Below are 57,671 nucleotides of genomic sequence, written 5' to 3'. Positions count from 1 at the left end.
CCAGGACCGGGAACGTGTCGATCGTCGAAATCTCCGGTGTCGCAGGAGCATCGGACGCCCGGGCCTCCGCCTCGACGATCCGGGTGATCGTGTCGAGCACGCGGGTCCGCACGTCGGCGTCGTACGTGCGGATGTTGAGTTTCAGCTCGGCGCGGTCGGGAATCACGTTGGCTTTGGTGCCGGCCTGCAGTGCGCCCACGGTGACCACGACGGTCTCGGTGGCCGCGACGGTGCGCGAGACCACCGTCTGCAGACGCATCACCGTCGCGGCGGCCATGACCACCGGATCGACGGACTGCTCCGGCATCGACCCGTGCGATCCGGTGCCGTGCAGGACCACCTGCAGCGAGTCGGCGCCCGCGAACGCCGGGCCGGGGTGCGCGGCCAGCATTCCGGCCGGGAGCGGGGCAACATGTTGCCCCAGAACCACATCGGGTGTGCCGAACCGGTCGAACAGCCCGTCGTCGACCATCGCTTGCGATCCGGATCCGAGTTCCTCGGCCGGCTGGAACACCGCCAGCACGGTGCCCGACCACGAGGACTTGTCACTCGTCAGCTCCTGCAGGGCGCCCAGCAGACAGGTCACGTGCATGTCGTGACCGCACGCGTGTGCCACCGCAACGTCGTTGCCGTCCGGGTCGGTTCCGCGGGCGGTGCTGGCGTAGGGCAGTCCCGTCTTCTCTTCGACCGGGAGCGCATCCATGTCGGCGCGCAGGAGCACGGTGGGTCCGTCGCCGTTGCGGACGAGTCCCACCACACCGGTACCGCCGACGCCCGTCGTGGTGTCGATGCCCCACTCGACCAGCCTGTCGGCTATCCGCCGCGCGGTGCGCGTCTCGGCGAACGACAGTTCGGGGTGGCGATGCAGATCGCGGTAGAAGTCCGCGAGCCAGGACGGCGAAGTCGACGAGTCGCTGGGTGCCATGACGCAACCTCGGTCGGTCGGAGACGATTGCGGTCAGCCTACGGTCTCAGCGTACGGGCCGACGGTCACCGGCACCGCCGGATCAGCGGAGCGCGACGACCTCGTCACCGCGCTGTTCGAGCACGACGTCGCCGACGACGGCGGTCGCGACGGGACCGGTGACGTCGTCGCGGGTGAAGGGGATGCGCCGCTGCGGGGCGCCGTTCGTGGGGTCGAGGACCGCGATGCCGTCGGGCATCGGGACGAGCAGTGAACCCGCCATGATGGTGCCGGGGCCGAGTGCGCCGGCGGCCGCCGTCCAGCGCGGCGCCAACTCGCTGGTCGAGAGCGCGATCAACTCCGACCCGGTCCACCACGTGAACACCCCGCCGTTGCGGGCGGCGGTGGCGTCGGCGGTCACCGGCCCGGTGACCGGATGCGACGCGACCTCGGTGCCGGTGCCGTCGTAGACCGCGATCCGCTGGCCGCCGGCCGGACCGGCGGGCAGGTACACGGCGGTGCGGTCGCCCGACGCCGCGATGAGTCGGGCACCGGACCCGCGGGCGCCCACGACACTCGACCCGAATTCCTTGGGTTCCTGGTTGTCCTTGGGCGCCGCGTCGAGCACGGTGAGGCGAGGTCCGGGATCGTCGGGGCAGCTCAGCAGCACCGACACCCGGGTGCCGCCGGCCGCGGCCGAGTCGAGGTCGCATCCGGGACGGGGCTGCTTGCCCGCGTTGACGGGGGCGTCGACGCGCCCGAACTCGAGCGTGCGCACGAGGTCCGAACGCCACAACTCCATCCGGGTCGCGCCGCGGGAGACGACGTACGTGCCGTCGGAGGAGAGCGTGACCTCGTCGTCGGCGTCGCTGGAGCGCTGGGCCTTGCGTGCCCCGGACGCGCCGTCGAGTTGCGTGACCTGGCTGCACCCGCGCTGGTCGCGGTAGGCGGCGACCGCGGTGCCCCACGCGCCGATGGTGCCGCACAGCGGCATGTTCCGCTGATAGCGCCAGAGTTCGGCGCCGGTCGTGCGGTCTCGGCCGGTGACGGTACCGCCCTCGGCGGTGACGACGGCGCCGCCGGCGACCACGGGCGCCGACGTCGCGGCACTGGAGGCGCGCCAGATCTGGGACAGCGAGTCCGGCGGCGCCGCGGCCGGGGCGGCCTCGGCGGCCGGGACGTCCGCGGTGATCGAGGTGGTTCCCCGGGCGTCGCTCCGGAACCAGACGACGGCCACGGCCACCGCGACGACGATCGCGATGGCCGCGGCGACCGCGACGTCCAGGCGGGTACGACGCTCGGGTGCCAGCACGAGTGGCAGATTACCCGGACCGGTGCGGGCCTACTCGGCCGCCGCGGCCACGCTCACCGGCGCGGATTCGGGCTGACCGGACGCTGCGGCGCCCGAACGGCGACGCCGGCGGCGGCGGCGCGGTGCGGTCGACGACTCGTCGGTGGCCGGTCCGGCCGTGGGTGCGCTGTCGGCGGCGGCCTGCTGCCCGGTGCCGGTCGCGGCGCCCTCGGCGGCCGCTCCGGTCTTGCCGCCCCGCGTGCGGCGGCGGACCCGGTCACGCTTGGGAGCGGACTTCTCGTCGTTCTTCGCGGGGGCCGCGCCGTCCTCGGCGGGACGCTCGGCGCGCGGCTTGCGGATCGTACCCTTGGCGTCGGCCGGGATCCCCAGGTCCTCGTACAGGTGCGGCGAGCTCGAGTAGGTCTCGACCGGATCCGGCACGCCCAGCGCGAGGGCCTTGTCGATCAGCTGCCAGCGCGGAACGTCGTCCCAGTCGACCAGGGTGATCGCGGTGCCGGTGCGGCCCGCACGGCCGGTGCGGCCGATGCGGTGCACGTAGGTCTTCTCGTCCTCGGGGCACTGGTAGTTGATGACGTGGGTGACGTCGTCGATGTCGATGCCGCGGGCCGCGACGTCGGTGGCCACCAGCACGTCCACCTTGCCGCTGCGGAAGCCGGCGAGCGCCTTCTCGCGGGCGATCTGGCCGAGGTCGCCGTGCACGGCACCGACCTTGAAGCCGCGCTCGTTGAGGTCGTCGGCGACCTTCTGCGCGGTGCGCTTGGTGCGGGTGAAGATCATCGTGGCGCCGCGGCCCTCGGCCTGCAGCACGCGGGCGACCATCTCGGCCTTGTCGAGCGCGTGCGCACGGTAGATGTGCTGGGTGGTCCGCTCGTGGACGGCGGACGAATCCGGCTCCTCGGCGCGGATGTGCGTCGGCTGCGTCAGGAAGGTGCGCGCCAGCGTGATGATGGGGCCCGGCATGGTGGCCGAGAACAGCATCGTCTGGCGACGGTCGGGAACCATGCCGAGAATGCGCTCGATGTCGGGCAGGAACCCGAGGTCGAGCATCTCGTCGGCCTCGTCGAGGACGAGGACGCCGACCTTGCCGAGGATCAGGTGACCCTGGTTGGCGAGGTCGAGCAGACGGCCCGGGGTGCCGACGACGACGTCGACGCCCTTGCGGAGCACGTCGATCTGCTGCTCGTACGGGCGACCGCCGTAGATCGAGAGCACCTGCAGCGGCTTCTTCCCGGCCTTCAGGTACTTGGCGGCGTTCTCCAGGTCCTGGGTCACCTGGATGCACAGCTCACGCGTGGGGACGATGACGAGGGCGCGGGGAGTGCCGTCGAGCGGAGTGGTGCCGGAGTCTGCGGTGGAGACCCGGTGCAGGAGCGGAATGCCGAAGCCGAACGTCTTGCCCATGCCGGTGCGGGCCTGACCGATGAGGTCGTCGCCGGCGAGCGCCAGCGGGAGCGTCAGCTCCTGGATGGCGAAGGTGCGTTCGATGCCGATCTCACCGAGGGCCCGGACGATCTCGTCGCGGACGCCCAGCTCGGCGAACGTGGGCGGGGTGTGGGTGGTGTCCAGCTGGGCCGAGAGCGTCGTCTCGGTCGCGGCGTGGTTGCTGTCTTCGTGGTCGATCGTGATCTTGCTCAGGGAACTGGCCTTCCTCGTATCGGCACGCACGCACGAGGTAAGGGGCCCGGCCGGGACTCGGCCGATGTCGATGCCCTCTTGCGTCGGGACCACCGGGCCGTCGTGTCGGGCCATTGCATCAGCGCGGAGACCGTGTCGGTCTCGGCGAGCATCGGTGGGCGCCGTCGATCAGGTGCGCGCACATCATCTTGGGGAGATTCGCGTCCGGTTCGCGTTCGAATGGCTCGAATCGTGTTCGAATTCCGGTTCGGGGCATCCGTTCCGCAATCACGAACCGTGTATGCAACTACGGTCTCCCGACGCAATTGTAGCGGGCGTAACGATCGAACAGCGCGGGGGAATGGCAAATATCACCGTCGTGTCGCGTCCGGCGAGGTGGGCGGGGCCGGGCACGGATTAGGCTGTGCCCCCATGGGAGCCGATTCGCCAACGTCGTCCGTGCCGACCATCGCCGCCGATCACCCGGGGGTGGCAGAGCTGTTCGCGGTGCTCGCGTACGGCGAGATCTCGGCGTTCTACCGGCTGGCCGAGGACGCACGGATGGCCCCCACGCTGCAGGGACGGGTCGCGTTCGCCAGTATGGCGGCCGCTGAGATGGCGCACTTCGAGATGCTGCAGAACGCGCTCACCGAGCGGGGCCTCGAGGTCTACTCGGCCATGGAGCCGTTCGTGCGCGCGCTCGACGCCTACCACGCGTCCACCGACCCCTCGACGTGGCTGGAATCGCTGGTCAAGGCGTACGTGGGAGACGGTATCGCCGCGGATTTCTACCGCGAGATCGCGCACTCGCTCGACCCGGCGGTCGGCGGCACCGTCCGCGAGGTCCTCGCCGAGGTCGGGCACTCGGAGTTCGTCGTCCACGAGGTCCGCGCGGTGGTGAGCGCCAGCAAGACCGAGAAGGACCGGCTGATGCTGTGGGGCCGACGGTTGCTCGGCGAGGCCATCACCCAGGCGCAGTTCGTGCTGGCGCAGCGGGAGGTCCTCACGGACCTGGTCATGACTGCGACCGGCAGTCTCAACGGGGTCGCGGCGCTGTTCGACAACATGCAGGCCAAGCACGCCGAGCGGATGGCGGTGCTGGGCCTGGTGTGACACGGGCCGGCGGGCTGTTCGCTCTCAGCACAGCGTGCGAGCGGGCTGACCCGCACGCTGCTGCACTAATCTGGCCGAGACAGCTGAAAGCGCTCGGAGAGTTCGGAGGTTGACCGTGGAGGTCAAGATCGGTGTAACTGACAGCCCGCGTGAGCTCGTCGTCAACAGCCCGCAGTCGGCCGACGAGGTGGAGGCGCTGGTGACGGACGCGCTCAGCGGACAGGCGAACGGCGTTCTCGCCCTCGTCGACGAGAAGGAGCGCAAGTTCCTGATCCAGGCGAGCCGGATCACGTACGTGGAACTCGGGCCGTCGGACAGCCGCAAGGTCGGGTTCGCGCCCACGAGCTAGAACCGAGAGCAACGACGAGGGGCGTGCAGTCCCGGGTTTTCCCGGACTGCACGCCCCTGTTCTCGTTTCGGCGCCTACTTCGTCTCGGCGTGCAACGGCACGTGGGACAGGCCGCCCCAGGCCAGCGCGACCGTCGTGTCGACGGCCTCTTCCTTGGGGATGGGGCGGGCGGCCTCGAGCCAGTACCGGGCGGTGAACTGGCTGGTGCCCACCAGGCCCACGGCGAGGATGCGCGCGCGGTACGGGTCGAGGCCCGAGTCGTGCGCGACCAGGTCGAACACCGCGTCCACACACGCCTCGGTGGCCTGCTCGACGCGGCGCTGCACCTGCGGTTCACCCATCAGGTCGGACTCGAAGACCAGCCGGAACCCCTGGGTGTCGGTGTCGACGAAGTCGAAGAACGCCTGCACCGCGGCGCGGACCCGCTGCCGGTTGTCGGTGGTCGAGCGCAGCGCCTGCCGGACACCCGAGATCAGGGTGTCGACGTAGCTCTGCAGGACCGCCACGTACAGCTCGAGCTTGCCGGGGAAGTGCTGGTAGAGCACCGGCTTGCTGACGCCGGCACACTCCGCGATCTCGTCCATCCCGGCGGCGTGGTAACCGCGGCTGACGAAGACCTCGCTGGCTGCCGCGAGCAGCTGGAGGCGCCGCGCGTCGCGGGGCAACCGGGTGCTGCGGCGGGCGCCCTGACCGTTCGAGGTCGTGGCGGCGCGATCGGATTGTGTCCGATCCGCGAGTTCGGTCATGTCGCTCCCAATCTGCACAAAGACCCCGCTTCGTTCAGTGTCCGACATCTCACGAACGCCTCGGGGCAAGATAAATCATCTGCACGATACCCGGGCGGTTCTCGAGGGGATCCGCCGAACTGCAGTTCCCTGCGCCGACAGTGGATGCGCCTCCCTCGCGAGTATTCCAGCTTCGCGCCGCGAGCACCCGGCTGCGAGACGGCCACCTGCCGAATCGGGCGCGCCGGGTGAACCGGGACGAGGACTGTGAGATTCTGGCGGGGTGACTGACCGAGGAGGACCGCGCCTGGGGGGCACAGTTCCCGAGACGTCCGGCGACCCCGCACGGGGCGACGCCGGACCCGGTGGGGTCGATTCGGGCAGGGTGCCCGATCCGCACGAGCCGCTGCGGGCGCTGTGGGATCCCACGCGCCGGAACATCGGCCGCCCGCGGGTGCCGCGCCCCGAGCGTGACGTGCGCAAGCAGAGCCGTCTGGGACGGTTCGTCTCGATGTACGGCTGGCGGGCCTACGCCATCCCGGTGCTGCTGATCGTGACGGTGTTCGTGATCGTGGACGCGGTGCGCGGCGGCGGGGACACCGCCTCCGACGGCCCGCGCGATCCCGGGTTCGGCGAGTTGAGCCACTCGGACGGCACCGACATCGTCGGCGTGCCGCCCGTCGCGGACGGCAACTACGCCGAGACCATCCCGGCCGGTGCGCTGCCGGACGGGGGCCCCTTCACCGAGAAGGGTGCCGGGACGTGGCACGTCGTGGCGGGCTCGACCGGGCAGGTCGGCCAGGGCACGGAGCGGGTGTTCACCTACACCGTCGAGGTGGAGGACGGCGTGGAGACCGCGGGCTTCGGCGGCGACGAGTCGTTCGGCCGGATGGTCGACCAGACGCTCGCCAACCCCAAGGGCTGGACGAAGGACCCGCGGTTCGCGTTCCGCCGGATCGGCCCCGGCGATTCCGCCCGGCCCGACTTCCGCATCTCGCTCACGTCACAGATGACCATCCGCGACGCGTGCGGCTACGACATCCAGCTCGAGGTCTCCTGCTACAACCCCGGCATCGACCGGGTGGTGCTGAACGAGCCTCGATGGGTTCGGGGCGCCATCGCGTACCAGGGCGACATCGGCTCGTACCGCCAGTACCAGATCAACCACGAGGTGGGCCACGCGATCGGCTACCAGGCCCACCAGCCGTGCGAGACCGACGGCGGGCTCGCGCCGGTGATGATGCAGCAGACCTTCGGTACCGCGAACAACGACATCGCCAAGCTCGACCCCGAGGGTGTCGTGCCGATGGACGGCAAGGTCTGTCGCTTCAATCCGTGGCCCTACCCGCGCGGCTGAACGGGGGACGACGGTGACCGCCACGAACGTCGTGCACATCGGTGACGTCGCCTGCTCGGGCTTCCTGTTCGACATGGACGGTGTCGTCACCGACACCGCGCGTGTCCACGAGCGCGCCTGGACCCGCCTGTTCGACGGCTTCCTCGCCGAACGCGGCCGGGGCGAGGCACCGTTCACGTCCGACGACTACCTGCGCTACGTGGACGGCCGCCCGCGAGTCGACGGGGTGCGGTCGTTCCTGGCGTCGCGGTCCATCGAGATTCCGCACGGACAGCCTGCGGATCCGCCGACCGCGCACACGGTGTGCGGGCTCGCGGCCCGCAAGGATGCGATGTTCCTCCACGAACTCGACGAGCACGGCGTGGACGTGTTCCCCGGCACGGTCGCACTGATCCGCGCGCTGCGCACCGCGCAGGTCGCGGTCGCGCTGGTGACCGCGAGCCGCAACGCCGTCCGGGTCCTCGACGCCGCCGGCCTCACCGACCTGTTCGACGCCCGGGTCGACGGCATCGACGTCGACCGGTTGGCGCTCGCCGGCAAGCCGGAGCCGGACACCTATCTGGAGGCGGCGCGGCGGGTCGGGTTCCCGGCGTCCGCGTGCGTCGTGCTCGAGGACGCGCTCGCCGGTGTCGAGGCCGGCCGCCGCGGCGCGTTCGGTGTGGTCGTCGGCGTGGACCGCGCCCACCACGGTGCGGCGCTGCGGGACGCGGGTGCGGACGTCGTCGTGACCGACCTGAGCGACCTCGAGGTGCGATTCGGGACCGCCTAGGCTGGACGCGAGCAGGGGTCCGTCGATGTAGGAGCGTGTGGTGCCCGCGAAGAGTCCGCTTCCGCCGCTGGTAAAGCCGGCGGCCGAACTGAGCCGCGACGAGGTGGCGCGCTACAGCCGCCACCTGATCATCCCGGACGTCGGGACGACCGGACAGAAGCGGTTGAAGAACGCCCGCGTACTGGTGATCGGGGCGGGCGGGCTGGGTTCGCCGACGCTGATGTACCTCGCCGCCGCGGGTGTCGGCACGCTCGGCATCGTCGACTTCGACGTGGTCGACGAGTCGAACCTGCAGCGTCAGGTGATCCACGGCACCGCCGACGTCGGACGGTCGAAGGCGCAGAGCGCGCGCGAGACGATCCGCGAGATCAACCCGCACGTCGAGGTGCGGTTGCACGAGTTCCGGCTCGATGCGTCCAACGCGGTCGCGTTGTTCGAGCAGTACGACCTGATCCTCGACGGCGCCGACAATTTCGCGACGCGCTACCTGGTGAACGACGCCGCGGTGCTGGCGCGGCGCCCGTACGTGTGGGGATCGATCTACCGCTTCCAGGGGCAGGTGTCGGTGTTCTGGGACGCCGCGCCCGGCGATCGCTCGATCACGCTGCGCGACCTGTACCCCGAGGCCCCGCCGCCGGGAACGGTGCCGTCGTGCGCGGAGGGCGGCGTGCTGGGTGTGCTGTGCGCGTCGGTCGGGTCGATCATGGCGACCGAGGCGGTCAAGCTGCTCACCGGTATCGGCGAGACCCTGCTGGGCCGGCTGATGATCTACGACGCGCTCGCGATGAGCTACCGCACGGTGCGGCTCAGCCGGGACCCCGACCGGGTGCCCGTCACCGAGCTGGTCGACTACGACGCGTTCTGTGGCGTCGAGCCCACCACCGAGGTCGGCGCCGACGAGGCGATCACGCCCACCGAGCTGCGGGCGCTGCTCGACACCGGCGCCGACATCGCGATCGTCGACGTCCGCGAACCGGTGGAGTGGGACATCGTGCACCTGCCCGGCGCGACCCTGATCCCCAAGGACCGGATCCTGTCGGGGGAGGCGCTCGCGGAGCTGCCGCAGGACAAGCGCATCGTGCTGCACTGCAAGACCGGCGTGCGGTCGGCGGAGGCGCTCGCGGCCGTGCGGCGGGCCGGTTTCGCCGACGCGGTACACCTGCAGGGCGGCGTCATCGCGTGGGCGCACCAGATCGATCCGTCGCTGCCGGTGTACTGAGCGCGCGCCCCGGCGTGGTTCAGCCTTCCCCGGACCTTTTCCGCGTGGCCTTCGGGGTGCCTCACCGAAACGAGCGGTCTGCGGCGGTAGCCTGACGGCCGTGAGCTCTGCACAACCGCCCCAGCACGTCTGTTCGACGTTCGGTCTCCGTGAGGTCGAACCCCTTGCGCTGGGGGCGGACTGGGACGGCGGGTGGCGCCTCGGCGACGTCGTGCTGTCGCCGGTCGCCGATCACGCCCGCGCGGCGTGGTCCGCGAAGGTGCGCGAGACGCTGGCGGTGGACGCGGTGCGGCTGGCCCGTCCGGTCCGCGCCACGGACGGCCGGTACGTCGTCTCGGGGTGGCGGGCGGACACCTTCCTCGAGGGTAGTCCCGAACCGCGCCACGACGAGGTGGTGTCGCTGTCGCTGCGCCTGCACGCCGCCACCGCGCAGCTCGAACGACCCCGCTTCCTGGCGCAGCCGCCGGTCGCGCCGTGGGCCGACGTGGACGTGTTCGTCGCCGCCGACCGGGCCGCGTGGGAGACCGTCCCGCTGCGCTCCGCCCGCGCCGCCGGCGCGCTCGAGGACCTGTCCGAGGACGGCGCCCGCAGCGTCGAACTGATCGGTCAGCTCGCGTCGCTGCGCAAGCCCGTGCGCTCACCCGACCAGCTCGTGCACGGGGACCTCTTCGGCACGGTCCTGTTCTCCGGCAGCACCGCGCCCGGCGTCACCGACATCACCCCGTACTGGCGGCCGGCGGCATGGGCGGCCGGAGTGGTCGTCGTCGACGCGCTGTCGTGGGGCGGCGCCGACGAGGGCCTGCTCGGCCGGTGGGAGGATCTCCCGGAGTGGCCGCAGATGTTGTTGCGCGCCTTGCTGTTCCGTCTCGCGGTGCACACGCTGCATCCGCGGTCGACCCCGGAGGCGCTGCCCGGCTTGGAGCGGACCGCCGAGCTGGTGCGACTGATCCTCTAGCCGACCGCGGGATCGGCCTCCGCGTACCCGGCCAGCAGTTCGTCGAAGAAGCAGCGGGCGGTGGCGAGCGCGCGGTCGCTGTCGCCGGCGACGATGGCGGCCACGAGATCGGCGTGCTCGTCGTGGAAGCCGGCGCCCGTCGCGGACGCGTGCCCGAAGACGGTGGCCTCGATCGCCGGCAGCAGGGAGTCGTAGAACTCCAGGTAGACCTGGTTGTGGCTGGCCGCGACGATGCCGCGGTGCAGCGCGATGTCGGCCGCGATCGCGGTGCGCAGATCGGCCTGCCGCCACGCGCGCTCGCGGGCCGCCAGCAGGTCCTGCAGCTCCCGGATGTCGTCGGCGGTCCGCCGCTGCGCGGCCAGCCCCGCGGCGGTGACGTCGAGCGACTGTCGTAGCTCGAGAACGTCGCGCTCGTGCGCGCCGGCGAAGTACTTGCCGAGCGCGCCGGTCACCTCGGAATCGGCGAGGACGTACGTGCCCGAACCCTGGCGGCGTTCGATCAGTCCGGAGTGGACCAGGGCCTGCACGGCCTCGCGGACCGTGTTACGACCGGTGCCGGTGAGCTCGCACAACTCCGGTTCGGTGGGGATCCGGGAGCCGACCGGCCAGCGACCGGACCGGATCTCGTCCCGGAGTCGCTCGGTGACCTGCGCGATCAGGGTGCTGCGGCGTACGGGTTGCACGGTGCTCCTGCAGGTAGACGAACGGGGGCGCACGCAAGTGCGTTGCGTGCTGTCATCCGGTCATCCTATGATTTCTCGGGTCGAGTGCAAGCACCGTTCCCCACGCACTTCCGACGGCCATCCCGCACGAGCGTTTCGAGATCGAGGCAGTACATGACCGTGACCGCATCCACGCCGACTGCAGCCGCAGGACCCACGCCCCTGTTGAAGGGACGGCTGCTGGTGTTCGCGGCCATCGCGATGTCGGCGTTGACGCTGCGGCTGGCGGTCACGTCGTTCACCCCGCTCGCCCAGCAGATCGGCGACGACCTGCACTTCTCGTCCACCGTCGTCGGTGTGTTCGGGATGGTCCCGACGGCGATGTTCGCGGTGTTCGGTCTGCTCACCCCGGCCATCGCGCGGCGCCTCGGACTCGAGTGGACCGCGCTGCTGGGGATGCTCATGGCCGGAATCGGCATGCTCACCCGCGCGATGGTGTCGGACACGTGGTCGCTGCTGGCGCTGTCGGCGCTCGCACTCGGCGGCATGGGCATCGGCAACGTCGTGATTCCGCCACTGGTCAAGCGCTACTTCGGGGACCGGCTCGCGCTCATGAGCTCGATCTACATCACCGGCGTGCAGATCGGCACCATCGTGCCGGCGACGGTCGCGGTGCCGCTGGCCGACGCGTTCGACTGGCGGGTCTCCATCGGGGTCTGGTCGCTGCTCGGGTTCGCGGCGGCGGCGCCGTGGCTGATGGTGCTCGCGCGCGGGCGCAGCACCGACGGCGCGGCAGTCGAGGCCGCGCTGCCGGCGGAGTCGCACGCACCCGGACGTCCGTGGCGGTCGCCCGTCGGCTGGGGGATGGCCGGGATGTTCGGCATGACCTCGCTCATCACGTACTCGATGTTCACGTGGATCCCGAAGATCCTCACCGAGGCCGGGGCGAGCGAGTCGTTCGGCGGCAGCATGGTCGCGGTGTTCTCGTTCATGGGACTGATCGCCGCGTTCGCCGCGCCGAGCGTGTGCGCCCGGATGCGCAATCCGTTCCCCATCGTCGTCGGCTGCGCGATCTGCTACGTGGTGGGCTTCACGGGTCTGTTCCTGGCGCCCATGTCGCTGCCGGTGTTGTGGGTGATCGTGATCGGCCTGGGCCCGAGCACGTTCCCGATGTCGCTGACCCTCATCAACCTGCGCACCCGCACGCACGCCGGCTCGGCCGCGCTGTCCGGGTTCACCCAGGGCATCGGCTACACCGTCGCGTGCGTCGGCCCGCTGCTGTTCGGTGTGCTGCACGAGTCCACGGGCGGCTGGGGCGCCCCGTTCGCGCTGCTGGGTGTCGCGGTCGTCGTGGTGCTGATCTCCGCGTGGGCGGCGTGCAAGCCGCGCATGCTCGAGGACAGCTGGGGCGCGTCCGCGTCCTGACCTGCGGGTCCACGACCTCACCGCGCGGGTCCGGAGACCGTGAGCGAGTGTTGACGGACGGGTCATCGGAGGCAGCACCGAGGCAACATCGGCCTCCTACCTTGGGGTTTCCCCTACAGGTAGGAGGCCCTGGTGACCACACTCTCCGATCGGTCCACGCAAGCGCCCGCGCACGCACCGGTGGTGCGGGGACACCACATCGAGCGCTGGGACGCCGAGGACGTCGCCGCCTGGGAGGCCGGCGGTAAGGCGATCGCCCGGCGCAATCTCGCCTGGTCGGTGCTGGCCGAGCACGTGGGCTTCTCGATCTGGTCGATCTGGTCGGTGATGGTGCTGTTCATGCCCACGGACGTGTTCGGCATCGACGCGGCCGGCAAGTTCTTCCTGGTTGCGGTCCCCACGCTCGTCGGATCGGTGCTGCGCATTCCGTACACCGTGGCGACGGCTCGCTTCGGCGGCCGCAACTGGACGATCTTCAGCGCGCTGGTGCTGCTGGTCCCGACACTGCTGACGCTGTGGTTCGTCATGCACCCGGGCACGTCGTACACGACGTTCCTGCTCGTGGCCGCGACGGCCGGCGTGGGCGGCGGCAACTTCGCGTCGTCGATGGCCAACATCAACGCGTTCTATCCGCAGCGACTCAAGGGATGGGCGCTGGGGCTCAACGCCGGCGGCGGCAACATCGGCGTGCCGGTGATCCAGTTGGTGGGCCTGCTCGTGATCGCCACGGTGGGCAACACCGCTCCGTACCTGGTGTGCGCCGTCTACCTCGTGCTCATCGCGGTCGCGGCCGTGGGTGCGGCACTGTTCATGGACAACCTCGGGAACCAGAAGGCCGACCTGCGTTCGATGATCGAGGCGCTCCGGGTCCGCGACTCGTGGATCGTCAGTTTCCTCTACATCGGGACGTTCGGGTCGTTCATCGGGTTCAGCTTCGCGTTCGGTCAGGTGCTGCAGATCAACTTCCTGGCGGGCGGCGACACCGCCGCGCAGGCCGCGCTGCACGCCGCGCAGATCGCGTTCCTGGGACCGCTGCTCGGCTCGATCGCCCGGCCGCTCGGCGGCAGGCTCGCCGACCGCATCGGGGGCGGGCGCATCACGCTGTGGACCTTCGCGGCCATGGTGGCGGCCGCCGCGATTCTCGTGGCCGCCGGCACTGTGGACGACACCACCCCGGGCGCGGCCACCGGCGCCACCATGACCGCACTGGTGATCGGTTTCGTGGCGCTGTTCGTGCTCTCGGGTCTCGGCAACGGGTCGGTGTACAAGATGATCCCGTCGATCTTCGAGACCCGCTCGCGCGCCCTGCACGGACTCGACGCGGACGCCCGCGCGGCCTGGTCCCGCAACATGTCCGGCGCGCTCATCGGGTTCGCGGGCGCGATCGGCGGTCTCGGCGGTGTGGGCATCAACCTCGTGCTGCGGGCGTCGTACAGCAGTCCGGCCAAGTCGGCCACCATGGCGTTCTGGGTGTTCCTCGGGTTCTACGTGGTGTGCGCCGCCGTCACCTGGCTGGTGTTCGTCCGCCGGGCGGACGGCGCCGGGGTGGACCGCGGCGCCGCACAGGCGACGGCGGTGCCCTCGTGACCACGGCGGCGCGCACCGAGACCCACTGCCCGTACTGCGGACTGCAGTGCGCGATGAGCCTCACCCCGAGCGGCGCCGCGGGAGCGCGCGGCCCCCTGAGCGTCACCGGCCGGCAGTTCCCGACCAACCGCGGCGGGCTGTGCCAGAAGGGGTGGACCAGCACCGAACTGCTGCGGCACCCGGACCGGCTCACCACGCCGCTCGTCCGAGTCCGCGGTCGCCTGCAACCGACGACGTGGGCGGACGCGTTGGACCGAGTTGCGGACGGATTCCGGGCCGTGCAGGACCGGGGCGGGAAGGACGCGGTCGCCGTCTTCGGCGGCGGTGGGCTCACCAACGAAAAGGCCTACCAGCTCGGCAAGTTCGCGCGGGTGGCGCTGGGCACGTCGAACATCGACTACAACGGCCGGTTCTGTATGTCGTCGGCCGCGGCCGCGGGCATCCGCGCGTTCGGCCTCGACCGCGGCCTGCCGTTCCCGGTGGCGGATCTGACGGGGGCCGAGGCGGTCCTGCTGGTCGGCGGCAACGTCGCCGAGACGATGCCGCCGCTGCTGGGGCACCTGGGTGCCGCGGTGGACGCGGGCGGCCTGATCGTCGTCGACCCGCGGCGTACCGCGACGGCGGAGCGGGCCCTCGCCGGTGGCGGACTGCACCTGCAGCTCGCCCCCGGCACGGATCTGCCGCTCGCGCTGGGCATGTTGCACCTGGCGGTCACCGAGGGGCACCTCGATCGGGACTACATCGAGACGCGGACCACCGGATTCGACGACGCCTGGCTCGCCGCGGCGCAGTGGTGGCCCGAACGCACCGAACGCGTCACCGGGGTGCCGGTGGCGGCGCAGCGGCGGGCCGTGGAGATCCTGTCCCGGTCCCGACGCTCGGACACCGGTGCGTACGTGCTCACCGCGCGCGGCACCGAGCAGCACGCGACCGGCACCGACACCGTCTCGTCCTGGATCGGGCTGGCGCTGGCGCTGGGCCTACCCGGACGTCGGGGCAGCGGTTACGGCGCCGTCACCGGACAGGGCAACGGGCAGGGCGGGCGCGAGCACGGGCAGAAGGCCGATCAGCTGCCCGGCTACCGCAAGATCACCGATCCGGCTGCGCGCGAACACGTTGCGCGGGTGTGGGGGATCGACGCCGCCGAACTGCCGGGCCCCGGCCGCAGCGCGTACGAACTGCTCGACGCGCTCGGCCGCCCCGACGGGCCGCGGGCGTTGCTGGTGCACGGCGCCAATCTGGCGGTGTCGGCGCCGCGCGCCGGCCACGTCGTGGACCGGTTGCGCGCGCTGGAGTTGTTGGTGGTGTGCGACTTCCTGCTCTCGGAGACCGCCGCGATGGCCGACGTGGTGCTGCCGGTGCTGCAGTGGGCCGAGGAGGAAGGCACCATGACGAGCCTCGAGGGACGCGTCCTGCGGCGGCGCCGGGCGGTGGAACCGCCGGCCGGTGCGCGCAGCGAACTCGAGGTATGGCGTGAGTTGGCGATCCGCCTCGGCCGGCCCGCCGACTGGTTCCCGGCAGACCCGCGGATCGTGTTCGACGAACTGCGCCGCGCGTCCGCCGGCGGCGCCGCCGACTACGCGGGCGTCACGTACGACCGCCTCGACGCAGGGCAGGCGCTGCACTGGCCGGTCCCGGACGTCACGCACCCGGGGACACCGCGCCTGTTCCTGCAGCGATTCGCGACCGACGACGGCCGCGCGCGATTCAGCGCCGTCGAGCACCGCGGCCCCGCGGAGGTGACCGACGCGGAGTTCCCGCTCGTCGCGACGACGGGACGCGTACTGGCGCACTACCAGTCGGGCGCCCAGACCCGCCGGGTCGCGGAACTGGCGTCGGCTGCCGGCCCGATGTTCGTCCAGGTGCATCCGGACACCGCGGCGCGGGCGGGGGTGCGCGACGGTGACGACGCGGTGGTGGTCGGGCGGCGCGGCCGGGTCGCGGCCGCGGTGCGATGCGACGAGTCGATGCGGCTCGACACGGTGTTCCTGCCGTTCCACTTCGCCGGGGACGCCCGCGCGAACCTGCTCACCAATCCCGCACTCGATCCGACGAGCCGGATGCCGGAATTCAAGGTGTGCGCGGTCCGGGTGGAGGCGGCCGGGGAGGTGAACCCGTGACGCGGCGCGTGGTGATCGTCGGCAACGGCATGGCCGGCGCCCGGCTGGCGGAGGAGTTGCGGCGGCGCGAACGCGATCCGCTGCGGCTCGAGATCGTGGTCCTCGGGGCGGAGCCGCGGGCGGCGTACAACCGGATCCTGTTGTCGAACGTGCTGGCGGGCGGCCTCACCGTTCGCGACACCCGGCTGCGCCCCGACGACTGGTGGGTCCGCAACCACATCGATGTCCGTGTCGGCGTGCGGGTGACGGCGATCGACACCGACGCCCGGACGGTCCGCGGTGACGACGGCACCGAGGTGTCCTACGACGAGGTGGTGCTGGCGACCGGCAGCACCGCGTTCGTGCCGCCCGTCGACGGCATGCGGGCCGACGACGGGCGCGTGGTCGCGTTCCGCACCGCCGCGGACTGCGACCGGATCGCCGCCGCGGCCGAACCGGGTTGCCGGGCAGTGGTACTCGGCGGGGGCCTGCTGGGTCTCGAGGCCGCGCGGGGGTTGCTGCTGCGCGGCGCCGACGTCACCGTGGTGCATCCCAGGGCCGTACCGATGGAGCGCCAGCTCGACGACGACGGCGGGCGCGTCCTCACACGCGTCCTGACGGGCCTGGGGGTGCGCACGATGCTGGGGCGCCGCGCCGTCGCGATGCGCGACACCCCGAGCGGACGGCTGCTCGATCTCGACGACGGTGCCGCGCTGCCGGTCGATCTGGTGGTGCTCACCGCCGGGATCCGGCCGGCCACCGACCTGGCCCGCGCGGCCGGGATCGCGGTCGACCACGGCATCGTCGTGGACGACGCGCTGCACACGAGCGCCGCACACGTGTGGGCGATCGGGGAGTGCGCACAGCACCGCGGACAGGTGTACGGGCTGGTGCAGCCGGGCTGGGAGCAGGCGGATGTCGTCGCCGACCGGATCACCGGCGCGGATCCGTGCGCCGAGTACCACGGGACCCCACCGGTGACGCGGCTCAAGGCCCACGACATCGATCTCGCGTCGATGGGGGACGTGAGCGCGCAGCTGCACGACCCGGACCGGGACGTGCTGGTCCTCGCCGATCCGTCCCGGGCCCGGTACGCCAAGCTGGTCGTCGCCGGGGACCGGATCGTGGGCGCCGTGCTGCTCGGCTGCCCGGACGCGGTCGGCACGATCACCCAGTTGTTCGACGCGCAACTGCCGGTGCCGGGCGACCGGATGGCGCTGTTGACCGGCCGCGGCAGCACGCCGGCCGACACCGTCACTCCGGCCGGCATGCCCGGCAACGCGGTGATCTGCCGCTGCAACTCGGTGACCAAATCGAATCTGACGACCGCGTGGCGCGCAGGCGCCCGGTCGGTGTCCGCGCTCGCGACGGCCACCCGCGCGACGACGGGCTGCGGCGGGTGCAGTGCGGCGGTGGACGGCATCTGCGAGTGGCTGCGGACGACCGATCCACAGACCGAACACCACGAAGGCACAACACAATCGGCCCGGAAGGAAGGTGCGGCATGAGCGGACGGACCGCGATCGTGATCGGACACGGCATGGTGGGGCACCGGTTCGTCGAGGCGCTGCGGGCGCGCGACGACGCCGGGAGCTGGACGGTGACCGTGTTGTGCGAGGAGGACGTGCCCGCGTACGACCGGGTGGCGCTGTCGTCGTACGTGGGCACGTGGGACGTCCGCGAACTCGCTTTGGCGGGCAACGACTTCGCCGACGACCCGATCGTCGACCTGCGGGTGGGCGTCCGCGCCGACTCCGTCGACCGTGACAGCCGCACGGTGACGACGTCGACGGGCGAGACGCTGCACTACGACGCCCTGGTCCTCGCCACCGGGTCGTATCCCTTCGTTCCGCCGGTGCCCGGGCACGAGCACGGCCTGTGCTTCGTCTACCGGACCCCGTCCGATCTCGACGGCATCCGCGGCCGGGCCGAGGCCGCGGAGCGGGGCGCGGCCGGCGTCGTGGTGGGCGGCGGGCTGCTGGGTCTCGAGGCCGCCAACGCGCTCCGGCAACTGGGCATGACGCCGCACGTCGTCGAGCACAATGCCCGGCTCATGCCGCTGCAGATCGACGACGGGGGCGGCGCGGTACTCGCACGGCTCGTCACCGACCTCGGGCTCGTCGTCCACACCGGCACCGGTATCGCGTCGATCACCGACGGCCCGGCCGGTGTGCGCGTGGAACTGTCCGACGGCGCGGTGATCGACGCGGCCCTGCTGGTGTTCTCGGCGGGGGTGCGTCCACGCGACCAGCTGGCTCGCGACGCCGGGCTCGCGGTCGCCGAACGAGGGGGCATCCTCACCGACAGTGGTTGTGTCACCTCCGATCCCGCGGTGTTCGCGGTGGGGGAGTGCGCCGCCGTCGAGGGACGGTGCTACGGACTGGTCGCGCCCGGGTACACCACCGCGGAGGTGGTGGCCGACCGGTTGCTGGGCGGCGACGCGGTGTTCCCGGGCGCCGACCTGTCCACCAAGCTCAAGTTGCTGGGCGTGGACGTCGCCAGCTTCGGGGACGTGCACGCCACCACACCCGGCGCCCTGGAGGTGGTGCTCAGTGACGCCGCGAAGGGCACGTACGCCAAGCTCGTGGTCTCCGACGACGCGAGGACGCTGCTCGGCGGCATCCTCGTCGGCGACGCGAGCGCGTACGGGTCGCTGCGCCCGCTCGTCGGACGTGAGCTGCCCGGCGACCCGGCGGCGCTGATCTCCCCGGCCGGCGAGAAGCCCGGCGCGGGTGCGCTTCCCGACGACGCGCAGGTCTGTTCGTGCAACGCCGTCACCAAGGGCGAGATCTGCGCCGCCGTCGCGGACGGCGCGTGCGATGTGGCCGCGGTCAAGTCCTGCACCGGAGCGGGCACGACGTGCGGCGGCTGCCTGCCGACCGTCAAGGCCCTGCTCGCGGCGTCGGGTGTGGAACTGTCTAAGGCGCTGTGCGAGCACTTCACCCGGTCCCGCGCCGAACTGTTCGAGATCGTCCGGGCCACCGGGACCCGCACGTTCTCCGGGCTCATCGCGCAGTACGGCACCGGAACCGGTTGCGACATCTGCAAACCCGTCGTCGCGTCGATCCTGGCGTCCACGTCGTCCGAGCACATCCTCGACGGCGAACAGGCGTCGCTGCAGGACACCAACGACCACTTCCTCGCCAACATCCAGCGCAACGGGACGTACTCGGTGGTGCCGCGGATGCCGGGGGGCGAGTGCACACCCGAGCAGCTCATCACGATCGGCGAGATCGCCCGCGACTACGGGCTCTACCTCAAGGTCACCGGTGGCCAGCGCATCGATCTGTTCGGCGCCCGCGTGGAGCAGCTGCCGGAGATCTGGCGGCGCCTGGTCGACGTCGGCATGGAATCCGGCCAGGCGTACGGGAAGTCGCTCCGCACCGTGAAGAGCTGTGTGGGGTCCACGTGGTGCCGGTACGGCGTCCAGGACTCGGTGGGCATGGCGGTGCGCCTCGAGAACCGCTACCGCGGTCTGCGGGCGCCGCACAAGATCAAGTTCGGGGTGTCCGGGTGCGCGCGTGAGTGCGCCGAGGCCCGCGGCAAGGACGTCGGCGTCATCGCGACCGAGAGCGGCTGGAACCTCTACGTCGGCGGCAACGGCGGCCAGAGCCCCCGGAACGCGCAGCTCCTCGCGAGCGGGCTGGACGACGAGACCCTGATCCGGTACATCGACCGGTACCTCGTGTTCTACGTCCGCACCGCCGATCGGTTGCAGCGCACCGCGCCGTGGGTGGAATCGCTGGACGGCGGACTCGAGCACCTGAAGGCCGTGGTGTGCGACGACAGCCTCGGGATCGCGGCGGACCTCGAGGCCGCCATGGCCGAGCACGTCGCCGGTTACCGCGACGAGTGGGCCGGTGTGCTCGACGATCCGGACAAGCTCTCGCGGTTCGTGTCCTTCGTCAACGCCCCGGACGTGCCCGACCCGACGGTGCGGTTCGACGACTCGGGCCCGCGCAAGGTGCCGGTCCTGATGGGTCTTCCGGCCGTTCCGGACCGCGGACCGAAAGTCTCCTCGCGCCGGTAATCGAGGAGTAACGCCGCGGAAACAACGCGACTTTTGAATGAGCACAGCACAGGGAGGTCTGCGATGACGGTGATGGAGAGCTGGGTGTCCGGCGAGGTCGGCACCCGCGAGACGCCCGATGCGGCGGAGGGACGGCAGTGGACGTCCGCGTGTACGCGGAGCCACCTCATCCCGGGGCGCGGCGTGGCCGTGCTCCTGCGCGGCGGGACCCAGGCCGCGCTGTTCCGGTTGCCCGACGGCAGCCTGCGCGCGGTCGGCAACATCGACCCCGTCGGCCGGGCCGCGGTGATGTCCCGAGGGCTGGTGGGGGACCGCCACGGCGAACCGACGGTCGCGTCACCGCTGCTCAAGCAGGTGTTCTCGCTGCTGGACGGGCGGTGCCTCGACGACGGGTCGACGAGACTGCCGGTGTATCCGGTGCGCGTGGTCGACGACGTGGTGCAGGTGTACGCGATCCCGGACGGGTCGCCGTGACGGGTGGGGGGCCGCGCGGCGACGAGCTGCGCGGGTTCACGGTCGGGATCACCGCGTCGCGGCGCGCGGACGAGCTGGCGATGCTGCTCACCCGGCGCGGCGCCGAGGTGGTGCACGCACCCGCGATCCGGATCATCCCGCTCGCCGACGACACCGAGCTGGCCCGCGTGACCGACCGGCTGATCGTCGACCCGCCCGACGTCACGATCGCCACGACCGGCATCGGGTTCCGCGGCTGGATGGGTGCGGCGGAGGGCTGGGGCCGCGCGGACCAGCTGTTGACCGCGCTGCACGCGAGTCGGATCCTCGCCCGCGGACCGAAGGCGACGGGGGCGATCCGTGCCGCCGGTCTCCGCGAGCAGTGGTCGCCGGACTCCGAGTCCTCGGGCGAGGTGCTGGACCGGTTGCGGGCCGAGGGCGTGGCGGGCCGGCGGATCGCGGTGCAACTGCACGGCGCGACCACCGAGTGGGAACCCGCGCCGGACTTCTGCGCGGCGCTGCGCGATGCCGGCGCCGATGTGATCGCGGTTCCGGTGTACCGGTGGACGCCGCCCGACGACTGCGCTGCGCTCGACCGGCTGATCGAGTCCGTCGGGTGCGGCGGTCTGGACGCGGTCAGCTTCACCAGCGCACCCGCCGTGGCCTCGGTCCTGGGGCGCGCCAAGGACATCGGCGCGCTGGAGACACTGCTGCGCGCGCTGGACGGGCGGGTGCTCGCGGCCTGCGTCGGCCCGGTCACCGCGGCGCCGCTGACCGCGCTCGGGGTGCCCACGACGGCGCCGGCCCGTTCGCGGCTCGGTTCGCTGGCTCGGCACATCGCGGACGAGTTGCCCCGGCGGGCCGCCCGGGTGCAGGCGGGCGGGCACGAGCTGAGCGTGCGCGGCAACTGCGTCGTCGTCGACGGGGAGGTCAAGGTGTTGTCGCCCGCGGGGATGGCGCTGGTGCGCCGGCTCGCGGAGCGGCCCGGCATGGTGGTCTCCCGAGCCGACCTGCTGGCCGCGCTGCCGGGTGGCAGCGACGACCCGCACGCCGTCGAGACCGCGATCGCCCGGCTCCGCAACCACCTCGGGGCGCCCGGGACGGTGCAGACGGTGGTCAAGCGGGGGTACCGGCTGGCGCTCGACCCGGCCGAATACGACCGACTGCTCGAGGCGAGCCGGTCGTGACCGGCGCCGACCTGGTGCTGGTCGCGCACGGCACCCGTAGCCGCGCCGGCATCGACACCGTGGCCGCGCTGGCCGAGGCGGTGAGCCGGCGGGTCGGTCCGGTGCGCACCGCTTTCGTCGACGTGCTGGGGCCCTCGCCCGCCGAGGTGTTGCGCGACAGGGACCCGGACGTGCCGGTGGTGTTGGTCCCGGCGTTCCTGGCGTCCGGGTACCACGTGCACGCGGACGTGCCGCGCGGCGTCGCCGAGAGCGGCCACCGCCGGGCCACGGTGACCCGCGCGCTGGGGCCGCATCCGGTGCTGACACAGGTCCTGGAACGACGGCTGCGCGCCGCCGGACGGCGGCCGGGCGACGCCGTGGTGCTCGCCGCGGCCGGCTCGTCCGATCCACGGGCGCGCCACGACGTCCGCCGGGCGGCGGCGATGCTGTCGGCGCGGGTGCGCCGCGAGGTCCCGGTCGGCTACATCGCGACCGGGACACCGACGGTGCCGGAGGTGGTGCAGCGCCTGCGCGCGGCAGGGGAGCGCCGCGTGTTCGTCGCGTCCTACCTCCTCGCGCCCGGCCTGTTCCACACCCGACTGGCGGACGCGGGCGCCGACGGGATCGCCGATCCGCTCGGTGCCGACGACGCGATCGCGGAGCTGATCGCCGAGCGGTTCCGGCTCGCCCGCACGGGAGTGGGTGTCAGCGGGAGAAGTTCAGCTGCCGTTCGGCGTTCGACAGGGCACTGACGATGCACGTGCCGATCGGGCCGCGCCGGTCGAACATCGTGGCGCTGCCCACGGCGACGCCGTCGACGCTGAGGTGGTTGTCGGCCTCGAGTCCGATCTCGGGTCCCTCCGGTAGCCGCGACAGGGCCAGCGTCAGATCGGCGTTGATGAACCCGATACCTGCGCTGCCCCAGTTGGTCATCAGGCTCGTCGTCTCACCGACCATCGCGGCGCGCACGAAGGGTGACGGTTCCTCGCCGGCCACGATCGGAATCTGATACTGCCACAGACGCTTTCGGCTCGATCCCTCGTGATCGCGCAGGGACGGCGACCATCCCGCGGGATGGCCGTCGCTGCCGATCCACGGATGGGTGGGCGCCTGCAGCGGCGGAAGGAGGCTCGGCGGCGGCGGTTGCGGGCTGTCGGGCCGGGTCCACAGTTCGCCCGGCGGCTGCGCTCCGCGGCGGAGGAACACGACGGTCCCGCGGGCCACGGACTCGCCGCGCTGGAGCACCTCCGCGTCCGCCACCCGGATCCGGTTGCCGTCGCGCACACTCCGGGTGACGACGTGGAACTGCGCCGCGCGGGCCGGCCGGAACAGGTCGACGGTCAGGCGCGCCGGCACGAAACCCTCGGCGCCGTGGGCGTTCTCGATGGCACGCGCGAGTACGCCGGTGATCATGTCCGGTGACCACCCGCTGACGGCCAACTCGAGCGGCGCGAAACCGTCCCCGTCCCGGGTCAGGAACGCGATCTGATCCCCCATGCGTACGAACCCCCTCCGTGACGACCGTTCGGGTGAACATACGACACCCGGTGACGTCGGCGATACGACCACCGGCCGGGACCCGCCGTTTCCTTGCGCATCCGTGTGCAGAAAACCGGTCCGAACCGACCCGATTCGGACTACCGTGGGAGTGGACCGGGCACGCTCGGCCGGCGCCGCCGGGACTCGCAGCGTGCGAGGGGACGTGGGCGCAGGCCGGGAAGAAGGTTCTTCGGATGACCGCGACATCAGTCGACAGGCAGGGTTTCAGTTCACTGCGGAAGGGCGGACTCAACTGGGACGCCTTCCCCCTCCGCCTCTTCGTGAAGGGCAACGCGAAGTTCTGGAATCCCGCCGACATCGACTTCACGCAGGACGCGGCGGACTGGGAGTCGCTCAGCAGCGAGGAGAAGCGCAGCGCGACCTACCTGTGCACGCAGTTCATCGCCGGTGAAGAGGCTGTCACCGAGGACATCCAGCCGTTCATGAAGGCGATGGCGGCCGAGGGCAGATTCGGCGACGAGATGTACCTGACCCAGTTCTGCTTCGAGGAAGCCAAGCACGTCGAGGTGTTCCGGCGTTGGATGGACACCATCGGCCTCGCCGACGATCTCCACCCGTTCGTCGCCGAGAACCCGCACTACCGGACGCTGTTCTACGAGGAGCTGCCCCGGTCGCTGAGCATTCTCGAATCGGATCCGAGCCCGGCGAACCAGATCCGAGCGTCGGTCACGTACAACCACGTCATCGAGGGCAGCCTCGCGCTCACCGGCTACTACGCGTGGCAGCGGGTGTGCACCGAACGCGCAATCCTGCCGGGCATGCAGGAACTCGTCCGCCGCATCGGGGACGACGAGCGCCGGCACATGGCATGGGGCACCTTCACGTGTCGCCGGCACGTCGCGGCCGACGACAGCAACTGGGATCTCGTCCAGCAGCGGATGACGGAGCTGATGCCGCACGCGCTGAACATGATCCAGTGGGTCAACGACCAGTTCGAAGAGCCGCCGTTCGGTATCGATCCGCAGGACTACCTCGTGTATGCGGCCGACCGGGCGCAACGCCGGCTCGGCGCGATCGAATCGGCGCGGGGCCGGCCGCTCGCGGAGATCGACCTGGACTACTCGCCCGAGACCCTCGAGGACACGTTCGGCGCCGAGGACGAGGCCGCGCTCGCGGAGGTCACGGCGGATCCGGCGACGACGTGATCGGGGTCTCGATCTCAGAGATCGCTTAATTCGGGCGGCTACCGTTCGCGGCTCTATGAGCGAACACCAGAACCCCCGCCGCAGACTCCGTACCCGCTCCGTGCGCCAGATCCTCGCCGTCCTGGGCGTGCTCGCCGTCGCCGTCGTCGGTGTGGTCGCCTACTTCGCCGTGGTCACCGACGACGCTCCCCGGAGCACGGACCCCGACACCTCGCTCGAGGCCGGTCCCGCCGACGATCCCGCCGCCGACGCGCTCGCCCGCGCGCGGCGCAGCCTGCAGCAGGCGAACCTGCCGCTGTCGATGCTGGGCGGTGGCGTCGACCAGCTGGTCGACGGGGGACGCCGGCTCGACGACGGCGCTCGGCAGCTCTCGGACGGCCTCGGCCAGGCGCGCGCGGGCGCGCAGCAATTGTCGGACGGGGTGGGCGAACTGAACGGTGGCGTGGGCCGGCTCGGTGACGGGGCGCAGCAGATCAGCGGCGGCGTGGACGAGGTGGTGGACCGGCTCACCGGCTTCGGCCGGATGCAGGCCGAGGTCACCGGGGCCCTGCGTCAGGTGGCCTCGACGCTCTCGGCGTCCGCCGATCCGGTGGCGCAGGGCGCGGCCGGACGGGTGGACGACCTGGTGGCGCGAATCGACACCGAGGGTCTCGGACCCGACACGCTGAGTCGACTCGCGACACTGAAGGACGGTGCCCGTCAGCTCTCGCACGAGCTGAACGATCCGTCCGCGGCATTCGTCGGTGGCGTCGGCCAGGTCGCCGAGGGTGCCCGCCAGTTGAGCGAGGGGCTGGTGCTCCTCGACGACGGCGGCAGGGCCCTGGCCGACGGGACCGGTCAGCTGGTCGACGGCACTGGGCCGATCACCCATGTGGTGCAGGGGCTCTCGACGAGCGTGACGGACGCATCGAAGGCGCTCCCCGGCGCCCGGACGCCGGCGACGGACGCGGACCGGATTCCGCAGGCCGCCGCGGACGTCGACGGCGGCGGCACGCCCGGCTGGGTGTTCGCGGCGGGCGCGGTTGCTCTGCTGGTGATCGTCGGTCTCGTCCGAGGCGCGTTCGTATGGGGCCGGCGGTCGGCGAACGGTCGATAGTTGCGCGAAATACCTCCGGGTTGGTTTCATCTACGGCGCACGTGGCCGCGTGGCCACGGTCGTCGGGAGGACACGGGGAGGGGCGGCGTCCATGCCGTATCTGGGTTTGATCGTGATGGTTCTGTGGGTCTTCTGTCTGGTGGACGTCATCGTCGCCGACGAGTACGCCGTGCGGAACATCCCCAAGGTGGCATGGGTCGTCGTGGTGCTCCTGCTGCCGCTGGTCGGGTCGGTGCTGTGGCTGGTGGTCGGTCGCCCCGAATCCGGGAGCGCACCGGCGCGGCGGCCCGCGCAGTCCACCCCGTTCCCGGAGTACGAGCGTCCCGGGCGGCACATCGCCCAGACGAGCGCGGACGACGAGGAGTTCCTGCGGCGCTGCCGTGAGCGCGCGGAGGAGCAGCGGCGCATCGCGCGCGAGCAACGCCGCGCCCAGTCCGACGACTGACCGGTCCGCCGGCGGTCAGCGCGGCAGCGGCAGCAACTCGACGGTCTGGCCGTCCACCGGGTCGGGCGGCAGGAGTGCCAGCGCCTCCCGGCCGATCAGCCCCGCCAGGTGGGCCGTGCGGACGACGGTGTCGGCGGCCCACGTGCCGTTCGCCCGACGTCCGACCGGCACGATCCGGGTGACGGCCGTCCCGGCGTCGGCGGCATTGCACACCGCGCCCGTCACCGCCACGGCCGGGGTCCGCGCGGTCAGCCCGTCGACCACCGCCGGCAGCATCGTCAGCAGCGTGGCCACCGCCGCCAGCGGATTGCCCGGCAGGCCCAGCACCACGCGCCCGTCCGGCAGCAGCGCGGTCACCTGCGACCCGCCGGGCCGGCACCGCACCCGGCCGACGACGATCCGGGCGCCCGCGCGGGCCAGGGCGGCGCGGAGCTGATCGGCGGCGCCGCCGCCGGTCGCGCCCACGACCACGATCACGTCGGCGTCGTCGGCGCCGCCCAACAGAGTGTCGAAGCCGGCCGCGGTGTCCGGCACATGGGTGTCGGCGACGGCCCGGACGCCGCAGTGCCACAGGAGGTCCGGCAGCACCGGTCCCAGCGAGTCCCGCGTCTGCCCGTCCTGGAGCGGGCCGTCGCGGCGGATCTCGTCGCCGGTGAGCGCGATGTGCGCCCGGACCGGACCGCGCACGGCGAGCTCGGCGACTTCGGCGCTCGTGGCCGCCGACAGCACCGCCGCGGTGACCGCGGTCCCCGCCTCCGCCAGATGGTGGCTGGGTTGCCAGTCCTCGCCGCGGCGGCGGGTGTCGTCCCGCACGGGGGCGTCGGCGCGACGGTGCAGCACCGCTGCGTCGCCGTCACCGGTGACGGCGACGAACTCGTCGCGGACCACCCCCGTCGCGCCGGCGGGCACCTGCGCCCCGGTGGCGATCCGGACGGCCTGCCCCGCGGTCAGCGAGAGTGCGGAGCGCGCTCCGGCGTACCGGATCACGTCCAGCAGCCGCCACGGTCCCGGCCCGGACACCGCGTACCCGTCCATCGCGGAGATGTCGAAGCGGGGAAGCGCTTCCGCGGCCACGAGGGGGGCCGCGAGGGTGGCGCCCCGTGCCGACACGAGCGGGACGGTGCGGATCGGGAGGGGCGGCACCGTCTTTCGGATCGCCGCGCGGGCCTCGTCGAGGTCCATCGGTTGCGGGACGTGTGCGGCGCGGGCCCGCGCGAGATCGGCGGGGGTGTCGCAGTCGTACACCCCGGACACCGCGACGGTCGTGTGCCGGTCCGGCACCAGGGCGCGCATCGGGCGATCGGTGAGCCGGTCGAGGCCGGCCAGCCGGGCCGCCAACGACCGTCGTCGCCACGCGGCCAGCAGGAACTGCGTGCGGCCGCACTCGTCCACGGCGAACGCCGCCTCGGCCTTCGGTTCCGCGGCGAGCCGGGCGGCCAGATCGGCCACGATGCCACGGTCGAGCGTGGGCAGATCGGACGCCACCACCACGACCGCGCCGTCGTCGGGGCCCGCGAGCGCGGCCAGCCCCGCGGCGAGCGCGGCGACCGGACCGGCACCGGCCGGCGACTCCTGCGTCTGCACGACGCGGCCGTCGAGATCGCCGCGACGCGGGCCGACGACCGCGATCCGCGCGCAGTCCGCCACGGCGTCGAGGACCGTGTCGAGCATCCGGCGGTCGCCCACGACCACCGCCGGCTTGTCCACACCGCCCATCCGCGTCGCGCGCCCTCCGGCGAGCACGATCGCGTCGACGGGACCGCCGGGGAGGCCGAATGTGCGCATGGCCTCATGCTGCCGCATGTGCGGTACCCGCGCGCGGGCGCGCCCGGGTCAGAAGCGGTGGCGTGCCCGTGCCAGGTCCACCCGCCCGTCGCGGATCGGGACCCCCTCCAGTTCGAGCCTCGCCAGCTGCCGGTGCGCCAGATGCGGGCTCGGCCGGCCGGAGGCGCCCAGGACCCGGTGCCACGGCAGGTCCGCGGAATCGGTCCGCATGATCCACCCGACCGTCCGTGGACTGGAAAGCCCTGCGGCCGAGGCGATGTCACCGTAGGTGGCCACGCTGCCGGCCGGGATCGACGCGACCAGTTCCCGGACGTGTTCGACCTGTGCGTCCGTGGTGGCGGCCACGACGCCCTCAGAGAAGCTTCCGGACCAGGGCGGCGACGTCGTCCGGCCGGGCGTGCGGGACCATGTGGTCGCAGTCGAGGTCGGCGATCGTCAGGTCCGCGCCCAGGTGTTCGGCGAGCGCGGCCCGGAACTGCGGAGTCACGTACGGCGGCTGCACCCGCAGGGCCTGCACGAGCACCGTCGGGGTGCCCTTCGGCGGCAGCACGTAGCCGCGGGCCATCTCGCCCCACGAGGCGACGACCGCCGGGACCGACATGCGCCAGCCGACCCGCCCGTTGTCCAGCCGAACCAGATGCTCGGCGAGGTCCGCGTCCAGGGCCTCGGCCGGCACGTCGGCCCACGAGCCGTGGATCTTCTCCGACCGGGCCTCGGCCGCGTCGGTGTAGTCCGGGTGGGCGACGACGAGCCCGGCGACCCGGCTCATCGTCTCCGGGTCCAGCCCGAGCGCCGGGTCGAGCAGGACGAGCCCGCGGATCCGGTCGGGCACCGTCCGCGCGAGGTGCAGCGCGATCGCGCCGCCGAACGAGTGGGCCATGACGACGACCGGTCCGGTGGCGTGCTCGTCGAGCACCCGGACGAGGTCGGCGACGTGCGTGTCGAGACCCCACGGCGGCGTCCACGGCGACCGGCCGTGACCGCGCAGATCGGGGGCGATGATGCGGGTGTCGCGCAGCTGGTCGGCGCCTAGCGCCTCCCACCGGCGGCCGTGTCCGGTGAGCCCGTGGAGCGCGAGCACCTCGGGTCCTCCGGGGGTGCCGAACAGGTACGTGTGGAGACCGCGCATGGTCTTCATGATGCCGGATGCGGGCGATGTCGGAGGTCTCTGGTGAGATTCTCGGCATGACAGCAGCGGGCGCATCCACCAGGCCGGCTCCGTCCGCGCGGCTCGTCGGGCGCACGGTCACCGAGGCCGAGGCGCGGACGTGGGCGCCCGCACCGGCGCGGGTGCTGACCGGTGCACCGCCGGGTCGTGGCTGGCATCCGTGGCAGATCCTGGGTGGCCCCGGCACGGGGAAGACCTCGCTCGTCGTCGACGCCGCGGTGGCGCGGATCACCGCGGGCGCCGACCCCGAATCGGTGCTGGTGCTGACGCAGTCGCGGCGCGCGGCGAACGCGGTGCGGGAACAGATCACCGCGGGGCTCCTCGGCGCCGAGTCCGGTGCCGCTGCGGTGGGCCGTCCACGGGCGACGCGGGAGCCGCTCGTGCGCACCGTGCACTCGTACGCCTTCGCAGTACTGCGCCTGCAGGCGGCCGCGCACGGCAACCCGCCGCCACGGCTGATCACCGGCTCCGAACAGGACTCGGTGCTGCGCGAGATGCTGCGCGGCGACATTGCCGACGGCGCCGAGCACTGGCCCGAACGGCTGCGCCCGGCACTGGGCATGACCGGCTTCGCGGTAGAGCTGCGCAACCTGATGCTGCGCGCCAACGAGCGGGGACTGGGGCCGGAAGACCTGATGGAGCTCGGACGCGCCCACGGCAAGCCCGAGTGGGTGGCGGCGGGCCGGTTCGCGCTGCACTACGAGCAGTCGATGCTGTTGCGCGCGTCCGTCGGGGTGGAGGCGCCCGAGGCGACGGCCCCGGCGCTCGACGCGGCCGAACTGATCAGCGCCGCGCTCACCGCCTTCGCCACCGATCCGGAGCTGTTGCAGCGGGAGCGCCGTCGCGTCCGTCACCTGCTGGTCGACGACGCGCAGCACCTCGACCCGCATGCCGCGCAGCTGGTGCGGGCGATCGGCACCGGGACCACGATGACCGCGATCGTGGGCGACCCCGACCAGTCGATCTTCGCGTTCCGCGGTGCGGACGCGCGGTTCCTCACCGAGATCGCCGACCGCGACGACCCGGCGCAGGTGATCCTCGACACGAATTACCGCGCGGCCCCCGACGTGGCGGCCGTCGCGGCCCGCGTCGCCGGCCGGCTGCCGGGCAATCCGCCGCAGCGCGGGGTGAGCGTGCCGGTCGACGCCGGCGACGGCGCCGACACCGGGCGCGCGGTGGTGCGGGTACTGACGTCGCCGGCCAAGGAGGCGGCGCTGGTCGCGGACACGCTCCGGCGCGCGCACCTGGTCGACGGGGTGCCGTGGTCGGAGATGGCCATCGTCGCGAGGTCGGTGCCGCGGGTGCTGCCGCCGCTGCGCCGGGCGCTGCTCGCCGCCGGTGTTCCCGTCGCGACCGCCGCCAGCGAGCTGCCGCTCGCCCGGCAGCACGGCGTCGCCGGCTTGCTGGCGGTGCTGCGCGCGCTGTCGGGCGACGAGTTCACCGGCGAGGACGCCCTCGCGTTGCTGTCGGGGCCGATCGGCGGCGCCGAACCGGTGAGCCTGCGGCGGTTGCGCCGCGGCCTGCGCCGCGTGGAACTCGCCGCCGGCGGTGACCGGGACTCGGCGGAGCTGCTGCGGGCGCTCGTCGTCGACGGCCCCGACGCCGACGGGCTCACGCACCTGCTGCCCGGCCTCACCGACGTCGAATCCGTCGCGCTGCGAAGGGTTCTCCAGGTGCTCCGTCGCGCCCGCATCCCGCTCGAGCGGGGCCGCGGGATCGAGGAGGTGCTGTGGGCGGCGTGGCAGGCCACCGGTCTCGAACGTCGCTGGGCGGCGGCGTCGGCGTACGGAGGCCCGATCGGAGCGCAGGCGGATCGCGACCTCGACGCCGTCGTCGCGTTGTTCGACGCGGCCGCCGACTACGTCGACCGGCTGCCCCGCGCCCAGTTGGCGGGGTTCGTCGACTTCTTGGTCGAGCAGGAGATCCCCGGGACGGCACGCGCCCGCGCGGTGGCCGAGCAGGAGACCGTGACCATCCTCAGTGCCCACTCGGCGGCGGGGCGGCAGTGGCAGGTGGTCGCGGTCGTCGGCGTCCAGGAAGGACTGTGGCCGAGTCTGGGCGCACGCGGGACGCTGCTGGGCACCGAGGAACTGATCGACCTCACCAGCGGGGTGGGACACGCGGACACCGTGACACCGGGCACGCTGTCGCGGACCGCGCCGCTGCTGGCCGAGGAACGTCGCCTGTTCCTGGTGGCGTGCAGCCGGGCCCGGTCGTCGCTGCTCGTCACGGCAGTCGACTCGTCGAGCGGCGACAACGAACTGGTCCGGTCCCGCTTCGTCGACGACCTGCTCGGCGGCGAGGACGCCGATGCCGAGAACGCCGAGGTGGCACCGGAGCAGGAGAACCCTCGCGTGCTGGCACTGCCGGCGCTGGTCGCCGAACTCCGCAGCGTCGTGTGCGACCCCGCGGTCGCCGAGTCCGACCCGGGCCGGCAACGCCGGGCCGCGCAGCAGCTCGCGCGATTGGCCGCGGCCGGGGTCCGCGGTGCACACCCGGAGCACTGGTACGGCACCGGCGAACCCAGCTCGGAGGCGGCGCTGTGGGACCCGGCCGACGGCCCCGTTCCGCTGTCGCCGTCCACGATCGAGCTGATCGACAACTGCCCGTTGCGGTGGATGCTCGAACGACACGGTGGCACGGACGGCGACACCACGCACGCGATCGCCGGGACGCTCGTGCACACGCTGGTGCAGGCGCTCGCCGGGCACATCCCGCCGGACCGGATCGACCAGGCGCTCGAAACTGCCTGGGACGCGGTGGATCTGGGGTCGGAGTGGTACTCGCGACGCGAGCTCGAACGCACCCGCGGGATGCTCGACAACTTCGCGAACTGGCTGCGCAGTACCCGCTCCGAGCTCACCGAGGTGGGTGTCGAGGTGTCGGTGGACGGAGTGCTCGAACCGCGCGCCGACGGCGAGGCGGCGGTGCGGATCCGGGGCCGGATCGACCGGCTCGAACGGGACGCCGAGGGACGGCCGGTGATCATCGACGTCAAGACCGCCAAGAACCCGGTGACGAAGGAACAGGCGCACGAACACGCACAGCTCGCGGCGTACCAGGTGGCGGCGGCGCGCGGCCTCGTCGAGGGCGAGCCGGCGGCGACACCGGGGGGTGCCCGGCTCGTGTTCGTGGCCAAGCCGCACAACAAGGAGGGTGCGACGCAACGGATGCAACTCGCGCTCGACGACGAGGGACTCGAGCTGTGGGAGAACGTGATCCACGATGCGGCGGCGGCGACTCGGGGTCCCACGTTCACGGCGCGGATCAACGACGGTTGCCGGCACTGCCCCGTACTCGCCAGTTGTCCGGCACACGACGAGGGACGGCAGGTGACGTCGGAGTGACCACGCACGAACGCAACGACGGTGGCCGGGTTCGCCGATTCGTCAGCCCCGCCGAACTGGCCGAGGCCCTCGGCCAGTTCCCGCCGACCCCCGAGCAGGCCGCGGTCATCGAGGCGCCGCTCGGGCCGACGCTCGTCGTGGCCGGGGCCGGGGCCGGCAAGACCGAGACGATGGCCGCGCGGGTCGTGTGGCTGGTTGCCAACGGGCTGGTGGAACCCGAACAGGTCCTGGGGTTGACGTTCACCCGCAAGGCGGCGCAGCAGCTCACCAGCCGGATCCGGAAGCGGCTCGCGAAACTTGCCGGCTCGGCGCTGGTGCGGGACCTCGATCCCGGCGGTGGGCTGCGGTCGCGCATCCTCGGCAGCGAACCCGAGGTGAGCACCTACCACTCGTACGCCGGCCGGCTGCTGTCCGAGCACGGCCTGCTGCTGCCCATCGAACCGTCCGCGACGTTGCTGTCCGAGACCGAGCTGTGGCAGCTCGCGTACCGGGTGGTGAGCGCGTGGGACGGCGACCTCGACACCGACCGCAGTCCGGCGTCGATCACCGAGTCGGTGCTCGCGTTGTCGGGACAGCTGGCCGAGCACCTCGTCGAGCCCGCGGATCTGCGCGAGGCGCACACCGAACTCGACAAGTTGATCCACACGCTGCCGGCCGGCCCCAGACAGAAGGGCGGACCGTCCAAGCCGCTGCTGAACCTGCTCGAGGTGCAGCACCAGCGCCTGGACCTGCTGCCGTTGGTGCAGCGGCTGGCCGAGACGCTGCGCCGGGAGGGATCGCTCGACTTCGGGAGCCAGATGTCGCTCGCCGCGCGCGTGGCCGCCGAACATCCCGAGGTGGGCCGGTGCGAACGGTCCCGCTTCCGGGTGGTGCTGCTCGACGAGTACCAGGACACCGGTCACGCGCAGCGCGTGCTGCTATCGTCCCTGTTCGGCGGCGGGGCGGACGCGGGCCTCGCGCTCACGGCGGTCGGCGACCCGATGCAGTCGATCTACGGCTGGCGCGGCGCCTCGGCCGCCAATCTGCCGCGCTTCGCGACCGACTTCCCGCTCCCCGACGGCACCCCGGCGCCCACCCTGGAACTGCTCACCAGCTGGCGCAACCCGCCGGAGGCGCTCGAGTTGGCCAACATGGTGTCCGATCCCTTGCGGGACCGCGGCGTCGCGGTCAGCATGCTGCGGGCCCGTCCGGGCGCCGTCCCGGGCGATGTCCGCCTGGCGCTGCTCGACACCGTCGCGGGGGAGCGGGCGTGGGTGGCCGACCGGATCGCTGCCGAATACGCGGCAGCGCGCGCGGAGAGCGGGAAACCGCCCACCGCGGCGGTCCTGGTGCGCCGCAACGCCGACGCCGCGCCCGTCGCGGAGGAACTGCGGGCGCGGGGACTGGCCGTCGAGGTCGTCGGCCTCGGCGGACTGCTGCACACGCCCGAGGTCGCGGACGTCGTCGCGATGCTGCGGCTGGTGGCCGACCCCATGGCCGGCAGCGCCGCGGTCCGCGTGCTCACCGGCGCCCGCTGGCAGATCGGTGCCGCGGATCTACGCGCGCTGTGGCGCCGCGCCGGCGAGCTCGGCATCCGGACCGGGTACGGCACGTCGGGTGCGGTCACCGACGCCGCGGCGCTCGGCGACGCCCTCGGCAGTGCGCTGCCGGGAGAACACGCCGAGCAGGCAGGCCTGGCCGACGCCCTCGCCGATCCCGGCCCTGCGCAGCGGTATTCGGAATCCGGCTACGTGCGCATCTGCGCCCTCGCGGCGGAGTTGGCGTCGCTGCGTGAACGCCTGGGCCAGCCCCTCACCGAGCTGGTGGCCGAGGTCGAGCGGGTCATCGGTATCGGCATCGAGGCGCAGGCGCGGACCCGGATCGGTGACGTGGGCGGCGCCGGCCGGGAGCACCTCGACGCGTTCGCCGACGTGGTGGCCGGTTACGCGAACCGTTCGTCGGCCACCCTCACCGGTCTGCTGTCGTTCCTCGCGGCCGCCGAGCACGTCGAGAACGGCCTGACGCCGGGCGAGGTGGAGGTGGCGCCCGACCGGGTGCAGGTGCTGACGGTGCACTCGGCGAAGGGCCTCGAATGGGAGGTGGTCGCGGTGCCCCACCTGACCGGGGGGGTGTTCCCGTCGACTCAGGCGTCGGCGACGTGGCTCGGATCGGTCGCCGAACTGCCGCCGACGCTGCGCGGTGATCGCGCCGTGCCCGGTGAATCCGCCGACGGCGTCCCCGTTCTCGACCTCGAGAACGTCTACGACCGCAAGGACCTCGAGAACGAGATCGACGCGCACAAGAAGGCGTTGGCGCGTCGCCGGCTCGACGAGGACCGACGGCTGTTCTACGTCGCACTCACCCGGACCGAACGGGCGCTGTTCGTCTCCGGGCACCACTGGACCGAGTCCGGACCCACACCCAAGGGGCCGTCGCCGTTCCTGTCGGAACTCCACGACCTGGTCTCGACGTGGGAGGGCGCGCCCCTCGGCGTCATCGACGAGTGGGCGCCCGCACCGGACGACGGCAGCGAGAACCCGTTGACCGCGACACCGCGGACGGCGCAGTGGCCGCGGGATCCGCTGGGCCGGCGGCGCGCCGACGTCGAACAGGGTGCCCGTCTGGTCCGCGACGCGCTGGCAGCGCTGCGCGCGGGTGCGGGGGAGGAGCACGGCGGCGAGGAGCCCGGCGAGGATCCCGACAACTGGGCGGCGGACGTCGACGCCCTGCTCGCCGAGCGCGCCGCGCGGGGCGCGGGCACCGCGGACGTCGAGCTGCCGGCGCAGATGTCGGTGAGTCAGCTCGTGGATCTGGCGGCCGACCCGGACGAGCTGGCCGCGCGGCTCCGCCGACCGCTGCCGTTCCCACCGAACCCGTTGGCCCGCCGCGGAACCGCGTTCCACGCATGGGTGGAACGCCGGTTCGGCGCGACGCGGCTGTTGGACTTCGACGAGCTGCCGGGCGCCGCGGACACCGGCGTCGGTACCGAGACCGAACTGGCGCTGCTGCAGGACGCGTTCCTGCGGTCGCCGTGGGCGGACCGCAACCCCGTCGAGGTGGAGGTGCCGTTCGAGACCTCCGTGGCCGGCACCGTTCTGCGCGGACGGATCGACGCGGTGTTCGCCGACCCCGACGGCGGCTGGACGGTGATCGACTGGAAGACCGGCGCGGAGCCGTCGGCGGCGAACGAGCGGGCCGTCGTGATGCAGTTGGCGGCGTACCGGCTGGCGTGGGCGGAACTGATAGCGGCGCGCGAGTCGCAGGCCACGGGCCGGCCCGCCGCGCCGCCGATGGACAAGGTGCGGGCCGCGTTCCACTACGTCCGCACCGGACGAACCATCGCACCCTCGGACCTGCCCGACGCGGAGCGGCTCGCCCGGCTGATCCGCAACGCCGGGGACCGGCCCGAGGACTGACCGGGTCAGCGCGCGTTGCGGCGGGCCTTCAGGGCCTGGGTCACCAGCGGGACCTGGATCGGGAGCCGCCCGAGCGCGACTGCCTTCGCGGGCAACGACGTTCGGCTCGACCGCAGCCAGTCGACGGCCATCTGCACGTTGGCCGGGAACACCGCGACGAACAGCGCGGCCGCCAGCCCGGCCCCGGCCCGGCGGGTGCGGGGAACCGCGAGGGCCGCGGCGGTGGCCAGTTCCGCGGCACCGGAGACGTAGGTGTAGGTGCGGGCGCGGCCCGGCAGCGCCGACGGCACGATCGTGTCGAACGGCTGGGGGCGCGCGAAGTGCAGGACCCCGGCGCCGGCCAGCAGGGCGGCCAGGCGCAGCGCGGGTGCCTGGCTGGCGGGAGAAGATGACGTCATCGCCCCACCCTGCCCGATTCGCCCGCCGGCAGCCACCGTCGCGGGCCGGTTTTGCCGTGGCGTTCCGCGATTGTCGGATCCGCGGCTAGGCTGCCATCCGATGTGCACGCCGAGATGGAGACAGGAACGAATGAATGCCCGGTAGGTTGAGTGCGCGGTTCCGGAACTCGGACACGCTGACGGATCGGCCGGACTTCACGCTCGTCGGCGTGCTCAGGGTCCCCGAGATGCAGACCAGCCCGGCCCGGGCCATCGCCCGCCGCGTCTCGTACGCGCTGGCGGCGCTGGCGCTGGCGGTGCTCGTGGTCTACATCGACCGGAGCGGCTACAAGGACGCGCAGGACAACGAGCTCTCGCTCCTGGACTGCCTCTACTACGCGACGGTGTCGCTGTCGACCACCGGCTACGGCGACATCACCCCGATCACCCCGGAAGCGCGGCTGATCAACGTTCTGGTCATCACCCCGCTCCGCATCTTCTTCCTCATCGTCCTGGTCGGTACGACGCTCTCTGCCCTCACCGAGAGCTCCCGCCAGACCTTCAAGATCCAGCGCTGGAGGCACCGCGTGCGCAACCACACCGTCGTCGTCGGGTTCGGCACCAAGGGCCGCACCGCCATCGATGCCATGCTCGGCGACGGCATCGTGCCGTCGGACATCGTCGTCGTCGACACCGACCAGGCGGTGCTCGACACCGCCGCGGGGCTGGGACTGGTCACCGTGCACGGCTCGGCCACCAAGTCCGACGTACTGCGGCTCGCGGGCGTGCAGAACGCGGCCTCGATCATCGTCGCCGCGAACCGGGACGACACCGCGGTGCTGGTGACGCTGACCGCCCGCGAACTGGCGCCCAAGGCGAAGATCGTCGCGGCCATCCGGGAGACCGACAACGCGCACCTGCTGCGGCAGTCGGGCGCCGACTCCGTCGTGGTGTCCTCCGAGACGGCGGGCCGGCTCCTCGGCATCGCGCGGACCACACCGAGCGTCGTGGAGATGGTCGAGGACCTGCTCACCCCCGAGGCCGGATTCGCGATCGCCGAACGCGAGGTGGAACCGGAGGAGATCGGCGGATCCCCGCGTCACCTCTCGGACATCGTCCTCGGCGTGGTCCGGGACGGGCAGCTGCTCCGAGTGGGTTCACCCGAGGTCGACGCCGTCGAGGCGAACGACCTCCTGCTCTACATCAAGCGCGTCGGCAACTGACGCGGGCACGGCCGCCGGTGGCCGACCGCGGCCCACAGTAGGGTCGGACCGTGCCCGATTTCACCGCGTCCGGATTCACCCTCACCGAGCCCCCGCTGCTGTCCCGAGCTGCCGTCGACCGTGCCGAACATCTGCGTTCGGACCCGGACGCGCTGCGCGCCGGCTGGGCGGACGCACTGCTGCTGCGGGTGGACCGTCGCGGGCAGACCCGGATCTCCGACGGTGACCTGGCCTTCGACGACGCGACCTCGCTCGGCGCGGAGCCGGTGCCGGGCGCGGTGTTCCTGGGGCTGCGCGGCGGCCGGCACGTGTGGGCGGTGCGGGTCTCGGCGATGACGGGCGAGCTGGGCGATCTGCGCGCGATGGGGCACCGGCTCGACGAGACCGACGCGGGCCTGCTCACGACGGCGGTAGCGCTGCTGAGCTGGCACGACAACGCCGGGTTCAGCGCCATCGACGGCGCCCCCACCGAGCCGACGATGTCGGGGTGGTCGCGCATCAGCACCAGCACCGGGCACGAGGAGTTTCCGCGGACCGACCCGGCGGTGATCTGTCTGGTGCACGACGGCGGTGACCGGGTGCTGTTGGCGCGGCAGCCGTCGTGGCCGCCGCGGATGTTCTCGGTACTCGCGGGCTTCGTGGAGGCGGGGGAGTCGCTCGAGACGTGCGTGGTGCGGGAGATTCGCGAGGAGGTGGGCGTCGACGTCTCCGACGTCCGGTACCTGGGCAGTCAGCCGTGGCCGTTCCCGCGCTCGGTGATGCTGGGGTTCGCGGCCGTCGCCGATCCCGCCGCCGCGTTCACGTTCACGGACGGCGAGATCGCCGAGGCCCACTGGTTCACCCGTGAGCAGGTCCGCCGCGCGCTCGGCGCCGGCGACTGGGCGTCCGCCACCCGGCAGTCGTCGGACGCGGAACTACTGCTGCCCGGCTCGATCTCCATCGCGCGGGTGATGGTGGAGTCGTGGGCGGGGCAGGACTGAGGACCCGGAGGCGGTCCTAGAGGCCCAGCGCCTGCTTGACCTGCGCCAGTGACGGGTTGGTGGCGGTGCTGCCGTCCGCGTACTTGACGGTGGGCACCACGTGGTTGCCGCCGTTGACGCTGCCGACGAACCGCGCCGCCGCGGGATCGTCCTCGATGTCGATCTCGACGTACGAGATGCCGTTCTCGTCGAGCTGCTTCTTGAGGCGACGGCAGTAGCCGCACCACGTGGTCGAGTACATGGTCAGAGCAGGAGCTTGGGTAGTCACGGCGCCTATAACACCACGGTCGGTCTCCTCTGTTCCCGCGTGGGCGCACGTCACACCGGTCCCGGGTGCGGACGGCACCTGTCGGTGCGCCCTGAGAGGATGGACGTCATGTCAGCGGATGCCAGCCCGGAGAACGTAGCGACCAGGCTCGAGGAGGGACTGGATCCGCAGCAGTCCGCCGCCGTGCTCGCTCCCCGCGGCCCGGTGTGCGTGCTCGCCGGTGCCGGTACCGGCAAGACCCGCACCATCACGCGCCGGATCGCGCACCTGGTCGCGGCCGGGCACGTGTCGGCCGGCCAGGTGCTGGCGGTGACGTTCACCGCGCGCGCGGCGGGCGAGATGCGCGGGCGGCTGCGCGGTCTCGGCATCGGTGGCGGGGGCCCGCAGGTGCAGGCCCGCACGTTCCACGCCGCGGCGCTGCGACAGCTCAAGTACTTCTGGCCGCAGGTCATCGGCGACACCGACTGGCGCCTGCTGGACCGCAAGTTCGCGCTCGTCGGGCAGGCTGCGAGCCGGGTGGGGCTGTCGACCAGCACCGAGAGCATCCGTGACCTCGCGAGCGAGATCGAATGGGCCAAGGGCTCGCTCGTCGCGCCCGAGGACTACCCGGCTGCCGCCGCGCGGGCCCGTCGCGACGTTCCGGCCGACGCCGCGCAGGTGGCGTCCGTCTACTCCGGGTACGAGGCCCTCAAGACGCGGGACCCGGACGGCATCCTGCTGGACTTCGACGACCTGCTGCTGCACACCGCGATCGCGCTCGAGGACAACGCCGCCGTCGCCGAGGAGTTCCGGGACCGCTACCGCTGCTTCGTGGTCGACGAGTACCAGGACGTCACGCCGCTGCAGCAGCGCGTACTCGACGCGTGGCTGGGCGAGCGCGACGACCTGACGGTGGTCGGCGACGCCAACCAGACGATCTATTCGTTCACCGGGGCCACCCCGAAGTTCCTGCTGGACTTCTCGCGGCGCTTCCCGGACGCCACCGTCGTCCGGCTCGAGCGGGACTATCGGTCGACGCCCGAGGTGGTGTCGCTGGCGAACCGGGTGATCGGCGCGGCGCGCGGGCGCATCGCGGGCACCCGGCTGCAGTTGATCGGTCAGCGCGCCCCCGGCCCGGAGCCGACGTTCGCCGAGTACGACGACGAGCCGGCCGAGGCCGCGGCCGTCGCGAAGCAGATCGCCAAGCTCATCGACCGCGGGGTCGAGCCCGCCGAGATCGCCGTGCTCTACCGCATCAACGCGCAGTCCGAGGTCCACGAGCAGGCGCTCACCGAGGCGGGCATCCCGTACCAGGTGCGCGGCGGTGAGGGCTTCTTCCAGCGCCAGGAGGTGCGCCAGGCGATCACCGCACTGCGGCAGGTCGCCGGGCGGGACGATCTGCCGGACGGCGCCGACACCGGGGAGGCACTGGTGACGCTCGTGCGCGCGGTGCTGGTCCCGTTGGGGCTCACCGACGTCGAGCCGGCCGGTGTGCAGGCCCGGGAACGGTGGAACTCGCTCACCGCGCTGGTCGCGCTCACCGAGGAACTGCTGGCACAGGACGCGCAGCTGACCCTGCGCGGCCTCCTCGGCGAACTGGCCGCCCGCTCGGAGGCGCGGCATCCACCGGTGGTCCAGGGCGTCACGCTGGCGTCGCTGCACGCCGCCAAGGGCCTGGAGTGGGACGCGGTGTTCCTCGTCGGGCTCAACGAGGGCACGCTGCCCATCGCGCACGTGCTGGGCGACTCCAAGTCGCCCGACGACGAAGCCGGGATCGAGGAGGAGCGCCGCCTGCTCTACGTCGGGGTCACCCGTGCCCGCGAGCACCTGGCACTGTCGTGGGCGCTGGCCCGCAACGAGGGCGGACGCAAGTCCCGCCGCCGGTCCCGATTCCTCAACGGGCTCATCCCGGACGATTCTCCGGCGTCGCGGATCGCCCGCCCCGCGCAGTCCAAGCGGTCGCGGCCGCGGTGCCGCGTCTGCGGTAAGCAACTGATGGGCGCGACGGCGACCATGCTCGGCCGGTGCGAGGCGTGCCCGTCCAACCTCGACATCGAGCTGCTCGAGACGCTCAAGGAATGGCGCCGGGACCGGGCCCGGGAGATGAAGGTTCCGGCGTATGTGGTGTTCAGTGACAACACGCTGACCGCGATAGCCGAACAGCAGCCGCAGGACGAGCGAGCCCTCGTGGCGATCCCGGGAATCGGGGCCAAGAAGCTCGAGCAGTACGGCTCGGACGTGCTGGCGCTGGTGCGCGGTGAACGCTCCGCCGCGGCGCTGGACCCGAGCTGACGTCCCGCGGTATAACCGCAGGTCAAAAATAACTTGTGCGGTCTGTTCGGGTCCCATACCCTGGACTGCACGCCACGGGGAAACTCGTGTGCGGTGACGATATCCGATCCACGGATGCCTCGGCCGAAGCCTCGGTCGGGCCCGTGACGACGTGAGAGGGAGGTGGCAGCGATGACCAACTGGAACGCATTTGCGGCAGGCGCATCGGTGCCGGCGTTCGCACGCGCATACCTCCCTGCGGCCGAAGTGGCCGCCGCGAGCGTCGCGGCGACAGCACCGCACGCCATCCGTCTGCGCGCAGCAGCAGCCCGCGCATCCGTGGCCAGGAGCAGACACCGAACCGTTCGGTAGATACTCCGCCCGTCCTCCCGAGGCCACGGATCGCATCAGCGAACCGTGGCCTTCGTGTTTCGAGCTCTCTCGCTCCAGGCCCTCGACCGCGGTTCGTCCCGAACCCCGAAAGCCGGCACGAGCCGCGAGTGCATCACTCGAAACGACAAGGAGAAGACGTGTCTACCGTGACATGCCGAGTACGAACCACGAACCGCACCGTTTCCAACGGCCAGGGAGTCGTCCGCTCGGCAGGCCGGGAATTGCCCTGCCGGACCGGAGACAACCCCGACCTGTGGTTCGCCGAGACTCCTGCCGACCTCGAACGAGCCAAGGCGCTGTGCGGCGGTTGCCCGATCCGCAGCCGGTGCCTCGACGCCGCGCTCGATCGTGCGGAGCCGTGGGGAGTCTGGGGCGGCGAGATCATCGAACAGGGGGTCGTCATCGCCCGTAAGCGGCCGCGTGGGCGACCACGGAAGAACCCCGTGCCGCCGGAGAAAACGCTGGTGTGCGCATGACCGGCGCTCGTGGACTTCCCGTGCGGAAGTCCACGAGCCCGTGGTCGGTCACGCCCCGTCGAGGGTTTCCAGGTCGGCGTCCGCGTCGGCGAAACCGGGCAGCCACCGCGTGAGGATGCCCATGTACGGCGCGTAGGCGTCGAGCTGTGCGCAGATGCCCACCGAGCCCAGCAGCACCCGGAAGATCATCACGTACTCGGGCGGGAGGTTGAGCGCCCGGGCGGTGCGGAAGTTGGTGCTCGTGAAGTCGGTCGCCGTACCGGCGGCCTTCTGCAGCCACGCCCGCGTGAAGTGGAACGACTCGGTGCGGATCGGGTCGGTGAACGGGCGTAGGTAGTCCGCGATCTCCTCGTCGGTGACGGTACGGCCGGGCAGCACGAAACCGTTGTCCCGCAACAACTCCGTCAGCTCGTCGAACCGCTCCTCGAGGTTGAGGCGGACCATCCTGCCCAGTACCGGCGGCAGTCCGTTCGGCATCGGCGCCGTCGCACCGAAGTCGATGACCCCGAGGCGGCCGTCGTCGTGCAGCATGAAGTTGCCCGGGTGCGGGTCGCAGTGCAGCAGGCCCACCCGTGCGGGGGAGACGAAGTGGAACTCCGCGAGCAACGCGCCGGCGGTGTTGCGCTGCTCGACGGTGCCGTCCGCGATGATCGCCGACAACGGGGTCGCCGACATCCACTCGGTGACGACCACCTTGGGGGCGCTCGCGACCACGCGGGGAACCACGAACCGGTCGTCGCCGTCGAAGACCTTCGCGAACGCCCGCTGGTTGTTCGCCTCGATGCGGTAGTCGAGTTCCTCCTCGGTCCGCGCGCTGAGCTCGTCGAGGACCGGTTTGATGTCGGTGCCGGGCATCACCGAGGCGAACAGTCCCGCGAACCGCGACAGGGTCCGCAGGTCCGCACGCAAGGCCTCGTCGGCGCCGGGGTACTGCACCTTGACGGCCACGTCCCGGCCGTCGGACCACACCGCGCGGTGCACCTGCCCGATGCTGGCCGAGGCGGTGGGTACGTCGTCGAAGTGGGCGAAGCGCTCGCGCCACTTGGTGCCGAGCTGCTGGTCGAGCACCCGGTGAACCTGCTTGGCGGGTAGCGGCGGCGCTTCGGCCTGGAGCTTGGTGAGCGCCTCGCGGTAGGGCTCGCTGAACTCCTCGGGGACCGCCGCCTCCATCACGCTGAGGGCCTGGCCGAGCTTCATCGCGCCGCCCTTGAGCTCGCCGAGCACGGTGAACAGCTGTTCGGCCGCCCGCGACGTCAGCTCCGCGTCGATCGCGTCACGGTCCCCGCCGGCCAGCTTCTTACCGAAACCCATCGCGGCGCGCCCGGCGATGCCCAGCGGAATGCTCGCGAGCTTGGCGGTGCGGGCGCTGCTTCTGCGGGGGATGTCGGACACCAGACCATCATGGCGGAAGATTCTGGGGTTCGTCCAAGAAAATCGGCGATCGTGAGCATCCACACCGAGGGTTGCGCGGCCACGGTCGGAGTGCAAGACGGTGCCGGTCCAGGTCGAGTTCGAGGGTCGCGTCCAGGCTCGCCGGCACCGGACGGGCCACCCCGGAGAGCACCTTCTCGAGCTGGCCGAGCGCGACCGCGGCGGTCGCCATGACGGTGGACGGACCCGCGTGCCCCACCCGCCCCAGCAGCTGCGCGGCGACGTGCGGCCACTCCTCGTCCGCGGCACATCGCGTCAGGTCGGCACACCGCAGGCAACTGGTGCGTCCGGGAAGTACGAGCGGCCCGACGATGCCCTTCCCGTCGCGCAGCCGCACCGGCAGGTGGGCGATGCCCGCGGTGAACAGCGCGTCGATCAGGCGGGGATCGGGGACCAGGTCGTCGGTGAGCACGACGCACATGCAGTTCCACCGGCGCACGTCGGTGTCGCTCGTGAAGTGGGTGGACCGGGTCAGGCGGATCGGGGCTCCGGTGAGCCCGGCCGCGATCGCGTCGGCCAGCGGGCCGCGACCGTGCACCCGGACGGCCGGTGCCGGGTCGGGCGCAGCAGAGGCCGGGCTGAGAAGTCCGGCCTCGTCGAGCTCGCTGAGCAGCGCCGACATGTCGGTGGGCGTGATCCCGTAGTCGACGGCGCGCCACACCACGGTGGGCCGCGACGTGCGGCCGTCGAGGAGTCCGAGCACCGACACGAGCGCGGCCGCCTCCACGCCGTCGGGCGGGGTGAGTAGCAGCGCGGTGTCGGGGTCCCAGCCGATCTGGACGCGGCCGCTGGGGCGGGTCAGGATGGGCCGCCGAGGATCGAGCGCGGGACGCTGCACGGTGCGGGCGGAAGCCGGGGAAGCCGGGGTCATGCCGTCGACCCTGGCAGACCCCGGTGAGTCGGCGAGCCGGTTCGACGCGGTTGTCCACAGGACGGCAGCGCGCCGACCTGCGCTTTCGGTGGTGATGGCAAGTCGCCGGCAAATCCGCGGTGGGGGTTGTCGGGACGGGTCGCTAGCGTGGTGGCCCGTGACTGGCAGCGGAACCTCCGACCACCGGACGCCCGAGGTGGAGATTCGCCGTAGCGCGCGGCGGCGGCGCACCGTCAGCGCGCGCCGCGAGGGCGACAAGGTGATCGTGCTGATGCCGACCGGGATGTCGAAGGCCGCGGAGGCCGAACTGGTGGCCGAGATGATCGGCAAGCTCGACCGCGCGGACCGCCGCGCCGCGGCCCGCGCCGAGCGCAGCGACATCGAACTCACCGAACGCGCGGCGCGGCTGTCGGCGCGCTGGCTGCGCGGTGCCGCGGAGCCCGTCTCGATCCGGTGGGTGCCGTCGATGCGGACGCGGTGGGCGTCGTGCACACCGACGGACGGCACCATCCGCGTCAGCGAACTGCTGCGGACGGTGCCGTCGTACGTGCTCGACTACGTGCTGGTCCACGAGCTGGTGCACCTGTACGTCGCGGGCGGGCACAACGACTGCTTCTGGGAGGAGGTGCGCCGCTATCCGCGGACCGAACGCGCGATCGGCTACCTCGAGGCGTACTCGGTGGTCACGCGGCAGCCGGATCTCGTAGGCGTCGACGGCGCCGACGGTACGGACGGCGCCGACGACGACATCGACGATTCGGTCGGTTAGTCGTCGGACCGGTCGGGGGAGCCTTCGCCGGTCTCGCCGCTCCCGCGGTTCTTCTCCTCGCGTTCGCGTGCCTCGGTCTGCTCGAGCTGCGCGATCGGGTCGTGGAAGGTGCCGGAGTCGCCCCCGAGGATCCGGTCGACGAACGCGGCCGGGTTGTCCAGGTCGGAGGAGTCCGGCAGCAGGTCCGGGTGCGCCCAGACGCCGTCCCGGGCGTCGACGCCGGTGTCCGTGGTGAGGCGACGCCACAGGTGCGCGGCCTCGCGCACCTTGCGTGGACGCAGCTCCAACCCGACCAGGGTCGCGAACGTCTGCTCGGCGGGCCCGCCGGTCGCGCGGCGACGGCGCAGCGTCTCGGTGAGCGCCGCGGCGCCCGGGAGGCGGTCGCCGAGCGCCTCGGACACGACCGTCTCCACCCAGCCCTCGACGAGCGCCAGCATCGTCTCGAGGCGCTCGAGCGCCTGCTTCTGCTCGGGCGTGGTCTGCGGCTCGAACGCGCCCTGCTGCAGGATCTTCTCGATCTGCGAGGGGTCGGTGAGCGCCGACGGGTCCAGGCCCTGCGCGGCCTCCTCGATCGCCGAGAAGTCCATCTTGATGCCGCGTGCGTAGTCCTCGACGGTGGAGAGCAGACGCTGCCGCAGCCACGGTACGTGGCTGTAGAGGCGCTGGTAGGCGGCCTCGCGGGCCGCGATGAACACGAGCACCTCGCGGTGCGGCTGCTCGAGGCCCTCGCTGAACGCCTCGATGGCAGTCGGCAGCAGCGCGGCGGTCCCCGCCGGTCCCAGCGGCAGCCCGATGTCGGTGGAGGTGAGGACCTCCTTCGACAGCTGGCCGAGCGCCTGGCCCAGCTGGGAGCCGAAGGTGAGCCCGCCCATCTGCGTCAGCATGCCGGCCATGGGGCCGATCATGTTCCGCGCCTCCTCGGGCAGACCCTCGATCCACATGCCGGACACCTGCTGGGCTACGGGATCACACAGCCGCTTCCACGTGTCGAGCGTGCCGTCGAGCCAGTCCTCGGCCGTCCACGCCACGGTGCGCGTCGCGCCGGCCGGCAGCGTGGTCGCGCCGTCGAGCCACAGCTCGGCCAGGCGGGCGGCGTCGGTCACCGCGGACGTGGTGCCCTCCGTGATGGGGGTCACCGATCCGATCTGCTGACGCGCGAGGTTCTTCGCGACGTCGTAGTTGACGGGGCCGCCCTGGCCGCCCTGACCCATCGCGCTGCCCATGCCGCTGAGCATCTGCCCGAACTGGGTGAGCATCTGGCCGAGCGCCGCGGGATCGAACCCACCGGCGGGTCCACCCGCGCCGCCGAGGCCGAACGCGCTCGGATCGAAGCCGAACGGCTGACCGGACGACCCGCCCTGTTCCCCGCCCGAGTCCTTCTTACGGTCCGGGTCGTCGTCGGAGTTGGAGAAGCCGAAGGGCAGATCGCTCATGGTTTCAACGGTACAAGGCGCGGCGCGCCGTGGCCCGTGCGGAGATCACGCTCACGGCGAACATCGGCCGCCACGAGCCCCGGTCCGGTGAGGTGCGCCGGGGCGCGGGCCCGACGGTGGCCTCTATCCTGGCCACGTGAATCGACGGATGGTGACCCTCCTGGCAGCGTTGGCCCCGGTCGCGGCCCTGGGTGTGTTGGGGACGACGGTGCAGGTGCCGTTCGTCGCGCTCGGCCCCGGCCCCACGGTCGACACGCTCGGTGAGGCCGACGTCGACGTGGACGGGCAGATCCAGCGCCGGCCCGTGGTCGACATCGAGGGCACGGCCGTCGATGCGACGAGCGGCAACCTCAACATGACGACGGTCGCGGTCCGCGACAAGCTGACGCTGTTCGACGCGCTCGGGCTGTGGGCGAGCGGTCGGCAGGGGCTCGTCCCCCGCGAGGAGGTGTACCCGCCGGACCGGTCCAAGAACGAGATCCAGGACGAGAACACCGCGCAGTTCACGAAGTCGGAGAACAGCGCCGAACTGGCCGCGTTGCGGTACCTCGGGCTGCCGGTCGCCCTCGAACTGACCACGGTCGGCGACGACGGCCCCGCGGCATCGGTGCTGAAGCCGGGGGACGTGCTGCTGCGGGTGGACGGGAAGCCGGTCGACACTCTGGTCAGCCTGCAGGAACTCATCGGCGCCACCGCCCCGGGGACGATCGTGCAGGTGACCTATCGGCGGGACGGGGTGGAAGCGACGGCGCCGATCACCGTCGGCGCCCGTCCGGCCGCCGACGGCGAGCAGGACGCCGGCAAGGGGTACCTCGGCGTCAACGCCAAGCAGGTCCCCGACGTGCCGTTCACCATCGACTTCAATCTCGCCGACATCGGCGGCCCGTCGGCCGGCCTGATGTTCAGCCTCGCGGTCGTCGACAAGCTGAGCCCGGGCGAGCTCAACGGCGGCCGGTTCGTCGCCGGCACCGGCACGATCGACCCCGACGGTGACGTGGGGCCGATCGGCGGCATCCCGTACAAGATGATCGCAGCGCAGGAGGCCGGGGCCACGACGTTCCTGGTCCCGGCGAAGAACTGCGACGAGGCGCTGGCGAACCGTCCCGACGGCCTGCAACTGGTGAAGGTGGAGACGCTGGGCGGCGCCGTCGACGCGCTCGAGGCGATCGACGCCGGACAGCCCGCACCCAGCTGCTAGGCCGGCGCGTCGGGCGCGGTCAGTCCTCGTCCGCCTCGAGGGTCGCGTACAGCGCCGCGACGACACCGGGCGCGAGGTTGTCGTAGGTCCGCAGTTCCATGCCGGCGAACGGGTCGTCGTCGTCGGTGGGGCGCAGCTGCAGCAGCGCGATGGACGGTCCGTCGCGCAACACGGCCGCGATCAGCCGGGCCTCGCGCCGGTCGGGGTGCGACTGCGCCGCGACGCGCGCGGCCTCGTCGGCGGAGTGACGGTCGGCCAGCGTCGGGGCCGACGCGTCGTCCAGGTCGGACTCCGCCTCGGGCGGCAGCACCACGATCTCCTGCACCAGCGCGCAGCCGACGACCTCGGCGGGCCAACTGGTGGTGGCCAGGAACTCGTCGAGGGCGGGGGAGCCACCTTCGACGTCGTCCGGCAGTTCTCCCTGCTCGACAGGGGTGAGTTCCGCCCCCTGGTCGAGTTGGTCGAGCAGTGACGGCTCGGCCGCCGCGACCAGGGCGGTGGGCACGATCGCGAACATCGTGGGCGGTTGTCCCCAGCCGCCCGCGTCGACGAAGTCGATCACTTCGTGGACGCATCTGCGCAGGGATTCGTCGGAAAGGCTCACGTCGCCGTTGCCGCCGAGGAGGTCGTCACCGTAGAACTCGCCATCTTTGTCGATCACGTCCTTATCCTTGCACCAGGGGGACGGGTCCGTGCTCGTCGGTCGCGGTGGTTCCCTCGTTACGTAGAGTGGGACGAAACGGTCACTCTCAGGTGACGCTGGACGGTGCATTGGCTGCGGCGCGAAGGCGTCGCCGGATTGTTGGGAGTGGCAAGTGGGCATGCGGCCCCCCGCCGGTTTACCTTCGTTGTCGAAACGCACGCGCGTGCTGCTGGTCTTGGCGTTGGTCGCCGCCGCGCTGCTGCTGATCGGCCCCCGCTTCATCGACGTCTACACGGACTGGTTGTGGTTCGGTGAGGTCGACTTCCGAGGCGTCTTCACCAAGGTGTTGGTCACGCGGATCGCGCTGTTCCTGATCGTCGGACTCGTCGTCGGCGCGATCGTGTGGCTGGGCTTGCTGCTGGCCTACCGCTCCCGGCCGATGTTCCTGCCCTCGCCCGGCACCAACGATCCGGTGGCGCGCTACCGCACGGCGGTGATGGCGCGGCAGAAGCTGTTCGGCATCGGTATCCCGGTGGTGATCGGCCTGTTCGCCGGCCTCGTGGGACAGGCGAGCTGGGCGACGGTGCAGTTGTTCTTCAACCGCGACTCGTTCGGCGTCACCGATCCCCAGTTCGGCAAGGACATCGGTTTCTACGCCTTCGTCCTGCCGTTCTTCCAGTTCGTGCTGAACTGGCTGTTCGTCGCGGTCGTGATCGCGTTCTTCGCCAGCCTCATCACCCACTACATCTTCGGTGGCGTGCGGCTCAGCGGTCGCCAGGGTGCGCTCACGCGCTCGGCCCGGGTGCAGCTTGCGGTGCTGGCCGGAACCTTCGTCCTGCTCAAGGCCGTCTCGTACTGGTTCGACCGGTACACGCTGCTGTTCAGCTCGCGCAAGGAGCCCACGTTCACCGGTGCCGGTTACACCGACATCAACGCGGTGCTGCCCGCCAAGCTGATCCTCATGGCGATCGCCATCATCTGCGCGATCGCGTTCTTCGCGGCGATCTTCCTGCGCGACCTGCGGATCCCCGCGATGGCAGTGGTGCTGCTGGTGCTGTCGTCGATCCTCGTCGGCGCCGTCTACCCGCTGGTCGTCGAGCAGTTCTCGGTCAAGCCGAACGCGGCCGACAAGGAACGGTCGTACATCGAGCGGAACATCGCGGCCACCAGACAGGCGTACGGGATCACGGACGAGTCGGTGACGTACGAGGACTACTCGGGCCGGACCGGCAAGCCGCCGCGGGAGGTGCCGGCGGACGTGACGACCATCGCGAACACCCGCCTGCTCGACCCCAACGTGCTGTCGCCGACGTTCACGGCGCAGCAGCAGCTGAAGAACTTTTACGCCTTCCCCAAGTCCCTCAACATCGATCGCTACCAGATGGACGGTGACCTGCGGGACTTCGTCGTGGCGGCACGTGAGCTCTCCCCGTCGAGTCTGCAGGGCAACCAGACCGACTGGATCAACAAGCACACCGTGTACACCCACGGCAACGGGTTCGTGGCGGCGTACGCCAACCAGGTCACCGCGGTCAGCGGCGACACGCAGAACAACACCGGTGGCTACCCGATCTACAGCGTCAGTGACCTGGAGACGAAGCCGACGGACCAGGCTCTCGAGGTCGAGAACCCCCGGATCTACTTCGGTCCGGTCATCGCGTCGTCGGACGCCGACTACGCGATCGTCGGCGGCGAGGCGGGGGCCGCTCCGCGCGAGTACGACACCGACTCGCAGAAGTACACGTACACCGGTTCCGGCGGCGTGGGTATCGGCAACTGGTTCAACCGGCTCGCGTTCGCGGGCAAGTACACCGAGCGCAACATCCTCTTCTCCGGCGCGATCGGGTCCGATTCCAAGATCATCTACAACCGTGATCCGGCGGAGCGGGTCAACAAGGTGGCGCCGTGGCTGACCACCGACGGCACCGTGTACCCCGCGGTGGTGGACGGGCGACTGCAGTGGATCGTCGACGCGTACACCACGCTCGACAACTACCCGTACGCCCAGCGCTCGTCGCTCGAGGGCCTGGTGCAGGACAGCACCAACCAGGCGACGGGCCGGATGCTGCCGAAGAAGGAAGTCTCGTACATCCGGAACTCGGTGAAGGCGACCGTCGACGCGTACGACGGCACCGTCACGCTGTACCAGGTGGACGAGCAGGACCCGGTCCTCAAGGCCTGGATGGGCGTGTTCCCCGACACGGTCAAGCCGAAGTCGGACGTGTCCGCCGATCTCAACGCGCACTTCCGGTACCCGGAGGATCTGTTCAAGGTGCAGCGCGAGATGCTCGCGAAGTACCACGTGGACGATCCGGGCGAGTTCTTCAGCAACAACGCCTTCTGGTCGGTGCCGAGCGACCCGACGGTCGAGACCGACAAGAACCAGCCGCCGTACTACGTGCTGTCCGGTAGCCCCGAGACCGCCAAGCCGCAGTTCGTGCTGACCAGCCCGATGGTGGGCTACGAGCGGGAACTGCTGTCGGCATACATCTCGGTGCAGTCGGATCCGGAGAACTACGGCAAGTTCCGGGTGCTCCAGTTGCCGACCAACACCCAGACGCAGGGCCCGCAGCAGGCGCAGTCGGCCATGACGTCGGATCCGCGAGTGGCCAGCGAGTTGGCGCTGTTGCGGCAGTCCAACAAGGTCATCCTCGGCAATCTGCTCACGTTGCCGATCGCGGACGGCGGGATCCTCTACGTCGAACCGATCTACACCCAGCGGAACTCGGCCAACGCGTTCCCGCAGCTCGCACGGGTGGTGGTGAGCTTCACCGACACCACGGGCATCCGCGTCGGCTACGCGCCGACACTGGCGGAGGCCCTCGACCAGGTCTTCGGCTCGGGTACCGGCAACGCGGCAACCGCGCCGAGCGGCGCCACGCCGACGCCGTCGGAGCAGAACACCGGGCAGGCGACGACGCCGACGTCACCGACGACGACCCCGGCGCCCACGCCTCCGGTCGGTGGGCAGACGCCGGACAAGGCCGCCGCGGTGGCCCAGCTCGACTCGGCGCTGGCCAGTCTGCAGGCGGCGCAGTCGCGCGGTGACTTCAAGGCCTACGGTGACGCGCTGGACCAGTTGCAGAAGGCAGTCCAGGCGTACCAGAACGCCGGCGGCTAGCCGGCGCCGTCGCCAGTGACGAAAGGGACCCTCCGTGCACCGATGCTCGGAGGGTCCCTTCGTTGGTTGCCGCGGACGGCTACCGGGTGAGCCGCTACTGGACGAACGACGCCTTGATGTCGGCGAGCACGTTGCCGTGGGTGCCGAGGAGCTGCTGGAACTGGTCGCCGTAGCCGTACTGCGCGGCGATGTCGCCCGCGGCCTGCACGGCCCGGTCGATGTTCTCGGTGGGCGCGCCCGGCATCGGGGCCGCCTGCGGCGCGGCGGGGGCTGCCGGTGCGACCGGAGCGGCCGGAGCCGGCGCGGCCTCGGTCAGGTACTGACCGCACACCGGCCACGCGCCGGGACCCTGCGAGGCGAGGGTGTTCTCGGCGACGCGGATCTGCTCCTCCTTGGAGGCGTTCGCCGGCGAGCCGGTGCCGCCGTTGGCGGTCCAGGTGCTCTGCGAGAACTGCAGGCCGCCGTAGTAGCCGTTGCCGGTGTTGATGCCCCAGTTGCCGCCGCTCTCACACTGGGCGACGCCGTCCCAGTTGTGGGTGGCGGCGGAGGCGGTGCCGGTGGCGAGGCCGAATGGGACGGCGACCAGGGCGCCGGTGACGGCGGCCAGGCCGAGGGCGCGCTTGCTGAAGCTGATGGTCATGTGGGTGGATCCTCTCCTGCGCCGACGCGAGCGGCCTGCGGGCGACATGGTGGTCGGCCCGGGCGTGCGATCTTCGCGTCCCTGCCCCTCGAACGGTTTGTCGTGCCGATCCCGCGGGGGCAGTGCTGGCAGCGCCGGGTCGGTCGGTCGTCGTGGTCGTTCATCACGAACCGATAACGAACGTACGACAGCCGCGGCGCGGGAGTCACGTCGCCGAAACGGACCGGTCGACCCGTCTACGTCGGGTACGCCGGCATGAAGGCGCTGTTCAGCGCGGCGTGTTGCCTGTTCGAGTCTCCCGCGTTACATGCTCGTTATGTGAGATGGATCATCGGAATTCCGTGAGGTGGGCCACTGACCGGTGACGAAAAAGTTGTCGGAGCGGCATCGGGTGCCGTCCGGACCGCGGTCGCGCAGGCGATTTGTGTTCCGCTCACCGGCTCGTGTAACTTCGTTCATGCATCGCGGGGTGGAGCAGCTCGGTAGCTCGCTGGGCTCATAACCCAGAGGTCGCAGGTTCAAATCCTGTCCCCGCTACCAAAGAAAGAACCCCCGTCCTGGATCAGGGCGGGGGTTCTTCGCTGTGTCCGGGCGTGCCCTCGGCTCGCCCGGTGCGACCGGCCCTTTGCTGCGAGCATGGGGCCATGAGCGCCGACCCGGGTGAAGTGTGGACGATCGGTCACTGGACGTGCCCGCGTGCCGTCGTGCTCGACACGCTCGCGCAGGCCGACATCGACCTGATCGTCGACGTCCGGAAGATGCCGGGATCGCGCCGCAGTCCGCAGTTCGACGCCGACGAGATGACCGCGTGGCTGGGCGACGCGGACATCGGGTACCTGCACCTCACCGAGCTCGCCGGGCGGCGGCCCAAGCAGCGCGACGTCGACCCGATGCTCAACGCCGGGTGGCAGAACACGAGCTTCAAGAACTACGCCGACTACACGCTCACCGCGGGTTTCGGGGCGGGCCTCGACCGACTCACCGCGCTGGCCACCGATCGGCACGTCGCGATCATGTGCGGCGAGCCGATGCCGTGGCGCTGCCACCGGTTGTTGATCGCGAACACGCTGACCGCTCGCGGCTGGACCGTCGTGCACCTCGTGAACAACGCCGCGCCGCGGCCGCACCGGCTGGGGCAGTGGGGTGCGACGCCGTCGGTGGGCCCGGGCGGGGTGGTGACGTATCCGCCCGACGCGCCGGTGAACGGATCACCGGAGGGCGACTGACCGGCCGCGCTCAGTCCGCCTCGACCTCCATCTCGACCAGCACTCGGCGCAGCAGCTTGCCGGTCGCATTGCGGGGCAGTTCCTCGATGAACACGACGTCGCGCGGCACTTTGTATCGCGCCAGATTCGTCTTCACGTGCGCCCGGATCTCGGCGGCATCGCGTGCCGACGCCGCCGACGGCACGACGAAGGCGCGCAACCGGTGCCCGAACTCGTCGTCCTCGACCCCGATCACCGCCACCTCGAGGACGTCGGGGCGCTCGGCGATGAGGTTCTCCACCTCGAGCGGATACACGTTCTCCCCGCCCGAGACGATCATGTCGTCGTCGCGGCCGTCGACGAACAACAGGCCGTCGCGATCGAAGTGCCCGACGTCGCCGGTGGAGAGCATGCCGCCGAGGCGTTCCTTGTCGCGGCCGTCGGTGTAGCCCTCGAAGCTCAACCCGCTCTTGGCGAAGATGCGGCCGACGACGTCGGGTTCGGTGATGCGCTTGCCGGCGTCGTCGATCAGCGCGATGTGGCAGGTCGCGGGCGCCCGGCCGGCGGTCCCGGGCGCCCGTTCCAGATCGTCCGGGGTGGCGACGCTGACGGCCGCGACCTCGGTGGAGCCGTAGAAGTTGTGCAGCACCTTCCCGAATGCCTTCTGGGTGCGCACGCACAGCTCGGGCGCGATCGCCGAACCGGCGGCGAAGATGACCTTCAGCGACGACGTGTCGTACTGCGCGAGCACCTCCGGCCCCAGGTCGATGATCCGCTGCAGCATGGTGGGTACGAGGACCAGCGTGTCGGCGTGGTGCTCGGCGATCAGCCGGACGGTCGTCTCGGGGTCGAACCGGCGCTGCATCACGACCGTGTTCTCGAGCGCCATGCCCAGCCCCAGTTGCGAGATCCCGGTGCCGTGGAACGCCGGCGCCGCCATCAGCATCGTCTGGTGCGTGCGTAGCGGGATCCGGTCGAGGAACTGTGCGGTGACGAACGGCGAGGTCCGGCCGCGGGGCGCGCCCTTGGGTACGCCGGTGGTGCCGCTGGTCAGCAGGATGAAGACGCCGTGCTGCTTCGGGGCGGGGACCGAGTCCGTCGAGTGCCCGGCGATGAGGTCGTCGAGCGTGCGGGGTGGCGTCTCCGCCGGTGGGGTGGGGACTGCGTCGTCCACCCACGACAGAATCGGTGTGACGTCCGACGGCAGCGCGTCGGCGACGTCACTGAACTCGCTGTCGTACACGAAGTGCCCCACACCCTCGCGTTGGGCGACGTCGGCGAGCTGGCGGCGCGCGAACCCGGTGTTCATGAGGACCAGGCGCACCCCGGCCTTGGCCGCGGCCAGCATCGTCAGCACCAGCCCGCGATGGTTGCGACACATCGCCCCGACGCACGCGCCCACCCCGATGCCGTCGTCCTGCCAGGCCCGCACCAGGGCGTTCGACTGTTCCTCGAGGTCTCGGTAGGTGAGGGGGCCGCGCTCGTCGATCAGCGCCACCCGGCCGTGCCCGGCCCGGGCATGAGCGTGGACGGCGCCCGCGAACGGCCCGTAGCGATCGACGGCCACCAGGAGCGCGATACCCTCGTCGACCCGGGGGAACGGGATGAGGCCCGATCGCTGCATCACCCGGATGGCGCTCAGCGTGTCGGTGACCTTGGTCAGAACCTCCTGCATGACGGCTCCTGTCGGTGATGTCGGCTGCCCCAGCCTAGCGGTGATGCAGGTCACAGAACGTGAATTCGTACTGGCCGTACGGTTCGCGTCGAGCGCGGGGCCTGCCCGACCCGGATCGACGCCCGCCGATAGGGTCGTCGGTGTGTTTCAGCGCAGACGAGCATCGACCGGACTGAGTTCATGAAGGACGACCTGTCGCTGCTGCGCCGCGAACTGGCGTCGATCGAGGCCCGGGTGGCCCGCGAGGTGGATCCCCGCGGGCGGGGCCCGTTCATCGCCGCCACGGTGCTGATCCTGCTGATTGCGCTCGCGGCCCCCCAGGTCGACGGACTGCGAGCGTGGCAGGTCCTCGCCGGTGGGCATCACGAGGTGGCGGCGCTGGCCCGTGTGTTCACGTGGTTCGTCGTGGTGTTCGGGATCGGAGTGTCCGCGCTGGCCGCGTGGACCCGCCGCTGGGTGTTCGCGTGGGTCGCCATGGCCGGTGTCACCGTCGGCACCGCGCTGGGGCTGCTCACCTACTGGTCCCAGCACAGCGTCCGCGGCGTCCACGCCGGCAGCATCGGCTACGGCCTGCTCGTCGAGTGGGCGGCCATGGCGTTGCTGGCGGTGCTGTGGATCCCGGTGGTGGCGGGACGCTCCAACCTCATGGAGCGCTGAGCCGGGCCGATGCGACGAAGGGTGCCCGGCGCGTGTGCGGCGGGCACCCCTGTCTGGGTATCGGGTAGCGGCGGTCGGGCCTACTTCAGCTCGGCGGACGTCTTGCCGAGCAGGCGGCGGGCGATGATGAGCTGCTGGATCTGCTGGGTGCCCTCGAAGATGTCGAGAATCTTGCTGTCGCGGGCCCACTTCTCGAGCAGCGGGCGCTGCGAGTAGCCGTAGGTGCCGGCGAGCTCGACGGCCTTGAGCGACACCGCGGTTCCGGTGCGGCCGGCCTTGGCCTTCGACATCGAGGCCTCGAGCGAGTTCGGCTTCTTGTTGTCGGCCATCCACGCCGCCCGCAGTGCCAGCAGGTACGACGCCTCCCAGTCGGCTTCGAGCGCCAGGAACTCGGCGGCCGCGGCGTGCTGGTTGTAGGCAGGGGTGTCGTACGAGATCTCGACGCCGGCCTCCTGCAGGATGGCGCGCAGCTCCTCGAGCGCCGCGCGGCCGAGCCCGACGGCCATGCCCGCAACGATGGGGCGGGTGTTGTCGAACGTCTGCATGACGCCCGCGAAGCCCTTCTCCACGTTCACTTCCGGATCGCCCAGCAGGTTGTCCTTGGGAATGCGGCAGTCCTCGAGGAGCAGGACCGCGGTATCGGACGCCTTGATGCCGAGCTTGTGTTCGAGTCGGGCGACGCTCAGTCCCGGCGCGTCCCGCGGTACGACGAACGACTTGATGGCCGCGCGCCCTTTGCTCTTGTCGACCGTCGCCCACACCACGACGTGTGTGGAGCGCTCGCCGGCGGTGACAAAGATCTTCTCGCCGTTGAGGACCCACTCGTCGCCGTCGAGCACCGCGGTGGTGGTGACCGCCGCCGAGTCCGATCCGAAGCTGGACTCGGTGATCGCCATCGAGGCCCACACCTTGCCGAAGCGTTCGAGCTGCTCGTCGGTGGCGACCGCGGCGATCGCCGAGTTCCCGAGACCCTGGTACGGGATCGACAGGGTCAGACCCACGTCACCCCAACAGGTCTCGATCACGTTCATCAGCGACGCCATGTTGCCGCCGTTGGTGTTGCCGACGGCCTTGGGTTTGTCGTCGCCGCGGCCGAGCGCGGCGCCGGACGCGCCCTGGCCGGAGTCGTTGAGACCCTCGACCATGGCGGCCATGGTGTCGAGTTCCTTGGGGTACTCGTGCTCGGCGAGGTCGTACTTGCGGGAGATGGGACGGAAGATCTGCGCTGCGACCTGATGCGCCTGGTTCGCAGAGGCCTTCAGCTTCTTGGGAAGTTCGAGATTGATCATCGAAGAGGTCTCCTGGTCGAAAGGTCCGACGGATCGGGTGGGCGTCAGATGAGGACGATGCCCTCGGCCACGCCGACGGCTCGCAGGTCGCGGTACCAGCGCTCCACCGGGTGCTCCTTGGTGAAGCCGTGACCGCCCAGCAGCTGGACGCCGTCCAGCCCGATCTGCATGCCCTTGTCCGCCGCGAGCTTGCGGGCCAGTGCGGCCTCGCGGGCGAACGACAGGCCCTGTTCGGCGCGGGATGCGCCCCGCAGCGTCACGAGCCGCATGCTGTCGAGTTCGATTCCGATGTTGGCGACCATGAACGCCACCGCCTGCCGGTGGCTGACGGGCTCGCCGAACGCCTCCCGCTCGTTGACGTAGGGGATCACGTAGTCGAGCACGGCCTGGCTGGTGCCCACCGCGAGCGACGCCCAGCCCAGGCGTGCGAGTCGCACCGCGTCGGCGTACTCGCGGGCGCGCTGGTCGGCGTCACCGTCGCCGAGGATCGCCGATTCCGGCACCGCGACGTCGGTGAGGATCAACCGGCCCAGCCCGGCGGCCCGCAGGCCCATGCTCGGGTCGGCCTCCACGACCAGGCCCTCGGTGTCCGACTCGACGATGAAGAACGCCGGACGGCCGTCGAGTTCGGCGGCCACGACGAACAATTCGGCCGAACCTGCGGCGGGCACGAGGCTCTTGACGCCGTTGAGCTTGTAGCCGCTGGGGGAGCGGACCGCCTTGGTCTGCAGCGCGAACGGGTCGAACAACGCGCGGGGCTCGCTCACCACGACGGCGGCGGCCGGGACGTTGTCGCCGGCGAACGCCGGGAGGTACGTCTTCTGCTGGGCGTCGGTGCCCCACTGGGTGAGGGCGACGGCCACACCGCTCGGCGCCAGGATCGGCAGTGCCAGACCCATGTCGCCGTGGGCGAGGGCCTCGGCGACGAGCGCGTTGGTGACCGCGCCGCGCTCGGAGGCCACGCCCTCGAGCTCCTCCGGGATGTTGATGAGTGTGATGCCCAGTTCGGCGGAGCGCTTCAGGAGGTCCGCGGGCGCCTCGGCGGCCTCGTCGGCGTCGTGTGCGGCCGGGCGCAGGATCTCGGCCGAGAAC

The 57,671-nt window shown here is 71.6% G+C and carries 47 protein-coding genes and 1 tRNA gene (2 of these 48 running past the window's edge); 29 read left to right on the top strand and 19 right to left on the bottom strand.

Features of this window, described 5'->3' with window-relative positions:
• The 3 genes from E7742_RS12580 to E7742_RS12570 all read right to left on the bottom strand — a co-directional run.
• On the bottom strand, nucleotides 1–925 hold the 5' portion of the coding sequence (locus tag E7742_RS12580) for an amidohydrolase (protein WP_137799250.1). It extends 311 nt beyond the left edge of the window; only the first 925 of its 1,236 coding nucleotides appear in the window; it begins with the start codon at nucleotides 923–925; the stop codon falls past the left edge of the window.
• 82 nt (nucleotides 926–1,007) lie between these two features.
• Entirely contained in the window at nucleotides 1,008–2,216 is a 1,209-nt protein-coding gene (locus E7742_RS12575; RefSeq protein ID WP_137799249.1) for an Rv3212 family protein, read from the bottom strand.
• A gap of 30 nt (nucleotides 2,217–2,246) precedes the next feature.
• Entirely contained in the window at nucleotides 2,247–3,881 is a 1,635-nt protein-coding gene (locus E7742_RS12570; protein ID WP_137799248.1) for a DEAD/DEAH box helicase, read from the bottom strand.
• A 381-nt stretch (nucleotides 3,882–4,262) separates the two neighbouring features.
• Between E7742_RS12570 and E7742_RS12565 the strand changes: the two genes are divergently transcribed.
• On the top strand, nucleotides 4,263–4,943 hold the full coding sequence (locus tag E7742_RS12565; protein WP_137799247.1) for a ferritin-like fold-containing protein: 681 nt from the start codon (nucleotides 4,263–4,265) through the stop codon (nucleotides 4,941–4,943).
• Between the two features lie 115 nt (nucleotides 4,944–5,058).
• Nucleotides 5,059–5,292 (top strand): DUF3107 domain-containing protein, encoded by a 234-nt coding sequence (locus E7742_RS12560; protein WP_175420613.1) that lies wholly within the window; start codon nucleotides 5,059–5,061, stop codon nucleotides 5,290–5,292.
• A 74-nt stretch (nucleotides 5,293–5,366) separates the two neighbouring features.
• Here E7742_RS12560 and E7742_RS12555 read toward each other — a convergent pair whose 3' ends face one another.
• Entirely contained in the window at nucleotides 5,367–6,038 is a 672-nt protein-coding gene (locus E7742_RS12555; protein WP_137799245.1) for a TetR/AcrR family transcriptional regulator, read from the bottom strand.
• Between the two features lie 364 nt (nucleotides 6,039–6,402).
• Here E7742_RS12555 and E7742_RS12550 point away from each other — a divergent pair, with 364 nt between their 5' ends.
• The 4 genes from E7742_RS12550 (at nucleotide 6,403) to E7742_RS12535 (ending at nucleotide 10,317) form a co-directional block, all read left to right on the top strand.
• Entirely contained in the window at nucleotides 6,403–7,374 is a 972-nt protein-coding gene (locus E7742_RS12550; protein ID WP_441346854.1) for a DUF3152 domain-containing protein, read from the top strand.
• A 13-nt stretch (nucleotides 7,375–7,387) separates the two neighbouring features.
• The gene (locus E7742_RS12545; protein WP_254698992.1) at nucleotides 7,388–8,143 is read left to right on the top strand and encodes an HAD family hydrolase; all 756 of its coding nucleotides are present in this window, start codon (nucleotides 7,388–7,390) and stop codon (nucleotides 8,141–8,143) included.
• 40 nt (nucleotides 8,144–8,183) lie between these two features.
• Nucleotides 8,184–9,362, top strand: a complete 1,179-nt coding sequence (gene moeZ / locus E7742_RS12540) for an adenylyltransferase/sulfurtransferase MoeZ (RefSeq protein WP_137799243.1) — start codon at nucleotides 8,184–8,186, stop codon at nucleotides 9,360–9,362.
• A gap of 100 nt (nucleotides 9,363–9,462) precedes the next feature.
• A complete protein-coding gene (locus E7742_RS12535) occupies nucleotides 9,463–10,317 on the top strand; it encodes a TIGR02569 family protein (protein ID WP_137799242.1) in 855 nt (284 codons plus the stop codon).
• Here the strand turns inward: E7742_RS12535 and E7742_RS12530 are convergent.
• Nucleotides 10,314–11,000 carry a FadR/GntR family transcriptional regulator gene (locus tag E7742_RS12530; RefSeq protein WP_137799241.1) on the bottom strand — a complete coding sequence of 229 codons (687 nt, stop codon included), beginning with the start codon at nucleotides 10,998–11,000 and terminating at the stop codon, nucleotides 10,314–10,316. The two genes, E7742_RS12535 and E7742_RS12530, sit on opposite strands and share 4 nt — an antisense overlap.
• A gap of 153 nt (nucleotides 11,001–11,153) precedes the next feature.
• On the opposite strand from E7742_RS12530, the gene E7742_RS12525 reads away from it, so the two are divergent.
• The 8 genes from E7742_RS12525 to E7742_RS12490 all read left to right on the top strand — a co-directional run bounded on the left by E7742_RS12525 (nucleotide 11,154) and on the right by E7742_RS12490 (nucleotide 22,491).
• A complete protein-coding gene (locus E7742_RS12525; RefSeq protein ID WP_137799240.1) occupies nucleotides 11,154–12,404 on the top strand; it encodes a CynX/NimT family MFS transporter in 1,251 nt (416 codons plus the stop codon).
• 183 nt (nucleotides 12,405–12,587) lie between these two features.
• Nucleotides 12,588–13,991, top strand: coding sequence for an MFS transporter (locus tag E7742_RS12520; RefSeq protein ID WP_175420612.1), 1,404 nt, complete (start codon nucleotides 12,588–12,590; stop codon nucleotides 13,989–13,991).
• Entirely contained in the window at nucleotides 13,988–16,111 is a 2,124-nt protein-coding gene (locus E7742_RS12515) for a molybdopterin oxidoreductase family protein (protein WP_137799238.1), read from the top strand. The genes E7742_RS12520 and E7742_RS12515 overlap by 4 nt, the downstream gene beginning before the upstream one ends.
• Nucleotides 16,108–17,598: an FAD-dependent oxidoreductase gene (locus E7742_RS12510; RefSeq protein WP_175420367.1), complete on the top strand. Its 1,491-nt coding sequence runs from the start codon at nucleotides 16,108–16,110 to the stop codon at nucleotides 17,596–17,598. The genes E7742_RS12515 and E7742_RS12510 overlap by 4 nt, the downstream gene beginning before the upstream one ends.
• Nucleotides 17,595–20,120 carry a nitrite reductase large subunit NirB gene (gene nirB / locus E7742_RS12505; protein WP_137799236.1) on the top strand — a complete coding sequence of 842 codons (2,526 nt, stop codon included), beginning with the start codon at nucleotides 17,595–17,597 and terminating at the stop codon, nucleotides 20,118–20,120. The genes E7742_RS12510 and nirB overlap by 4 nt, the downstream gene beginning before the upstream one ends.
• Before the next feature lie 63 nt (nucleotides 20,121–20,183).
• Nucleotides 20,184–20,594: a nitrite reductase small subunit NirD gene (gene nirD, locus E7742_RS12500; RefSeq protein ID WP_137799235.1), complete on the top strand. Its 411-nt coding sequence runs from the start codon at nucleotides 20,184–20,186 to the stop codon at nucleotides 20,592–20,594.
• Nucleotides 20,591–21,760, top strand: coding sequence for a uroporphyrinogen-III synthase (locus E7742_RS12495; RefSeq protein ID WP_137799234.1), 1,170 nt, complete (start codon nucleotides 20,591–20,593; stop codon nucleotides 21,758–21,760). The genes nirD and E7742_RS12495 overlap by 4 nt, the downstream gene beginning before the upstream one ends.
• Nucleotides 21,757–22,491, top strand: coding sequence for a sirohydrochlorin chelatase (locus tag E7742_RS12490; RefSeq protein WP_137799233.1), 735 nt, complete (start codon nucleotides 21,757–21,759; stop codon nucleotides 22,489–22,491). The genes E7742_RS12495 and E7742_RS12490 overlap by 4 nt, the downstream gene beginning before the upstream one ends.
• On the opposite strand, the gene E7742_RS12485 is transcribed toward E7742_RS12490, so the two are convergent.
• On the bottom strand, nucleotides 22,445–23,236 hold the full coding sequence (locus tag E7742_RS12485) for an acyl-CoA thioesterase domain-containing protein (protein WP_137799232.1): 792 nt from the start codon (nucleotides 23,234–23,236) through the stop codon (nucleotides 22,445–22,447). The genes E7742_RS12490 and E7742_RS12485 overlap by 47 nt on opposite strands.
• 236 nt (nucleotides 23,237–23,472) lie before the next feature.
• Here E7742_RS12485 and E7742_RS12480 point away from each other — a divergent pair, with 236 nt between their 5' ends.
• The 3 genes from E7742_RS12480 to E7742_RS12470 all read left to right on the top strand — a co-directional run bounded on the left by E7742_RS12480 (nucleotide 23,473) and on the right by E7742_RS12470 (nucleotide 25,985).
• Nucleotides 23,473–24,444 carry a R2-like ligand-binding oxidase gene (locus E7742_RS12480; RefSeq protein WP_137799231.1) on the top strand — a complete coding sequence of 324 codons (972 nt, stop codon included), beginning with the start codon at nucleotides 23,473–23,475 and terminating at the stop codon, nucleotides 24,442–24,444.
• A gap of 55 nt (nucleotides 24,445–24,499) precedes the next feature.
• Nucleotides 24,500–25,540 (top strand): hypothetical protein, encoded by a 1,041-nt coding sequence (locus E7742_RS12475; protein WP_137799230.1) that lies wholly within the window; start codon nucleotides 24,500–24,502, stop codon nucleotides 25,538–25,540.
• Between the two features lie 91 nt (nucleotides 25,541–25,631).
• Complete coding sequence (locus tag E7742_RS12470) at nucleotides 25,632–25,985, top strand: PLDc N-terminal domain-containing protein (RefSeq protein WP_137799229.1); 354 nt, start codon at nucleotides 25,632–25,634, stop codon at nucleotides 25,983–25,985.
• A gap of 15 nt (nucleotides 25,986–26,000) precedes the next feature.
• Here E7742_RS12470 and E7742_RS12465 read toward each other — a convergent pair whose 3' ends face one another.
• From E7742_RS12465 to E7742_RS12455, 3 genes are read right to left on the bottom strand one after another with little or no spacing between them, the layout of a single operon-like run.
• Nucleotides 26,001–27,770 (bottom strand): NTP transferase domain-containing protein, encoded by a 1,770-nt coding sequence (locus E7742_RS12465; RefSeq protein ID WP_254698991.1) that lies wholly within the window; start codon nucleotides 27,768–27,770, stop codon nucleotides 26,001–26,003.
• 48 nt (nucleotides 27,771–27,818) lie between these two features.
• Entirely contained in the window at nucleotides 27,819–28,115 is a 297-nt protein-coding gene (locus E7742_RS12460; RefSeq protein WP_137799227.1) for an MGMT family protein, read from the bottom strand.
• 7 nt (nucleotides 28,116–28,122) lie between these two features.
• The gene (locus E7742_RS12455; protein ID WP_175420476.1) at nucleotides 28,123–28,899 is read right to left on the bottom strand and encodes an alpha/beta fold hydrolase; all 777 of its coding nucleotides are present in this window, start codon (nucleotides 28,897–28,899) and stop codon (nucleotides 28,123–28,125) included.
• Nucleotides 28,900–28,955: 56 nt separating this feature from the next.
• Between E7742_RS12455 and E7742_RS12450 the strand changes: the two genes are divergently transcribed.
• Entirely contained in the window at nucleotides 28,956–32,285 is a 3,330-nt protein-coding gene (locus E7742_RS12450; protein ID WP_137799225.1) for an ATP-dependent helicase, read from the top strand.
• Nucleotides 32,282–35,680, top strand: coding sequence for an ATP-dependent helicase (locus tag E7742_RS12445; protein ID WP_137799224.1), 3,399 nt, complete (start codon nucleotides 32,282–32,284; stop codon nucleotides 35,678–35,680). The genes E7742_RS12450 and E7742_RS12445 overlap by 4 nt, the downstream gene beginning before the upstream one ends.
• A gap of 5 nt (nucleotides 35,681–35,685) precedes the next feature.
• On the opposite strand, the gene E7742_RS12440 is transcribed toward E7742_RS12445, so the two are convergent.
• A complete protein-coding gene (locus E7742_RS12440) occupies nucleotides 35,686–36,078 on the bottom strand; it encodes a DoxX family protein (RefSeq protein WP_137799223.1) in 393 nt (130 codons plus the stop codon).
• Nucleotides 36,079–36,212: 134 nt separating this feature from the next.
• Here E7742_RS12440 and E7742_RS12435 point away from each other — a divergent pair, with 134 nt between their 5' ends.
• Together E7742_RS12435 and nudC are read left to right on the top strand one after the other, a co-directional pair.
• Nucleotides 36,213–37,280, top strand: coding sequence for a potassium channel family protein (locus E7742_RS12435; protein WP_137799222.1), 1,068 nt, complete (start codon nucleotides 36,213–36,215; stop codon nucleotides 37,278–37,280).
• Between the two features lie 50 nt (nucleotides 37,281–37,330).
• Nucleotides 37,331–38,260: an NAD(+) diphosphatase gene (gene nudC / locus E7742_RS12430; RefSeq protein ID WP_137799221.1), complete on the top strand. Its 930-nt coding sequence runs from the start codon at nucleotides 37,331–37,333 to the stop codon at nucleotides 38,258–38,260.
• 16 nt (nucleotides 38,261–38,276) lie between these two features.
• Here the strand turns inward: nudC and E7742_RS12425 are convergent, their stop codons facing one another.
• On the bottom strand, nucleotides 38,277–38,501 hold the full coding sequence (locus E7742_RS12425) for a mycoredoxin (protein WP_137801186.1): 225 nt from the start codon (nucleotides 38,499–38,501) through the stop codon (nucleotides 38,277–38,279).
• A 126-nt stretch (nucleotides 38,502–38,627) separates the two neighbouring features.
• On the opposite strand from E7742_RS12425, the gene E7742_RS12420 reads away from it, so the two are divergent.
• Both E7742_RS12420 and E7742_RS12415 read left to right on the top strand, forming a co-directional pair.
• Nucleotides 38,628–40,799 (top strand): ATP-dependent DNA helicase UvrD2, encoded by a 2,172-nt coding sequence (locus tag E7742_RS12420; RefSeq protein WP_175420475.1) that lies wholly within the window; start codon nucleotides 38,628–38,630, stop codon nucleotides 40,797–40,799.
• A gap of 509 nt (nucleotides 40,800–41,308) precedes the next feature.
• The gene (locus E7742_RS12415; RefSeq protein WP_137799219.1) at nucleotides 41,309–41,647 is read left to right on the top strand and encodes a WhiB family transcriptional regulator; all 339 of its coding nucleotides are present in this window, start codon (nucleotides 41,309–41,311) and stop codon (nucleotides 41,645–41,647) included.
• Nucleotides 41,648–41,695: 48 nt separating this feature from the next.
• Here E7742_RS12415 and E7742_RS12410 read toward each other — a convergent pair whose 3' ends face one another.
• Both E7742_RS12410 and E7742_RS12405 read right to left on the bottom strand, forming a co-directional pair.
• Entirely contained in the window at nucleotides 41,696–43,039 is a 1,344-nt protein-coding gene (locus tag E7742_RS12410) for an ABC1 kinase family protein (RefSeq protein WP_137799218.1), read from the bottom strand.
• Nucleotides 43,040–43,046: 7 nt separating this feature from the next.
• Complete coding sequence (locus tag E7742_RS12405; RefSeq protein WP_137799217.1) at nucleotides 43,047–43,949, bottom strand: hypothetical protein; 903 nt, start codon at nucleotides 43,947–43,949, stop codon at nucleotides 43,047–43,049.
• A 157-nt stretch (nucleotides 43,950–44,106) separates the two neighbouring features.
• Here E7742_RS12405 and E7742_RS12400 point away from each other — a divergent pair, with 157 nt between their 5' ends.
• Nucleotides 44,107–44,718: a M48 metallopeptidase family protein gene (locus E7742_RS12400; protein ID WP_254698990.1), complete on the top strand. Its 612-nt coding sequence runs from the start codon at nucleotides 44,107–44,109 to the stop codon at nucleotides 44,716–44,718.
• Here the strand turns inward: E7742_RS12400 and E7742_RS12395 are convergent.
• Nucleotides 44,715–46,151, bottom strand: a complete 1,437-nt coding sequence (locus E7742_RS12395) for a zinc-dependent metalloprotease (protein WP_137799216.1) — start codon at nucleotides 46,149–46,151, stop codon at nucleotides 44,715–44,717. The genes E7742_RS12400 and E7742_RS12395 overlap by 4 nt on opposite strands.
• A gap of 136 nt (nucleotides 46,152–46,287) precedes the next feature.
• Here E7742_RS12395 and E7742_RS12390 point away from each other — a divergent pair, with 136 nt between their 5' ends.
• Nucleotides 46,288–47,349 carry a YlbL family protein gene (locus E7742_RS12390; protein ID WP_217497509.1) on the top strand — a complete coding sequence of 354 codons (1,062 nt, stop codon included), beginning with the start codon at nucleotides 46,288–46,290 and terminating at the stop codon, nucleotides 47,347–47,349.
• Between the two features lie 19 nt (nucleotides 47,350–47,368).
• On the opposite strand, the gene E7742_RS12385 is transcribed toward E7742_RS12390, so the two are convergent.
• A complete protein-coding gene (locus tag E7742_RS12385; RefSeq protein WP_137801183.1) occupies nucleotides 47,369–47,953 on the bottom strand; it encodes a PPA1309 family protein in 585 nt (194 codons plus the stop codon).
• A gap of 217 nt (nucleotides 47,954–48,170) precedes the next feature.
• Here E7742_RS12385 and E7742_RS12380 point away from each other — a divergent pair, with 217 nt between their 5' ends.
• Nucleotides 48,171–51,113, top strand: coding sequence for a UPF0182 family protein (locus E7742_RS12380; RefSeq protein WP_254699315.1), 2,943 nt, complete (start codon nucleotides 48,171–48,173; stop codon nucleotides 51,111–51,113).
• Nucleotides 51,114–51,207: 94 nt separating this feature from the next.
• Here E7742_RS12380 and E7742_RS12375 read toward each other — a convergent pair whose 3' ends face one another.
• The gene (locus E7742_RS12375) at nucleotides 51,208–51,753 is read right to left on the bottom strand and encodes a transglycosylase family protein (protein ID WP_137799214.1); all 546 of its coding nucleotides are present in this window, start codon (nucleotides 51,751–51,753) and stop codon (nucleotides 51,208–51,210) included.
• 463 nt (nucleotides 51,754–52,216) lie between these two features.
• Between E7742_RS12375 and E7742_RS12370 the strand changes: the two genes are divergently transcribed.
• Together E7742_RS12370 and E7742_RS12365 are read left to right on the top strand one after the other, a co-directional pair.
• Nucleotides 52,217–52,293, top strand: a tRNA-Met gene (locus tag E7742_RS12370).
• Between the two features lie 104 nt (nucleotides 52,294–52,397).
• Nucleotides 52,398–52,979 carry a DUF488 domain-containing protein gene (locus tag E7742_RS12365; RefSeq protein WP_137799213.1) on the top strand — a complete coding sequence of 194 codons (582 nt, stop codon included), beginning with the start codon at nucleotides 52,398–52,400 and terminating at the stop codon, nucleotides 52,977–52,979.
• 10 nt (nucleotides 52,980–52,989) lie between these two features.
• Here the strand turns inward: E7742_RS12365 and E7742_RS12360 are convergent, their stop codons facing one another.
• Nucleotides 52,990–54,633, bottom strand: a complete 1,644-nt coding sequence (locus tag E7742_RS12360; protein ID WP_137799212.1) for an acyl-CoA synthetase — start codon at nucleotides 54,631–54,633, stop codon at nucleotides 52,990–52,992.
• 180 nt (nucleotides 54,634–54,813) lie between these two features.
• Here E7742_RS12360 and E7742_RS12355 point away from each other — a divergent pair, with 180 nt between their 5' ends.
• On the top strand, nucleotides 54,814–55,290 hold the full coding sequence (locus E7742_RS12355) for an Rv2732c family membrane protein (protein WP_137799211.1): 477 nt from the start codon (nucleotides 54,814–54,816) through the stop codon (nucleotides 55,288–55,290).
• Between the two features lie 80 nt (nucleotides 55,291–55,370).
• On the opposite strand, the gene E7742_RS12350 is transcribed toward E7742_RS12355, so the two are convergent.
• Entirely contained in the window at nucleotides 55,371–56,579 is a 1,209-nt protein-coding gene (locus E7742_RS12350; RefSeq protein ID WP_137799210.1) for an acyl-CoA dehydrogenase family protein, read from the bottom strand.
• A 44-nt stretch (nucleotides 56,580–56,623) separates the two neighbouring features.
• Nucleotides 56,624–57,671, bottom strand: the 3' portion of a protein-coding gene (locus tag E7742_RS12345; RefSeq protein WP_137799209.1) for an acyl-CoA dehydrogenase family protein. It continues 365 nt past the right edge of the window; only the last 1,048 of its 1,413 coding nucleotides appear in the window; the start codon falls outside the window, past its right edge; it ends in the stop codon at nucleotides 56,624–56,626.

This window comes from Rhodococcus sp. SGAir0479 (assembly GCF_005484805.1).
Classification (GTDB): domain Bacteria; phylum Actinomycetota; class Actinomycetes; order Mycobacteriales; family Mycobacteriaceae; genus Prescottella.
Note: the sequence above shows the minus strand (reverse complement) of the source record. Positions and strands in the feature narration are given on the sequence as shown.

Coding starts and splice junctions, on each gene's coding strand:
- E7742_RS12565 (WP_137799247.1), top strand. CDS start 4,263: ATGGGAGCCGATTCGCCAACGTCGTCCGTGCCGACCATCGCCGCCGAT.
- E7742_RS12555 (WP_137799245.1), bottom strand. CDS start 6,038: ATGACCGAACTCGCGGATCGGACACAATCCGATCGCGCCGCCACGACC.
- E7742_RS12525 (WP_137799240.1), top strand. CDS start 11,154: ATGACCGTGACCGCATCCACGCCGACTGCAGCCGCAGGACCCACGCCC.
- nirB (WP_137799236.1), top strand. CDS start 17,595: ATGAGCGGACGGACCGCGATCGTGATCGGACACGGCATGGTGGGGCAC.
- nirD (WP_137799235.1), top strand. CDS start 20,184: ATGACGGTGATGGAGAGCTGGGTGTCCGGCGAGGTCGGCACCCGCGAG.
- E7742_RS12485 (WP_137799232.1), bottom strand. CDS start 23,236: ATGGGGGATCAGATCGCGTTCCTGACCCGGGACGGGGACGGTTTCGCG.
- E7742_RS12480 (WP_137799231.1), top strand. CDS start 23,473: ATGACCGCGACATCAGTCGACAGGCAGGGTTTCAGTTCACTGCGGAAG.
- E7742_RS12475 (WP_137799230.1), top strand. CDS start 24,500: ATGAGCGAACACCAGAACCCCCGCCGCAGACTCCGTACCCGCTCCGTG.
- E7742_RS12470 (WP_137799229.1), top strand. CDS start 25,632: ATGCCGTATCTGGGTTTGATCGTGATGGTTCTGTGGGTCTTCTGTCTG.
- E7742_RS12465 (WP_254698991.1), bottom strand. CDS start 27,770: ATGCGCACATTCGGCCTCCCCGGCGGTCCCGTCGACGCGATCGTGCTC.
- E7742_RS12455 (WP_175420476.1), bottom strand. CDS start 28,899: ATGCGCGGTCTCCACACGTACCTGTTCGGCACCCCCGGAGGACCCGAG.
- E7742_RS12450 (WP_137799225.1), top strand. CDS start 28,956: ATGACAGCAGCGGGCGCATCCACCAGGCCGGCTCCGTCCGCGCGGCTC.
- E7742_RS12440 (WP_137799223.1), bottom strand. CDS start 36,078: ATGACGTCATCTTCTCCCGCCAGCCAGGCACCCGCGCTGCGCCTGGCC.
- E7742_RS12435 (WP_137799222.1), top strand. CDS start 36,213: ATGCCCGGTAGGTTGAGTGCGCGGTTCCGGAACTCGGACACGCTGACG.
- E7742_RS12425 (WP_137801186.1), bottom strand. CDS start 38,501: ATGTACTCGACCACGTGGTGCGGCTACTGCCGTCGCCTCAAGAAGCAG.
- E7742_RS12420 (WP_175420475.1), top strand. CDS start 38,628: ATGGACGTCATGTCAGCGGATGCCAGCCCGGAGAACGTAGCGACCAGG.
- E7742_RS12405 (WP_137799217.1), bottom strand. CDS start 43,949: ATGACCCCGGCTTCCCCGGCTTCCGCCCGCACCGTGCAGCGTCCCGCG.
- E7742_RS12395 (WP_137799216.1), bottom strand. CDS start 46,151: ATGAGCGATCTGCCCTTCGGCTTCTCCAACTCCGACGACGACCCGGAC.
- E7742_RS12380 (WP_254699315.1), top strand. CDS start 48,171: ATGCGGCCCCCCGCCGGTTTACCTTCGTTGTCGAAACGCACGCGCGTG.
- E7742_RS12375 (WP_137799214.1), bottom strand. CDS start 51,753: ATGACCATCAGCTTCAGCAAGCGCGCCCTCGGCCTGGCCGCCGTCACC.
- E7742_RS12365 (WP_137799213.1), top strand. CDS start 52,398: ATGAGCGCCGACCCGGGTGAAGTGTGGACGATCGGTCACTGGACGTGC.
- E7742_RS12360 (WP_137799212.1), bottom strand. CDS start 54,633: ATGCAGGAGGTTCTGACCAAGGTCACCGACACGCTGAGCGCCATCCGG.
- E7742_RS12355 (WP_137799211.1), top strand. CDS start 54,814: ATGAAGGACGACCTGTCGCTGCTGCGCCGCGAACTGGCGTCGATCGAG.
- E7742_RS12350 (WP_137799210.1), bottom strand. CDS start 56,579: ATGATCAATCTCGAACTTCCCAAGAAGCTGAAGGCCTCTGCGAACCAG.